This window comes from Tabrizicola sp., assembly GCF_034366665.1.
In the GTDB taxonomy this organism is placed as follows: Bacteria; Pseudomonadota; Alphaproteobacteria; order Rhodobacterales; family Rhodobacteraceae; genus Tabrizicola.
Genome location: NZ_JAXMMF010000055.1, coordinates 1 through 55,623, shown reverse-complemented (window position 1 = coordinate 55,623; position 55,623 = coordinate 1). Strand labels below are relative to the sequence as shown.

Below are 55,623 nucleotides of genomic sequence, written 5' to 3'. Positions count from 1 at the left end.
TTTCCACGGCAAGCCGCCCGCCTTTTGCGAACCGGGTCTCGGAGGGGGACACGGACAAGGGGAGGGAAATCATGGCAACACATGACGGGGGGCTCAGCCTCTCGCAGCAACGGCAACGCGCGGCCTTCTGGTTTCTGGCGCCGATGCTTGCGGCACTGTTCTTCGTGGCCGCCTGGCCGCTTTTGCGCACGATCTGGTTTTCGCTGACCAACACGCTTCTGTCCGACCTGTACGGCGGTGAGTTCATCGGGTTCGACAACTACCTGTCGGTCCGCGTGCTGGAGTCGGGCCGCTGGATCTGGCGCGGCACCCTGGTCGATCCGGCCTGGTGGAACGCGGTCTGGAACACAGTGCGCTTCGCCTTCGTCTCGGTGTTCTTTGAGACCGTGCTGGGCCTGATCGTCGCCCTTGTCCTGAACGCCGAATTCAAGGGCCGCGGCTTTGTGCGCGCGGCCATCCTGATCCCCTGGGCCATCCCCACCATCGTCAGCGCAAAGATGTGGGCCTGGATGCTGAATGACCAGTTCGGGATCATCAACGACATCCTCTTGAACCTCGGGCTTATCGACCAGAAGATCGCCTGGACCGCCTCGGTCGACACCGCGATGTATGCCGTCCTCATGGTCGACATCTGGAAGACCACGCCCTTCATGGCGCTGCTGATCCTTGCGGGCCTGCAGATGGTCCCGCGTGATATCTATGAGGCGGCAAAGCTGGACGGCGTCAACCCGGTCAAGGTGTTCTTCAAGATCACCCTGCCGCTGATCCGCCCGGCCCTGGCCGTCGCGATCATCTTCCGGATGCTCGACGCGCTGCGGATCTTCGACCTCGTCTATGTGCTGACGCCCAATTCGGCGGCCACCAAGACAATGTCGGTCATCAGCCGCGAGAACATGATCGACTTCGACAAGTTCGCCTATGGCGCGGCGCAGTCGACACTTCTCTTCGCGATCATCGCCATCTTCGTCAGCCTCTACATCTGGCTGGGCAAGGTCGACCTGTCCGGGGAGGGCCAGAAATGACCGCGCAGAAAATCCTGACCAACATCGCCTTCTACGCGCTTGTCGTGGTGATCGTCGTCTTCTCGGTCTTCCCGTTCTACTACGCGATCGTGACGTCCTTCTCGACGGGAACTGAGCTGTTCAAGGTCAACTACTGGCCGAAGGCGTTCGACTGGGGCAACTACGAATCCGTGCTGGGGGGCCGCAACTTCGTGCGATCCATCTGGAACTCGGTCTTCATCGCGACCACGACCGTCGTCTTCGCGTTGTTCCTGGCCGTCACCGCCTCTTACGCCCTGGCGCGGGTGCGGTTCCGGGGCCGCGGCCTTCTCCTGATGATGATCCTCGCGGTGTCGATGTTCCCGCAGATCGCCGTCCTTGCCGGCCTGTTCGAGCTTGTCCGCTTCCTAGGCATCTTCAACACGCCCTACGCGATGATCATGTCCTACGTGATCTTCACCCTGCCCTTCACGGTCTGGGTCCTTACGACTTTCATGCGTGACCTGCCGGTCGAGATCGAGGAGGCCGCCATCGTCGACGGCGCAACCCCCTGGATCATCATCACCAAGGTATTCCTGCCGCTTCTCTGGCCCGCTTTGGTGACGACCGGCCTTCTGGCCTTCATCGGCGCCTGGAACGAATTCCTGTTCGCCCTGACCTTCACTTCGTCCGAAACCACCCGGACGGTGCCAGTGGCGATCGGCCTTCTCTCCGGCGCAAGCCAGCAGGAAATCCCCTGGGGTCCGATCATGGCGGCAAGTGTCATCGTGACCGTCCCGCTGATCATCCTCGTCCTCATTTTCCAACGCAAGATCGTCGCGGGGCTTACCGCGGGCGGCGTGAAGGGCTGACATCATGGCAAAGATCGAACTGAAGAACGTCACCAAGTCCTACGGCGCCGTGCAGGTGATCAAGGGCATCGACCTGACCATCGAGAAGGGCGAATTCATGGTCTTCGTCGGGCCTTCGGGCTGCGGCAAGTCCACGCTTTTGCGCCTGATCTCGGGGCTGGAGGAGATCACCACGGGCGACATGCTGTTTGACGGCGAAAAGGTGAACAACCTGATCCCGTCCAAGCGCGGCATCGCGATGGTGTTCCAAAGCTACGCGCTTTATCCGCACATGAAGGTCTACGACAACATGGCCTTCGGGATGAAGCTGGACAAGACGACCGACGCCGAGATCCGGAAGCGGGTGGAGTCGGCGGCCAAGCTTCTGCAGATCGACCACCTTCTCGACCGCCTGCCAAAGCAGCTTTCGGGCGGTCAGCGCCAGCGCGTCGCCATCGGCCGCGCCATCGTCCGCGACCCGCGCGTGTTCCTGTTCGACGAACCCCTGTCGAACCTCGACGCCGCCCTGCGCGTCCAGACCCGGCTTGAGATCGCGAAGCTCCACCACTCCATGTCCAACGTCACGATGATCTACGTGACCCACGACCAGGTGGAAGCGATGACCCTGGCCGACCGGATCGCCGTGTTGCGGGACGGCAAGCTGGAACAGGCGGGCTCCCCGGCGGAACTGTATGAACACCCGAACTCGCTGTTCGTGGCTGGCTTCATCGGCAGCCCGAAGATGAACTTCCTGACCGGCAAGTTCGCCGAGGCCGAGGGCTGCACCACCCTTGGCGCGCGGTCCGAACACATCGACGTAGTGGACAATGGCCCCTGGAAGGGCGAGGTTCTGCACGTCGAAGACCTCGGCTCCGACCACTTCCTCTTTGTCGAGATCGGCAGCGACGAACCCGTCATCGTCCGCCGCCCCGGCAAGGCCGACATCGCGGTCGGCGCGAAAGTGTCGCTCGCGCCCAAGGCCGCCCACCTTTACCGCTTCGACGCCGACGGCAAGCCCGTCCGCTGACCCCTATCCCGCGCGCCTGGGGCCGCCTCGGGCGCGCATCAATGCAAGGAGACTACCCATGACCATCCGCGTCACCGTGTGGGGCGAGAACGTCCATGAACAGAAAAACAAGGTCGTGGCCGAGGTCTACCCCAAGACCATGCACGGCACGATTGCCGAGTTCCTGAACAAGGAAGACGGGATCACCGCCTCGACCGTCACGCTGCAGGACAAAGAGCATGGCATGACCGAAGCCAGGCTCAAGGAAACCGACGTCCTGATCTGGTGGGGCCATGCCGCCCACGGCGACGTGGATGACAAGATCGTCGAACGCGTGGCCGAGGCCGTCTGGTCCGGCATGGGCGTGATCTTCCTGCACTCCGCCCATTTCTCGAAACCCTTCAAACGCCTGATGGGCGCGCCCTGCAACCTCTCGTGGCGTGAGGCCGGTGAGCGTGAGCGCCTCTGGGTCACCTCCCGCCAGCACCCCATCGCACGCGGCATCCCGGACCATTTCGAGATCGAATACGAAGAGATGTATGGCGAGCCCTTCGGCGTGCCGGAACCTCTGGAAACCGTCTTCGTCAGCTGGTTCCAGGGCGGCGAGGTGTTCCGCTCGGGCCTCACTTACCGGCGCGGCGCGGGGAACATCTTCTACTTCCGCCCGGGGCATGAAACCTACCCGACCTACCACCAGCCGATGGTGCAGAAGGTGATCTGCAACGGCGTCCGTTGGGCCTTCAACCCCGAAGCACGGATCGCGAAGCCCACCGATGCCCCGAACACCCCTGTCGGCAAGACGCTGGAACCGCTGGAGGAACGCGGCCCCCGCCTCCACCACGACGGCGAAGAGGGCTACCGCTGATGCAACCCGTCCGCATCCTGATCCTTGGCACCGGCGGCATGGCGCGGAACCATGCCGAGGCCTTTGCTGCCATCCCCGGCGTCACCCTTGTCGCCGGGATCGACACCCGTGCCGAACAGCTCGCCGCCTTCCAGAAGGCACACAACATCCCGCACGGCTTTGCCTCGGTCCAAGAGGCCATCGCCTGGGGCGAATTCGATGCCGTGACCAACGTCACCCCCGACGCGGCCCACTACGCGACCACCCTGCCCTTCCTCGCGGCAGGCAAGCATGTCCTTTGCGAAAAGCCCCTGGCCACCAACGCCAAGGACGCCCAGGAGATGACTGCCGCCGCCGCACAGGCGGGCGTGGTGAACATGGTCAACCTCAGTTACCGCAACGTGCCCGCCCTGCAGCACGCAGCGCAAATGGTCCGTGACGGCGCCATCGGCACGATCCGGCATTTCGAGGCCTCGTACCTGCAAAGCTGGCTGACCCAGCCCGCCTGGGGCCATTGGGACAAGGAGCCGCAATGGCTGTGGCGCTTGTCCACGAAGCATGGGTCCAAGGGCGTCCTGGGCGATGTCGGCATCCACATCCTGGACTTCGCGACCTTCATCGCCGGGATGGACGCGACACAGGTGTCGTGCCTCCTCCAGACTTTCGACAAGGCACCTGGCGGCCAGATCGGCGAGTATGTACTGGACGCCAACGACAGCGCCACGATGCAGGTGCGGCTGGCCAACGGCGCGCTTGGCACAGTGGCCGCGACGCGCTTTGCCACCGGCCACCTGAACGACCTGCGGCTGCGGCTTTACGGCCAGACCGGGGGGCTTGAGGTGACGTTCGAGAAAGCCGTCAGCCACCTGCGCGCCTGCCTCGGCGAGGACATCCACACCGGCACCTGGCGCGATGTGGAGTGCCCCGCGGTTCCGACGATCTACCAGCGTTTCATTGCAGCCATCCGCGGCGAAAGCCCCGCCGACCCCGATTTTGCCCGCGGGGCCGCGCTGCAACGGCTGCTGGACCGCGCGGTGGACTCGGCCGATCAGGACGGCAAACTGCTGGCGGTCTGACCGCCCGCTCTTCGATGCCCTTCGGGCACTCATCGCTGAGGTCCCCCTCCGAGGAGTGTCCGAAGGACATCGACGAGGTGTTCCCTAGCGGATGTAACGGCGGTACTGCAGGTCGCCATTCGCGCTGAAGGTGTATTCGGTCATGTTGCGTCCGTCGGGCATCCGCTCCACCTCGACCGAGACTGCCTTCGTCACACCGATCCGTGGGCTGGGACCTCCGGCACAGGTCGTCCGGAACTTCTGAAACGTGTTGCCACGGCGCTTGTAGGGCTTGCCGACATAGCTCAGCGCTCCGACCTGGCCCGAGGCGCAATCTTCCCGCAGGAACGACACCAGTTCATCCGGCGTATAGCCGTCAACAAGCATCACGCCCTCGACGGTCTCGGTCTTCGCCTCGATGACATAGCCCGCGAACTTCTTGTCCTGCGCTGCGGCCTGCCCGGCAAGGAAAAGAAACGCTGCGGTTGCGGCAAGGGTCGTGGAATTCATCGGTGGCCTCCGGTGATCGCGTTGAAGCGACCGGTTGCCCGATCGGTTTGGCCGAATTGTGGCTGCCGCCGCGCCTACCCCGCGATCAGCGCCTTGACCCGAGCCGTGAAATCCTCGCCGCGCTTCTCGAAGTTCGGATACTGGTCGAAACTTGCCGCCGCGGGGGCAAGGAGCACGACGTCTCCCGCCTGAGCTTCCTCGGCCGCCCGCGCCACCGCGCGCTCCATCGTCTCGCAGATCTCGTGCGGGGTGTCGCCAATCTGCAGCGCGAAGTCGCGGGCGGAATGGCCGATCAGGTAGGCCTTCACCACCGACCCCAGCACCGGTTTCAGCGCCACGATCCCGCCGTCCTTGCCCATCCCCCCGGCGATCCAGCGGATCTTCGGGAAGGCCTGCAGCGCCTTGGCCGCCGAATCCACGTTGGTCGCCTTGCTGTCGTTCACGAACCGCACTCCGCCCCGCTCGCCCACCAACTGACTGCGGTGCGGCAGCCCGGCAAACGACTGCAGCGCCCCCTCGATCAGCTTCGGCGCCAGACCCAGCGACCGGCAGGCCGCATAGGCCGCGCAGGCGTTCTGGTGGTTGTGGGCGCCCGGCAACCCCTTCACCTCGCGCAGGTCGATCGAGGCAACCTGCCGCCCCTTGCGCCATTCCGCCAGAAACCCCTTGCGGGCAAAGACCGACCAGCCGAAGGCGTCCAGCTTCTGCCCCGAGGACACCCGGATCACCCGGTCATCCTGCGGCCCTTGCGCCAGCACATTGGCCAGAAACTGCCCTTCGACCTCATCCACGCCCACGACGGCCCGGTCCGGCCCACCCAGCGTGAAGAGCCGCGCCTTGGCCGCGAAATAGCCGCCCATCCCGCCATGCCGGTCCAGGTGGTCGGGCGAGAGGTTGGTGAAAACCGCCACATCCGGCGTCAGGGCGCGGGCAAGTTCGGTCTGGTAGGACGACAGCTCCAGCACCACCACCTCGCCATCGACGGGCGGGTCGATGGACAGGACCCCCTTGCCGATATTTCCCGCCATCTGCGTCGGCTTGCCTGCCACTTCCAGGATATGGTGGATCAGCGCCGTCGTCGTGGACTTGCCGTTCGACCCGGTCACCGCCACGATCTTTGGCGGGGTCTCCATCTCGGCCCACTCGTCTCCGGCAGCGCTTTGGAAGAAGAGGCCGATGTCGTTGTCGACCGGAATGCCCAGCTCCAGCGCGCGGGCGATGATCGGATTGGGCGTGGTGAACAGATGCGGGATGCCGGGGCTGGTCACCAGGCAGGTCACGCCCTCCAGCGCCATGTGACGGGTAAGGTCGCTCAAGGCGAACCCCTCGGCCTCGGCCTTGGCCCGCGCCTCCGGGCTGTCGTCCCACAAGAGCGGCTCCGCCCCCCCGGCGACCAGGGCCACTGCTGTCGCCAGCCCCGACCGACCCAGCCCCAGCACCGCCACCTTCTGCCCATTGTAACCCTTGACCGGGATCATGTGCCTGCCCTCCACTTCCCGGACAGGGATAGGGGAGGAACGCGCAAAGGGAAAGAGGACCCGCTTCAACTTGGCCCGACACCTGCTAGTCTGCACCCAGAAGAAGGAGCCGCCCCGTGCAGAACATGCCGGTCTTTCCCCAGGTCGAGACCCGCTTCGGCCGGATGTTCACCCTGCAGGGCAATACCGTCATTGGCCGGTCCCTGCGGGTCTATGGCGAGTTTGCGGGGAATGAGGTCGACAGCATCCTTGCCCTGACACGGCCCGGGGATCACGTGCTGGATCTTGGCGCGAACATCGGCTTTCACACCCTGGCCCTGGCCCGGACCGTCGGCCCGCAAGGCCACGTGACGGCGGTCGAGCCGCAGCGCTACTGCTTTCAGCTTCTGTGCGCCAATGTCACGCTGAACCAGATGGCGCAGGTCCATTGCCTGCGCGCCGCGGTGGGTGACCAGACGGGCACCTGCGCCGTGCCGGTGAACGACCCCGCCACGCTTCACAACGCCGGCGCGACCGAGGTCTCGCTGACCCCCGGCCCCGGCCAGACGGACGCAGTGCCTCTGATCACCGTGGACAGCCTGGACCTGCCGCGCTGCGACCTGATCAAGGTCGACACCGAGGGGTTCGAGGACCGCGTGGTCGAGGGCGGCCTTGGCACCCTGGCCTGGTTCCGGCCGGTGCTTTACATCGAGGTCCATGACCGTGCGAAGCTGCAGCGTCTGGTGGGACGGTTGAAACCTCTCGGCTACGGCCTGACACTGCACCACACCCGGTTTTTCCGTGCGACGAACCCGCAGGGCGAAAGCGTGCAGATCTTCTCGGCCGGCGCTGGCGGAAGTGCCCTGATCGCCCTGCCGCCGGGCCGGACCCTGCCTGAAGGCCTGCCGGGAGAGCTGCACTCCATCAGCTGAAGCGCGAGCGTAGGGTGGGCGATATCGCCCACCCTACCCCCTTACCGCACTTTCAGCGTGGCAAGACCGATCATCGCCAGGATCAGGCTGATGATCCAGAACCGGATCACGATCTGCGGCTCGGCCCAGCCCTTCTTTTCAAAGTGGTGGTGGATCGGCGCCATGAGGAAGATCCGCTTCTTGGTGCGCTTGTAGTACAGCACCTGGATGATGACGGACAAAGCCTCGACGACGAACAACCCGCCGACGATGGCCAGCACGATCTCGTGCTTGGTGCAGACTGCGATGGCCCCCAACGCGCCGCCCAGGGCCAGCGACCCGGTATCGCCCATGAACACCGCCGCCGGGGGCGCGTTGTACCACAGGAACCCCAGGCCCCCGCCGAACAGGGCCGCCGAGAAGATCAGAAGTTCCGAGGTGCCCGGCACATAGTGGACGTCGAGATACTGGGTAAAGTCGACCCGGCCCACGGCATAGGCGATGATCCCCAGCGTGCCGCCCGCGATCATCACCGGCATGATCGCCAGCCCGTCCAGCCCGTCGGTCAGGTTCACCGCATTGGCCGCGCCCACGATCACGATCATCCCGAAGGGCACGAAGAAGATGCCCAGGTTCAGCAGCGCATCCTTGAAGAAGGGGAAGGCCAGCTCGTTCGTCAGTTCCGGCGGGTGAAACATTGACGCCGAATAGGCCGCCAGCGCCGCGATCAACAGGCCCAAGCCCATCCGCACCTTGCCAGAGACGCCCTTGGTGTTCTGCTTCGTCACCTTCGCATAGTCGTCGGCAAAGCCGATCAGCCCGAAGGCCAGCGTCACCAGGATCACGATCCAGACAAAGGGATTGTCCAGCCGCGCCCACAGGAGCGTGGAGACCATCAGCGCCGACAGGATCAGCAGGCCCCCCATCGTCGGGGTCCCGGCCTTTGACAGATGCGACTGCGGGCCGTCGTCGCGGATCGGCTGGCCCTTGCCCTGCTTGCGGCGCAGAAGGTCGATCAGCGGACGCCCGAACAGGAACCCGAAGAGAAGCGCCGTGACAAAAGCGCCCCCTGCGCGGACGGTGATATAGCGGAAAAGGTTCAGCACCCCGCCGCCATCGGAAAACTCGGCAAGCCAGTAAAACATCTAGACGGTCCCTTCTTTCGGGCTCGCGGCCTGCCCCATTTTCCGCAGAACGTCAACGACGAGGCTGACCTTTATCCCTTTCGAGCCCTTGACCAGAAGGATGTCTCCCGCGTCGATCAGGCTGCGCACGCGCGGGGCCAGTTCGGCCGCCGTCTCGACCCATTCGCCGCGCTGCTGGCGCGGGAGGGCCGCATGCAGCGCCTTCATCCGGGGTCCAACACAGTGGATCACATGAACCGCCGCCAGGCCCGGATGCCCAGCGATGGCCGCGTGCAACGCGCCTTCGGTCGGTCCCAGCTCCAGCATATCGCCCAGGATGGCAATGCGGCGGCCACCTCCGACGCGGCCAATCCCGTCGGTCGGCTTGGCCGCAATCAGCATGTCCAGGCTTGCCGCCATCGAGGCGGGGTTCGCGTTGAAGGCGTCGTCGATCAGGTCGAAGAAGGTCTCCTCGACCAGATCCAGCATGATCCGCTCGCGCTGGCCACGGCCCGCAGGCGGCATCCAGCGGCCCAGGTCATGCGCGGCGATCATCGGGTCCGCCCCCAATGCCTCGGCCACCGCAAGCGCCCCCAGCGCGTTCAGTGCAAAATGGCGGCCGGGGGACGAGACCTTGAACAGCATCGGCACACCCCGGCGGCTGGCCTGGCAGACTGTCGCCTCGTCGCAGATCTGCGCCGAAAGCAGGCGGTAGTCCGCGCCCTCGGCCGTGCCAAAGGCAACGGGCGTCGCACCCACGGCCCTGGCCTTTGCCCGCAGTACCGGGGTCCATTCGATGTCGGCGTTCAAGACCGCCACCCCGCCCGGCCTCAGCCCGTCGAAGATCGAGGCCTTCTCATGCGCGATCCCCTCGACGCTGTCGAAGGCCTCCAGATGCGCCGGGGCGACCGTCGTGACCATCGCCACATCCAGCCGCGCCAGCCGCGCCAGAGGGGCGATCTCGCCGGGGTGGTTCATCCCGATCTCGATCACCGCGAAATCCGCGTCCTGCGGCATCCGCGCCAGCGTCAGGGGCACGCCCCAATGGTTGTTGTAGCTGGCCTCGGCCGCATGGGTCTTGCCCTGCCCCGCCAGAATCGCCCGCAGCATCTCCTTGGTCGAGGTCTTGCCGACCGAGCCGGTGACGCCCACCACCTTCGCCTGCGTCCGGGCACGCGCAAAGGCCCCCAGCGCCTCCAGCGCCTTCAGGACATCCGGCACGATCAGAAGCGGAGCATCCTTGGCCACGCCGTCCGGCACCCGGCTGACCAGGGCCGCCGCAGCACCCTTCTCCAGCGCCTGGGCCACGAAGTCATGCCCGTCCCGCACGTCCTTCAGCGCCACGAACAGCTCGCCCGGCTGCAGGGTCCGCGTGTCGATGGACACGCCCGAGGCCGCCCAGGCCTTGGTCACCTGCCCGCCCGTCGCCTTGACCGCGTCCTCCGAGGTCCACAGCATCAGATCACCCCATCCAGCGCGGCCACCGCGACGCTGGCCTGTTCCACGTCGTCGAACGGGTAGACGTCGGTCCCGATCACCTGCCCGCTCTCATGCCCCTTGCCGGCGATCAGCAAAGCGTCCCCCGGAAGCAGTGCATCCACCGCGCGCAGGATCGCCTCGGCCCGGTCGCCGACCTCGTTCGCCTCGGGGCAGGCCGCCAGGATCGCCGCGCGGATCGTGGCGGGGTCCTCGGTCCGCGGGTTGTCGTCGGTCACGTAAAGGACATCGGCATGGGCCTGCGCCGCCGCCCCCATCAGGGGACGCTTGGTGCGGTCCCGGTCGCCACCCGCGCCGAAGACCACCACGATCCGCCCCATCACATGCGGCCGCAGCGCCCGCAAAGCGGTCTCCAGCGCATCCGGCGTATGGGCGTAGTCCACATAGACCGCCGCCCCGTTCTTCCGCGTCGCCGCCAGCTGCATCCGGCCCCGCACACCCGTCAAGCGCGGCAGCACCGCCAGCACCGCCTCGGGAGCATCCCCGGCCGCAATGCAAAGCCCCGCCGCCACCGCCACATTCTCGGCCTGAAACGCCCCGATCAGCGCAAGCCGGGTCTGGAACGCGCGGCCCTGCCACAGATAGCGCACCTCTTGTCCCGTCGGATCGGGCCGGGTCGCGGCGATCTGCAGGTCCGCCCCCTGCCCCTTGCCCACCGTCAGCACCCGCAAGCCCCGTCCCAGCGCAAGTTCGGCCATCTCGGACCCCTTGGCACCATCCAGGTTCACCACCGCCACCCCGTCCTCGGGAAGCAAACGGGTAAACAACTGCGCCTTGGCCTCGAAATATGCCTCCATCGTCTTGTGATAGTCCAGGTGATCCTGCGTCAGGTTGGTGAAACCGCCCGCGCAAAGCCGCACAGCGTCCAGCCGCCGCTGGTCGATCCCGTGGGATGAGGCCTCCATCGCCGCATGGGTCACGCCGCCTTGCGCCGCCGCCGCCAGCAGCTTCTGCAAGGTCACCGGGTCGGGCGTCGTATGCCCAGAGGGAGCCGTCCAGGCGCCCTCGATCCCCGTCGTGCCGATGTTGATCGCCTCGTGCCCCAGCGCAGCCCAGATCTGCCGGGTAAAGGTCGCGACCGAGGTCTTGCCGTTGGTGCCTGTGACCGCGACGATCACCTCGGGCTGCGCGCCAAACCACAGTGCCGCGGCACAGGCCAAAGCGGCCCGAGGGTCCTCGGCCACCACCAGCGCCACGTCCGTGTCGGCCAGGGCGTCAGCGGCCAGCCGGGCGCCCTCGGCATCGGTCAGCACCGCCGCCGCGCCCTGCTCCAGCGCCATGCCGATGAACTTGGCGCCATGAACCGCCGTGCCCGGTAGGGCCGCGAACAGCATCCCCGCCCGCACCGCCCGACTGTCGGCCGTCACCCCCGACAGCGCCGGATCGCGCCCAGCCCGGGCCGTCAGCCCAAGGTCGGAAAGCCGTATCGCGCGCGCTGTCATCAGATGTCCCCGTCAGTTGCTGGCGGCAGTTACCGCATCCAAGGCGACAGGTTCAAGCTTGGGGCGCAGTCCCATCAAAGGGGCGACGCGGCGGATGATCTCGGCCGCGACGGGAACCGCCGTCCAGCCTGCGGTGCGCCGAGTTTCGGACAGGGTGTCGTCCTGCGGCTCGTCCAGCGTTACGATCAGCACATACTGGGGATTGGAGGCCGGGAACATCGACGCAAAAGTGTTCACCACCTTGTCATCGTAGTAACCCCCGGTCTTCTTCGGCTTGTCCGCCGTGCCGGTCTTGCCCGCGACCTCATAGCCCGGCACCTCACCAAGCGAGGCCGTACCCTCGGTCACCACGCGGCGCAGCATCGCGACCGAATCGAACGCGGTCTTCTCGCTCATCACGCGGACGCCGGTCGTCGGCCCCTCGCGCTTCAGAAGCGTCGGCTTGATCGCCACCCCGCCATTGGCAATCGCCGCATAGGCCGCAGCCAGGTGCAGGGGCGAGGCCGACATGCCGTGGCCGTAGGACGTGGTGATCGTCACGATCTCGGGCCATTTCTTGGGGATCAGCGGACGCGCGCCAGGGGCTTCGATCAGTTCGACCGGAGTCGGCTCGAAGAAGCCCAGCGATTTCAGGAAGGCCTGCTGCCGCAAGGGTCCGATCATCAGCGCGATATGCGCGGTGCCGACGTTCGAGGATTTGGCGATGACGTCCGTGACCGACAGAAGCGGGCCATAGTTCTTGCCCTCGAACTCCTTGATCTTGTGGCGGCCCCATTGCATCGGGGCATTCGCATCCACCATCGTCTCGGGCGTGACCAGCCCCAGCTCCATCGCCTGCGCCGTGGCAAAGATCTTGAAGGTCGAGCCAAGCTCGTAGACCCCCTGGACCGCGCGGTTGAACAAGGGGCTGTCGCCGGGTTCGGCATTCTTGTCGACCAGGGGATTGGGCCGGTCGTTCGGATCAAAGGTCGGCAAGGACGCCATCGCCAGAATCTCGCCCGTGCGCGCATCCATCAGGATGGCCGCCGCGCCCTTGGCGTTCAGCATCTTCATGCCCGACGCCAGCACTTCCTCGATCGTGGATTGCAGCGTCAGGTCGATCGACAGCGTCAGGGGCTTGCCGCCCTGTGCGGGATCGCGCAGCCGCGCATCCATCGCCTTTTCGATCCCCGCCACGCCGATCACCTCGGCGGAATGGACGCCTTCCGCCCCGAAAGAGCTGCCGCCAAGGATATGCGCGGCCAGCATGCCATTCGGGTAAAGCCGCATCTCGCGCGGGCCGAACAAGAGGCCCGGATCACCGATCTCGTGGACCTTCTGCATCTGTTCGGGGCTGAGGACCTTCCTGATCCAGACAAAGCTGCGCCCGTCGGTAAAACGCCGCTCCAGCGCCTTGGCGTCCAGCTCGGGGAACAGCTCGGCCAGCTTCAGCGCCGTGCCCTTGGGGTCCACCATGACCTTGGGATGCGCGTAAAGCGCGTGGGTCGTCATGTTCGTCGCCAGCACCCGGCCGTTGCGGTCGGTGATGTCGGCGCGCTGCGCGATGATCTCGGCCCCAGGCGCGCTGGCCCGAGGCTCCATCGGTTCGGTCGCCGCCATCAGCCCCATCCGCGCGCCGATGGCCCCGAAGGCCATGACAAAGCTTGCGCACAGGATCAGCATCCGGAACTGCGCCCGGCCCCGCGACTTTTCGCGCAAAGCTTCATGGCGAAGCTTCAGGTTTTCCCGTTCGATGGTGTCGGGGTTCAGCCCGTCCTGCCGGGCTTGCAGGATACGGGCGAGGGGACGAAGTGGAGTGCGCATCTACAATCCCTCCGCGCCGGTTGGTTCGGTGATCTCGCCCTGCACATCCTGGCTGAAGCTGATGTCGGGCAGTTTCGGAGCCGGATAGGCGACCTGCGCCGCCGTGCCGAACTGCGACGGCTCCATCGGCAAAAGACCCAGCCGGTCGAAATTGACCGTGGCCAGGTCGCGCAGCCGGTCGGGACGGTTCAGATAGGCCCATTCCGCCTTCTGCACCGTCAAGGCCTCGTGCAGGCCGACGATCTGGCGTTGCAGCGCCTCGACCTCTTTCAGAGCGGCCTGGGTGGCATAATTCTCGCGGTAGGCCCAGAAGCCCAGCGCGATCAGGGCCAGGAAGGAAAGCACATACAACACGGGGCGCATCTAGCGGCGTCCTTTCTTCTGGATTTCCGGCAGGCCTAGCTCTGCCGGTGCAAGCGTTAGTGCCGGAGCCTCGGTCCGCCGCCCGACCCGCAGCTTGGCCGACCGCGCGCGGGGGTTGCGCGCCACTTCGGCGTCGTCCGGGGCCACGGCCTTGCGGGTGACCATCTCGAAGCGCGCCGTGGTGTCGGCTTTGGCGGGGGCGTAGCGGTTGGCGTTGGATTCCTGCCCGCTGGCCAGCTGGAAGAACCGCTTCACGATCCGGTCCTCAAGGCTGTGGAACGTCACAACGGCCAAAAGGCCCCCCGGCTTCAGCGCGCGTTCGGCGGCGTTCAAACCGTCGGCCAGTTCCTGGAATTCGGTGTTCACCGCGATGCGGATCGCCTGGAAGCTGCGCGTGGCGGGGTGGCTTTGCCCCGGTTTCGGGCGTGGCAGGCACTTCGACACGATCTCGGCCAGCTTCGCCGTGCTCTTGATCGGCTCCATCGCCCGGGCCGCCACGATGGCATGGGCAATCCGGCGCGAGGCGCGTTCTTCGCCGTAGTGATACAGGATATCGGCCAGCACACCTTCGTCCGAGGTGTTCACCAGATCCGCCGCCGAAGGCCCGGACTGGCTCATCCGCATGTCCAGTGGGCCGTCGCGCATGAAGGAAAACCCGCGTTCCGCCTGGTCCAGCTGCATCGAGCTGACCCCAAGGTCCAGCACCACGCCATCCAAAGCCTCGCCTGCCAGGCTATCCAGATCGGAAAACGTCCCAGCCACCAGCCGCACCCGGTCGCCATAAGGCGCGGCCCAATCGGCGGCCATCTGAAGGGCCAATGGATCGCGGTCCACCCCGATCACCCGATCCGCACCGGCCGCCAGCAAGGCGCGCGCATAGCCGCCCGCCCCCAGCGTCCCGTCCAGCCAGACGCCGGAAACGGGAGCACACCCCCGCACAATCGCCTCGATCAATACCGGAACATGAGGATCTTCAGGGGGGCGGCCTGGCAGCGGACCCTTCATGGCCCTACCCCGTCCGCTTGTGCCGCCCGACCAGCGTCAGCGGATCGGTGTCGTCTTCGTCGTCCTCGGCAAGTTCCGCCTCATAGACCTCGCGGCGGTAAAGCCGGAAGCGGTTGGTGAAACCGGCAAAGGCGGCCTCGCCGCCGGCTGCCAGGTCATCCCCATGAAATCCCATCTTCTCGCGCACCTGCGGCGGCAGGACGATCCGCCCCTCGCCGTCGACCTCGACCATCACCGACCGGCTGATCAGGTCGCGCTCTGCGCGGGTCCGCTCTTTCGAGCCAAGCTCCATCGTCTCGATTTCTTCGGCCAGCTTGTCCGCGCCAAGCTTGGAATAACATTCCACGAAGGTCCGGTATTTGCCGCCATAGACCATGTAAAGCCGGGGGCGCTGCGAGTTCGAGGCAAAGGGATCGTCCGCCAGCAGAACAGAGCGAAAGGCCGCCGGGATCGAGACCCGCGCCTTTCCGTCTACCTTCTGGTAGTACTCGCCTCTGAACGCCTCTGCCATCGCCTGGCCTTTTCAAATCCACGTCAATCCCGATGCGATGAAATGAAAAAGGCGGACCGGGTTGCTGCCACTACCCGATCCGCCGCTGTCCCATCGCTGGGCGTCCAGCTACGCGCGCCACCTGGGGGAGATGTCTGCTCGCTCGCGCGCCGGATCTGTACGTCCGATGAAAGGGGCTGCCTGTATGAAGCTGCCTTACGCCTATTCGGGGTCTTGAAGCCGCCCCCTGCTTAGTCACTTGCCCTTCTCATCGTCGTGAGATGAAGGTGCATGGGATTGCATGGGAAAGCAAGGGAAAAATTGGGACCAGATGGCCATTATCTTGTGTTTAGGGGGGCCGAAACCCAGCATCTTGTGGTGCCTGAACCGCGCTTTCTTCAACTTCTAGGCGCGGCCTGCAGAGAACACCGCTACATCTTGTGGAGACGTCACAGTCCATGACAGTCCCGTGATCTCCCGAGAAAATTCGCGACCCGTCCGTGATCGGTGAAATTCCCGCTGGCGACCGGGTGAATCTGCCTGAATCACTGCCGCGGGACCAGCGATTGCCGCTGTTTCCCACGATTTCCCGTGAAATGTGATTCGAAATCCTCACCTGACCCCAGCCTGAGCGTCCGGCGAGGTCCCGGGGCGGTGCCGGGACGGGTCAGCCCTTGGCGGGCCTGCCGAACAGAAGCCGCAAGTAGCGCTCCAGATGGTCAAAGGCGGCGCGGGCGGGGGCGGGATCGTTCAGCGCCTTGGCCAGGATGATGCCGCCCTGCGTCGCCACCTGGAACTGCTGCGCCAGGCTTTCGGCCGTCACCCCCGGCACCGGATGCGCGGCAAGGGCAGCCTGCAGATGCGGCAGCACGTGCTGGAACCCCGACCGGATGCTGCGCTCGGCCGCCGCGCGGATCGGGGGCGAGGTTTCATAGGCCTCCTGCACCGTTGTCCCTGCCACGCAGGAAAACTCGGGCAGTGGCTGGCCCAGAAGTTCGCGCCGCAGGTCGATATAGCCGAAAACCCGGTCCAGAGGATCGGGCAGCGCGTTATAGGGATGTGCCGCGAACATCGCCCCGGTCATCTGCGTCCAGTCGTCGACCAACGCGACGCCCAGGGCTTCCTTCGACGGGAAATGGTGGAAGAAGGCCCCCTTCGTCACCCCCGCCGCTGCGCAAAGATCGTCGACGGACGTCGCCGCGAAGCCCCGGTGACGGACCATGCTGCGCGCAGCCTCGATCAGCCGCGCGCGCGCTTCGCCCCTTGGGACGCGGGTTATTATGGACACTCTGCACCCAACCTTGTCATGCCTCCTTGTCCCAAAGAGCGGGATCAGGTGTCAACACCGCCCATTTCAGGCCGAAGGGATCGGAAAGCAGCCCCCAGGTATCGCCCCAGAACTGCTTTTCGAACGGGGCCACCACCGTGCAGCCCGCCGCGATGGCCCGGTCCCACCAGGCCTGCCCGTCCGGCACCACCAGCTGCAGGTGGCCCTGCGGCATCGGGTTGCCCGTGGCATCCACGCCGGACATGCCGCGTTCATCCGTAAGCATCAGCGCGCCGCCGTTGATCTCGATCTGGACATGCATGAAGCCGGGCTTGTCGGGGTAGGGCATCCGGCCGATATCCTTGGCCGCGAAGGCCTTTATGTAGAACTCTGCAGCCGCGCCCGCCTGTCCCGGCAGCGCGAAATAGGGGATCACGCCCTGCATGACCCGGTCCTCGGGGCGGTAGCGCTGGTCGGTGGGTATGTCGTTCATTGTATCCTCCCTTGGAAACTGCCGGTCCGCATCGCCCCGGCGGGCGTATAGGTCGAGATGATGACACCCGACGGCGCCGGCCTGGTAGAGACAAGCTTCAGCCCGCTGGGCGGGGCCAGATCCGAATAAATCCGCTTGCCGCGCCCGATCAGCACCGGGAAGACCAGCAGCACAACCTCGTCCGCCAGCCCCTCGGCGATCAGAAGCGGCGTCAGGGTTGAACTGCCCCAGACAATCAGGTCGGGCCCGCCAGCCTCTTTCACCTTACGGACCCCGGCCGCGATGTCCGCGCCCAGGCTTTCGACCGGCCCCCAGTCCAGGCTTTCCGGCCGGTGGGTCGCCACGAACTTTCCCGCGCCGTTCAGGCTGTCGGCCATCGGGCCAGCCTGCTTCAGCCAGTAGCCCGCGAAGATGTCATAGGTCTTGCGGCCCAAGAGAAGGTCGAACCCCTGCCCCTGCGCCCCGACGATGGCGGCACCCACCGCGTCGTCATGTTCGGGAAAGCCCCAGCCGCCGTGATTGAAGCCGTTCGAGCGGTCCTCCTCCGGCCCGCCCGGCCCCTGGATGACCCCGTCCAGCGAGATGTGTTCGATGATCCTGATCGTCCGCATGTCGGTCTCCTTTCCAGGCAGTCCCCCTCCGCCTATGGCAAGGTCAGCGGGACCGGAAATGAATGGTGCTCGTGTTCCACGATCCAGCGTCCGTCGACGCGCCGCAGCCCCATCGTCAGGCGGCCTGCGGGGGCGTCATCTGTGGTGCAACGCAAAAGAGCATGGACCCAGGCCACGTCTTCTCCGGCCACGATCCGGGTCTCCAGCAGCTCGAACCGGCGCGAGCCCTCGTCCCGGAAGTAAAGTCGCCACGTGTCGCGATAGGCGTCAATGCCTTTGGCCTGCAGCGGTTCAGGTACGTCGAACATCACGACATCCGCATTGCGACCGCGGACCGCACCCTCCAGATCATGCGCGCGGACCGAGGCCGCCCAGGTGTCCAGCATCTGCGAGATCTCGGTCTGTGCATCCAACATCATGCCGCCGCACGCGCTGCGGCCACCGCCGCCTCGATCTCGGCGATGTCGATCTTGGTCTGCTTCATCATTGCCGCAGTCGCCGCCGCCGACACGGCCTTGTCGTCACTTAGGGTCAGTTCGGTCAGACGACGCGGGAAGACCTGCCAGGACACGCCATAACGGTCCTTCAGCCAGCCGCAGACGCTTTCCGCCCCACCATCCGCCGTCAGCGCCGCCCAAAGCCAGTCGGTTTCCGCCTGATCCTCGGTCTCGACCGAGATCGAAACCGCCTCGGTCAAGGTGAAGTGCGGACCTGCGTCCAGGATCTGATATGGCACGCCGCCCAGGCTGAAATCCGTCACCGTGAACGGCCCCATGCCCGCGTCGGCCCCAAACCGGCGCTCGACCCGGCTGCCGGGGATCAGATTGCAGTAGAACTCGGCCGCCTCGGGGCCGCGACCGTCACGAAACCACAGGCAGGTGCGAATGATGTGGGCCATCTTGTTCCTCCTTTTGAGCCAAGCCGCCCTCCGCGACTCGCTGGCTACAGGGACAAGATACCAACCAGTTGGTATGCAGATCAACGCCCATTCCCCGGAAAAGCAAAAACCCGCCACAAGGGGCGGGTTTCTTCAGAACAGGACTATAGTGGCGCTCAACTCATCCCGCCCGCGATCAGCCGGTCAGCCAGCGCAAGATACGGTGCGGCCAAGGGCCCATCGGTCGCCGCAATCGGCGTGCCGCTGTCGCCCGCCACCCGCACATCCAGCGCCAGCGGGAGTTCCCCGAGGAATGGCAGGTCCAGCTTGCGCGCCTCGGCTGCCACGCCACCATGACCGAAGATATGCGCCTCATGCCCGCAGTTCGGGCAGATATAGGTCGACATGTTCTCGACCAGCCCAAGGACGGGGGTCTTCAGCTTGGAAAACATGTCCAGCGCCTTGCGCGCATCCAAGAGCGCCACATCCTGCGGCGTCGAGACCACGATGGCCCCGGTCAGCTGCGTCCGCTGGCACAGCGTCAGCTGCACATCCCCGGTCCCTGGCGGCAGGTCGATGATCAGGACATCCAGCTTGCCCCAGGCCACCTGCCCCAGCAGCTGCTGCAGCGCCCCCATCAGCATCGGTCCGCGCCAGACCACCGCCTCGTCCTCTTTCAGCATCAGGCCGATCGACATCATCGTGACCCCATACGCGATGAGGGGCTCGATGATCTTGCCGTCCGGCGAGGCGGGGCGCTTCGACACCCCCATCATCTTCGGCTGGCTCGGCCCATAGATATCGGCGTCCAGCAAACCGACCCGCCGCCCCCGCCGCGCTAGGGCCACGGCCAGGTTCGACGCCACCGTCGATTTGCCGACCCCACCCTTGCCCGAAGCGACCGCGATGATCCGGTCGATTCCCGAGATCCTTTGCGGCCCCCCCGCCTGCGGCGTCGGATGCTGCCCGATCTTCAGGGTCGGAGGCGCCGCCTTCGCCGCCGGCCCGTGCGCCGTCATCACCACCTGCACCGAGGTCACACCCGGCAAAGCCTTCAGCCGCGCCTCAGCCTCGGCCTGGGCCGGCCCCAGCGCGCGGGCCTCGTCAGGCGTCGGCGCTTCAATCACAAAGCGCACCACGCCCGCCTCGACCGTCAGGGCGCGAATCAGATCCCGACTGACAAGGTCGCCTCCGCCGGGGTGCGCGACCCCCGCCAAGACGCGCATCACATGGTCCCGATCCACCGCCATCGTTTCAACTCCGCATAAGATTTGCACTAAGGTCGTAGCGTTTCGGCGGAAGGGCAAGGTCCGTTGACCAAACGCTCAAAATTTCGGCGAAGACCTTAATAAATCATGACATTTTCGTGTCCCCAGCCATGCGTTTGCTGCATGGCAGCATTGCTGAGAGCCGCTATTGTGCATCTGCAGCATGAGGTCCATGTTACCCCTAACAGCGCGACAGAACGTTGCTGACCATATCGAAGAGGCTTGAGTGACATGGCTTATGTGAACACCAACTCCATCGCCCGCAAGGGTTTCGCTGACCGCCTGGCGTCTGTGAAGGACATCGTCCTGACCGCGATCAACCAGCGCCGCGTCTACACCCGCACCGTGGCCGAGCTGAACGCTCTGACCGACCGCGAGCTGACCGATCTGGGCATTTCGCGCCTCAGCATCACCGAGATCGCCCGCGAGGCGGCCTACGGCAAGTAAGATTTCGTCCGGGTCCGTCCTCCTCCCTGGACCTGCGGCGATAGCGGCGATGCCCACCTCCTCCCGGGCAAAGCCGCGCCTTCTTCGGACCTTCGGGTCCAACCTGATCGGGTGCCTCTCCTCCTCCCTGGCACCTGGTACTGCGGCGGCGCCAACCCTCCTCCCTGGCGTCGCCGCGCAGACCATCCCAAGGCCCGCTCCTCCTCCCAGGGCCTGAAGGATCGCGGCGGTGTCCTCTCCTCCTCCCTGGACACCGCCGCCCCCATTCCGAGCCGAAAAGGCTCATATCCATCGGGCGCCCACCCTCCTCCCGGGTTGCCTGGTACTTGCGGCGGGACCAACCCTCCTCCCTGGTCCCGCCGCGCAAACCATCCCAAGGCTCCACCCTCCTCCCGGGGCCGAACGGACCAGCGACGGTGCCAACCCTCCTCCCTGGCATCGTCGCCCCCTTTCCGGGCCGCAAAGGCCCGACCGGCATCGGACGCCCCATCCTCCTCCCGGGGTGCGCCGATCTTCCGGCGGCCCTCTCTCCTCCTCCCTGAGGGTCGCCGGCTTTCCCCCTTGCAGCCCGCCAACACCCGCGAAATAGTCCCGTCGTTCCGGGCATTTGAAGCCAGGTCGTTTGGAGACAGCATGCGGGCCTCTGTCCTATCTGCCGCGACCGTGGCCGCGCTTGTCGGCTATGCCGCCTCGGTGGCAATCCTGCTGGCCGCCGCCACTGCGCTGGGGGCGACCCCCGAACAGACCGCAAGCTGGCTTCTGGCGATCAGCCTGGGCAAGGCGGTCGGCTCTGCCCTTCTGTCGTGGAGTTCCAGGATCCCTGTCGTCCTCGCCTGGTCCACACCCGGCGCGGCCCTCATCGCCGCCACCGAAGGCATCAGCTTCGCCGAGGGCGTGGGGGCCTTCGTCGTGACCGGCCTCCTCATCGCCGCAACCGGCCTGATCCGACCCTTGGGGGCGCTCGTCGCCCGCATCCCCGACGGCATCGCCGCCGGTATGCTGGCCGGGGTCCTCCTTCCGTTCTGCCTGAAAGGTGCGACTGCGGCCCAGACCCTGCCGATGCTTGTCCTTCCGATGATTGCCGTGTTCCTGGTGGTCCGGCTCTGGAATCCCGCGATGGCGACCCTTGCGGCCTTTGCAATCGGCATCATCCTGGCTCTTCTGACCGGAGCGGACCTCTCCAGCCTACGACTGACCACCCCGCTGCTGGAGTTCACAGCCCCTTCGTTCCGCCCCGGCGTGATCCTTGGCCTGGCCCTGCCGCTGTACCTCGTGACAATGGCCTCGCAGAACCTGCCCGGCTTTGCGACCTTGCGCGCCGCGGGGTATGAGCCGCCCGTCTCTGCCGCGCTGACCACCACCGGCCTGATCTCCACGGTGACCGCCTTCTTCGGGGCGCATACCGTCAGCATGGCCGCGATCACTGCCGCGATCTGCCTTGGGCCGGATGTCCACCCGGACAAGGATCGCCGCTGGATCGTCGGCCTCGCCTATGCCGGGGTCTGGGTGCTTCTGGGCCTGCTCAGCCCCACGGTCCTGCAACTGATCGCCGCCCTGCCTGCCCCCGTGGTCGCAGCCCTGGTGGCGCTCGCGCTGCTTGGTCCGCTGATGGGTGCGCTGACAGCGGCATTCGCCCACCCCGACCAGCGCTTGCCCGCCACGCTGACCTTGGTGACCACGGCGTCGGGTATGGCCGCTTTCGGCATCGGTGCGGCCTTCTGGGGGCTGATGGTCGGGCTTCTGGCCTGGGGCATCGACCACCTGAAACCAGGCCGCACCTGACCGCTCCTCGTTCGACTTCGTCTCCTCGTCGCAAGGCTTTCCCCCGCGAGGAGTGACGAAGTCATCGACGAGCCGCCCGCCAGGGCTATTCCTGACGTTTCCCGAACGCCCGCGCCCAACCCCTTGAAAACCCTGCCATCGCTGCGATTGTCCACCGTGGACAGGACCGCCCCACCCCGCTATCCTCCGCCCCGTCCAACCCCAGGGGAGCCGCCATGCAGACCATGCTCGGAGTGATCGGCGGATCGGGGGTCTACCAGTTGGGTGGCCTTGAAGGCGCGTCCTGGGTGAAGGTGAAGACCCCCTGGGGCAAGCCCTCGGACGAGGTGCTGGTCGGACGCCTGAACGGCCTCCCCGTCGCCTTCCTGCCCCGGCATGGTCGCGGCCATGTCCATAGCCCGACCTCGGTCCCCTACCAGGCCAACATCGACGCCCTGAAGCGCCTTGGCTGCACCGACCTTCTCGCCGTTTCGGCTGTGGGCAGCCTGCGGGAGGAGTTCGAGCCCGGCCACTTCGTCCTCGTCGACCAGTACATCGACCGCACCACCCAGCGCGCGCCCAGCTTCTTCGGCCCCGGCTGCGTCGCGCACGTCAGCCTGGCCGATCCGACCTGCCCCCGCCTTGGTGCCCTCGCCGCCCAGGCCGCCCGCGATGAAGGCCTCACAGTCCACACCGGCGCGACCTACCTCTCGATGGAGGGCCCCCAGTTCTCCACCCGCGCCGAAAGCCGGATGTACCGGACCTGGGGTGCCGACGTGATCGGGATGACCGGCCTGTCCGAGGCCCGCCTCGCCCGCGAAGCCGAGCTGTGCTACGCCTCCCTCGCGATGGTCACCGACTATGACTGCTGGCACGACAGCCACGGCGCGGTGGACGTCGCCCAGGTCATCGCCGTCGTCCAGGCCAACGCCGCCGCCGCCCGCGGCCTGGTCGCCCGCCTGCCCGCCCTTCTGGCCCCCGACCGCCAACCCTGCCGCCACGGCTGCGACCGCGCGCTCCAACACGCCATCATGACCGCCCCCGACAAGCGCGACCCCGAGCTTCTGGCAAAGCTCGACGCCATCGCCGCCCGCGTCCTTTGAGGAACCCCAGATGACCCCCCGCAAGACCGTCAAGGACTACATCCGCACCATCGTCGACTTCCCGCACGAAGGTATCCTTTTCCGCGACGTCACCACCCTTTTCGCCGATCCCCGCGGTTTTCGGATGTGTGTCGACCAGCTTCTGGCCCCCTATGCCGGGATGCGCATCGACAAGGTCGTGGGGCTGGAGGCGCGCGGGTTCATCCTGGGCGGCGCGGTGGCGCACCAGTTGTCGACTGGGTTCGTCCCGATCCGCAAGAAGGGCAAGCTTCCCGGCCAGACCATCTCCCAGGCCTACAAGCTGGAATACGGCGAGGCGGTGGTCGAGGTCCACGACGACGCCATGCAACCCGGCGAAAAGATCCTTCTCGTCGACGACCTTCTGGCCACCGGGGGCACCGCCGAGGCCGGAATCCGCCTGATCGAACGCCTTGGGGCCGAGGTCGTCGGCTGCGCCTTTGTCGTCGACCTGCCCGACCTTGGCGGCCGCACAAAGCTGGAATCGATGGGGATGGATGTCCACGCCCTCTGCGCGTTCGAAGGACTCTGACCCCGGCAAACCGGGCGCTACCGGAGTTTTCGAAAACTCCGCACCGATTTCCTCGAAGAAATCGGCGCCCCGCGCGGCCAGGGGGGCTTCCGTTAACCGTCCTGAAAGAGAATCACCCTACACCGGTGCTTGTCAGGGCTACCCACCCTGATCGCGCTGCTACCCACAGCGTGACCCACACACCCCCAAAGCACCCCGTCGCAGATTTCCTGCGGCGGGGATGTTTCAATCCCGGCCCCCCTTCTCGCGCACGATGTGCACACGCCGGAGACCGGCGCGCGCCAGAGCGAGGAGTGACGAAGTCATCGACGAGCGGGGGCTTACCCCAGCACCGCTCCTGGGTTCATGATCCCCGCCGGGTCCAGTGCCGCCTTGATCGCCCGCATCGCCGCCAGCTTTCCCGGGTCCGCATAACGCGCCAGGTCCGCAACCTTCAGCCGCCCCACCCCGTGCTCTGCCGCGACCGACCCGCCCCGAGCGTGCACCATGTCATGCACCACCCGCTTCACCTCGTCGCGCACCGCCTCATGTTCGGCCTTGCCATGCCCCCGCGCCGGGAAGACGTTCCAATGCAGGTTGCCGTCGCCGAGATGCCCAAAGCAGTTCACCCGGAAGTCCCCCAGCCCGGAAATCGCCCTCGGTGCCTCGGCAATGAACCCCGGGATCGCCGACAGCGGCAACGAGATGTCATGGCTCGACACCGCGCCAACCTTGCGGTTCGCCAGGGGGATCGTCTCGCGCAAGGCCCAGATCGCCGCCGCCTGCGCCTGCGAGGTCGCGATCACGCCGTCAGTCACCAGCCCCGCCTCGGCCCCGGCCTCGTAAAGCCCGGCCATCGTCACTTCCGGCTCCAGACCGCCGGGCAGTTCCAGTTCCAGCAACACCAGCCACTCCGGCACCGGATCGAACGGCGCGCGCAGATCGAAGCCGGTCTCCTCCAGGAAGTCGAACCCCATCCGGTGAATCAGCTCGAAGGCTGAGACCATCCCGGCCGCCCGCGCGCCACACAGTGCCAGCAACTGCAGCGCAGCGGTGGGCGACGGTACCGCCAAAAGCCCCACCACCCGCGCTGCAGGCTGCGGGAAAAGCTTCAGGCTCGCCGCCGTGATCACGCCCAGCGTGCCCTCGGACCCGATCAGCAAATGGCGCAGGTCATAGCCCGCGTTGTCCTTGCGCAGCCGCGTCAACCCGTTGAAGACGCTGCCGTCCGGCAGCACCGCCTCCAGCCCCAGGCACAGATCCCGCGCATTGCCATAGCGCAGGACCGCCGTCCCCCCGGCATTGGCCGCAAGGTTTCCCCCGATCCGGCAACTGCCCTCCGACGCCAGCGACAAGGGGAACAGCCGCCCGACCTTCGTCGCCTCGGCCTGCACATCGGCCAGCACCATCCCCGCCTCGACCACCAGCGCATTTTCTTCGGGCCAGACCCCGCGCAGCGCTGCCATCCGCTCCAGCGACAAAAGGACCGGCGCCGGACCAGAGGTCATGATCTGCCCCCCGACCAACCCCGTCCCGCCACTGACCGGCACTACGCCCACCCGTCCGGCAGTGCAGGCCCGCACCACCGCCGCAACCTCTGCCGTCGTCCTGGGCCGGGCCAGAACCCCGGCCTCACCGGTCCAGCGGCCCCTGGGCTCCTCCAGATACCGCGGCTCGGGCGCGGACAACGTGCCTTCTGGCACCAGCGCCGCCAATGTCGCAACGAAATCGGGATCGCAGGGGTTCAGCATCGGCGTCTCCTTCCCGCCCTTCATATCAAGGGCAGCCGGAGAGGCTAGTCGAGATAGGCCGGTTCCAGCACCATGATCGTCGGCTGCGACGGCAGATCATCCAGCGACAGCGCAATCTGCGCGCCGCCGGTCTCGACCACGGTGAATTCCGCCGCCATCTCGGCCAGAAACTGATCCAGCGACCCCTGGCTGAACCAGTGCATCGGGATCACGACGGAAGATCGCAGCCGCTTCACCACGCCCGCCATGTCCTCAAGTCGCATGGTGTAGCCGCCATCGACCGGCACCATCACCACGTCCAGCCGCCCGATGGCCGCATACTGCTCGTCCGAGGGGATCTGATGCAGATGCCCCAGATGACCGATGCAAAGCCCCGCCGCCTCGAAAATGAAGATCGAGTTGCCATCCCGCCGCGCGCCTTCGCCGAACGGACCCCGGGTGTCGGTGGTGACGTTCCGGACCAGCATCGCGCCAAGGTCCAGCCGGTGGTCCGCCGGGCCGCTGCCGTTTGGCCAGCCCTCAAGCACATTCGGGATGCGCGGGTCAGGGGCCGCGGTCCAATGCGTGGAATGGGCGTTGTTCATCGTGACCACGTCCGGCACGAGGTCCGCCGTCCCGAGATACCCGGTGTAATCGGTCACTGCGACAGTCCCGTCCGCCGTGACGATGGCAAAGCTGGCATGGTCGATGTAGCGGACAAGGACGCTGTCCGCCTCAAGCCCCTCCTCCAGCGCCACCGGCACCACCGAAGGCGCGCCCGCCGCCACGGCAATGCAGTGCGATGGGATGCGGTCCTGCGCCACGGCTGGCGTCGCAAGCAGGACAAGGGCGGCTAGCAGGCGCATGGTCACCTCCGGATTTCGCAAAGGGTAACCCGGATTGCCCTTGCGTCACGCGCAGCCATGATCACGGATGCGCGATCACCCCGCCAAGGCGGCCAAAGCCGCAATCGTGCGCAGATTTCGGGCAGTCATCGGCCCGTCGAGCGGCAGCTTCGCCGCCAGCTTCGACCGCCCGATGCCCGCCGGGGTGTGCAGCGTCAAGCGGCGCGGCCCGATGTGCCAGCCATCCCCCGGCAGGGCCAGAGCGCGCAGCTTGGCCGCGTCGGGCGCAGGCGTCTCGCGCAGGAAGAAGACATGAACCCGGGCAGGGTCGGCGTCGCCAAACGGGTGGCCCACCAGCGCTTCGCCGATCTCTTCGGCACTTCGCACAAAGGTCTCTGGCGCAAAGCCAAACCGCGTCGCCACCGCGCCCTCGATCATCCGCTCCAGGACCGCCGCCGGAAGATCGCTGTCGAAGACCGCATTCCCGGACTGGATATGGGTCCGCACCGCCCCGAACCCCAACTCCGCCAACATCTCCCGGAACTCCACCATCGGCAGCTTCCCCGCGCCCGAGACATTCACCCCCCGCAAAAGCGCCACGCAAACGGCCATCCCGAACGTCTTTCACACTTGCGCAAATATCCCCGCCGGAGGCACCCGAGCGATTTTGCGTTCTTCACGCAAAACCGCGAGACAAAAGCCTTGCGCGGCACGCGCTCAATTCAAAACCCGCCCGACCCGTCAGCCGACGTCGGTGCGCCCGCGCCGGTCGCCGCGCAGGTTGGCGTAAAGCACATGGTTCCGCCAGCGCCCGTTGATCTGCAGGTAGCTTTGCGCGACGCCCTCGTACTTGAAGCCGCACTTTTCCAGCACCCCGCGCGAGGCCAGGTTCTCGGGCAGGCACGCCGCCTCCAGTCGCGACAGGTCCATCCGGGTGAAGGCGTGGTGGGTCAGCGCCAGGATCGCCTCGCGCATGTAGCCCTGCCGCGCGAAGGGCTCGCCGATCCAGTAGCCGAAAGTCCCGGTCTGCGACGGCCCCCTGCGGATATTGTCCAGCGTCAGCGCCCCCAGAAGCTGCTGATCGTCGCGCCGGATCAGCAGCACCGGCAACGCCTGGCCCTGCGATTCCGCTCGCTGGGCCCAGTAGACGCGATTGGTGAAGGCCCGCCGCGTCAGGTGGTCGTTGGACCAGACCGGCTCCCATTTGATCAGGAACTCGGCCGAGGCCTGGCGCAGGTCCGACCATTGCCGCCAGTCGCCATGTTCCGGAAGCCGCAGCGTCATCCGCTCCGTCTCCACCCTCACACGGCGCTTGAGGCCCAGCATCAGGCGGCAAGTCCCTTGCGGACCTCGTCGATGCCCGGAGCACGGGCCACCGGGCCATAGATCGCCAGCGCCGCCTTCGCCGCCGTCAACTCGGCAGCATAGCCGCGCACGGCGGCGGTATCGACGGCATCGATCTTCGCCACTGCCTCGGCCACATCCGGCACCCGGCCCCAGATCGACAACAGTCGCGCATTGCGTTCAGCGCGGCTGGACGGGCTTTCCAGCCCCATCAGCAGCCCTGCCCGCAGCTGCGCCCGCGCCCGCGCGACCTCGGCCTCGCTCATGTCGTCGGCAGCCCGCTTCAATTCAGCGATGGTCAGCTGGGTCAACTCGCCGATCTCGGCTTCCGAGGTTCCGGCATAGACGGTCAGCTGCCCGGTATCCTCATAGGCCGAGGATTGGGCGTAGATCGAATAGCACAGCCCCCGGTCCTCACGGATCTTCTGGAACAGGCGGCTGGACATGCCGCCCCCCATCGCCGTCGAATAGACCTGCGCGGTATAGACCTTGTCGTCGCGGTAGCCCGGCCCTTCGAACTGCAGCGCGAAATGCACCTGTTCCAGGTCCTTCACTTCGCGCCGTTCGCCACCGACGAAGCGCGCGGCTTCGACCTTGGACGCCCCCACCGGCTTCAGCCCGCCGAAGATGCGCTCGGCCGCCGCGACGATGGCGTCATGCTCCACGCCCCCCGCCGCCGACAGGATCATCTGGTCGGGGCCGTAATGTGCGCCGGTGAAGCCCTCGAAATCTGCCTTGCGGAACGAGGCTACCCGCTCTTCCGGCCCCAGGATCGTGCGGCCGAAGGGCTGGTCGGGGTAGCTGACTTCGTGCAGCCAGTCGAAGATGATGTCATCGGGCGTATCCAGTGCCTGCCCGATCTCTTGCAGGATCACGTGACGCTCGGTCTCGATATCGGCCTTGCGAAACACCGGGTTCAGCACGATGTCCGCGATCACGTCCAGCGCCATTACGACGTCCTGCGACAGCACCCGCGCGTAATACGCCGTCATCTCGCGGCTGGTGTAGGCGTTGATATAGCCGCCAACATCCTCGATTTCCTCGGCGATCCGCAGGGCCGACCGGCGCCGGGTCCCCTTGAAGGCCATATGCTCCAGGAAATGCGCGATGCCGTTCTGGGAAGAGGTCTCGTGCCGCCCCCCGGCCTCGACCCACAGGCCGACGGACGCGGATTGCAGGCCCGGCATCGCCTCGGTGACGATGCGGAATCCGTTGGGCAGGGTGTGCAGGCGCTGGGTCAAGATCGGGTCCGATCGTTTGGTCATGTTGGCAGGTGATACAACCCCGGCGCGGGATGGAAAAGGGGCGCTTCGGAACGCTCCTCGTGCGACTTCGTCTTCTCGTCGCAGGGGCTTGCCGCAGCGAGGAGGGACGAAGTCACCGACGAGCGATCCGGTCGCGCACCAGCGCCTGCAGCGACGCGAGGTCGTTGGGCACCCGTGTCATCCGCTCGGGCTTGTCGAAGAGGTCGGCCATGTGCGGCGGCAGGCCAGGCCGCACACCGGTCGCGCGCTGCACCGCATCGGGGAACTTCGCCGGATGCGCGGTGGCCAGCGTGATCATCGGTGCTGCCCCCAGATGCTCTTCGGCCACCTTCACGCCCACGGCGGAGTGTGGGCACAGAAGCTCTCCCGTCGTCTTCCAGTGCCGCGCGATCACAGCCAGCGTCTCGTCCTCATCACACCGGCCCGAGGCAAAGGTGCCCCGCAGGCTTTCAATCGCCCCCTGGCTGATCTTGAACCCGCCCGCCTTCATCTCGCCCATCAGCTGCGCCACTGCCGCCCCGTCGCGGCCATAGGCGTCGAACAACGCGCGTTCAAAGTTTGACGAGACCTGGATGTCCATCGATGGGCTGATCGAGGGCTTGACCCCGTTCGTCCGGTAGTCCCCCGACCGCAGGGCGCGGTCCAGGATGTCGTTCTGGTTCGTGGCGATCACCAGCTTGTCGATCGGCAGCCCCATCCGCTTGGCGATATAGCCCGCGAAGATGTCGCCGAAATTGCCGGTGGGCACGGTGAAGCTGACCTCACGGTGCGGTGCCCCAAGCGCGGTCCCGGCATAGAAGTAGTAGACCACCTGCGCCAGCACCCGCGCCCAGTTGATGCTGTTCACCCCCGCCAGCCGCACCCCGTCGCGGAAGGCAAAGTCGTTGAACATGTCCTTTACGCGGGCCTGCGCCTCGTCGAAGTCGCCGTCGATGGCCAATGCGTGACAGTTCGCCTCAGACGGCGTGGTCATCTGCCGCCGCTGCACATCAGACACCCTGCCATGCGGGAAGAGGATGAACACATCGACGTTTGCCAGCCCCCGGAACGCCTCCATCGCCGCCGATCCGGTGTCGCCGCTGGTGGCACCGACGATGGTGATCCGCTCGCCGGTCTTTGCCAGTGCGGCCTGCATCATCTGGCCGATCAGCTGCATGGCGAAGTCCTTGAAGGCCAGCGTGGGCCCGTGGAACAGCTCCAGAAGGAAATGGTTCGACCCCAGCTGCACCATCGGCGCGCGGGCCGCGTGGTGGAAGCCCTGGTAGGCCTTGGCGATCAGGCCCCGGAATTCGTCGTCGGCAAAGAACCCGCCCAGATAGGGCCGCATCACCTTGAAGGCGACCTCTTCATAAGGCGCGCCCGCCAGAGCGGCAATTTCGGCAATGGTCAGCACTGGAATGGTCCCGGGCACATAAAGCCCGCCGTCGCGGGCCAGGCCCGTCATCATCGCCTCGCCGAAGCTCAGGATCGGCGCTGTGCCGCGGGTGGAAACGTAGTGCATGGTCATCGCCTTCAAACCTTCCGCGTCCTGATACGCCACAGGAGGAAGACTGTCATCCCCGCCCAGGTCGCCGCCAAGAGGAACCACTGGATCGCATAGCCCCAATGGTTGTTCGGTATACCCGAGGTATCCACCGGCATCGGCGCGATCCCGTCACCGGTTGGCGCGCTGGCGACAATAAGTGTCGGTTCCGTCTGCAGCTTGGACGCCATCGCCGGAACGTCTCGCGCAAACCAGAGGCCGGTCTTTTGATCCGGCGGCGGGGTCGAACTGCCAGTGTCGTCCGGCCAGTGCAGGTTGCCCGCGACCTTCGCCTCGTGCGGTGGGCGCGGAGTTGCCCTGGCCTCTTCCTCGACGAAGCCGCGCTGGACCATGATCCGGCGGCCGTCGGGCAGAACGAAAGCCTCGATCACCATGACGCCGGGGGTGGCGCCCTTCTGCCCTGCCAGCACTTCCAGATACTCGCCCGTGAACCGACCCTCGGCCGTCACCGCCTGGAACTTGTGCGGCCCCTCCTCGGGCACGGCGGGCAGCGGGATCGGAGCATTGGCGATCCGCGTCTCGATCTCGTCCAGATAGGCGCGCTTCTCTTCCATCCGGGCAAGCTGCCAGAAGCCCAGACTCATCAGGACGACAACCCCGGAGACGCCCAGGATGATGGGAAAGAGATAGCGGCGCATGGGCTTACCCCGGAAATGAAAGCGCAGGCCCGAAGGCCCGCGCTGACCCGTATCTGTGGCCTTGGGTTTACTGGCCCCAGACGTAGATCGTGGCGAAGAGGAACAGCCAGACCACGTCGACGAAGTGCCAGTACCAGGCGGCCGCCTCGAAGCCGACGTGCTTCTCGGGGGTGAAGTGCCCCTTCATCGCGCGGATCAGGCAGACGGTCAGAAAGATCGTCCCGATAATGACATGGAAGCCGTGGAAACCGGTCGCCATGAAGAAGGTCGCGCCATAGATGTTACCGGCGAAACCAAAGGCCGCGTGGCTGTATTCGTAGGCCTGCATCCCGGTGAAGATCACGCCCAGCCCGATGGCGATGATCAGGCCGTTGATCAGGTCGCGGCGGTTGTTTTCGTGCACCAGGGCATGGTGGGCCCAGGTCGCGGCGCAGCCCGACAGAAGCAGGATCAGCGTGTTGATGAAGGGCAGGTGCCAGGGATCGAAGGTCTCGATCCCGGCGGGCGGCCAGGCGCCGTCGATAGCTGGGCTGTTCGGCCCCATCGGATAAAGCCGGTGCTTGAAGAAGGTCCAGAACCAGGCCGAGAAGAACATGACTTCCGACATGATGAACAGGATGAAGCCATAGCGCAGCCCCAGCCGCACGACCGGCGTGTGATCGCCGGTCTGGCCCTCATGCACCACTTCCGCCCACCACGCGTACATCACGTACAGCACCCCAGCCAGACCGATCAGCCCCAGCCAGGGCCCCGAGCCATGCATCCAGAGGACCGAGCCGAACAGCATCACGAAGCCGGCGACGGCTCCGAAGAACGGCCAGATCGACGGTGGCAGGACGTGGTAGTCGTGGTTCTTTGCGTGTGCCATGCCGGCGGTTCCCTCTTTGTCTTTTCTCAGTTCACTGCGGCTTCGGTGTCCGCAGCGGGCGTATCCAGGGCTGCCTGTTCTTCGGGCAGCGGAGTTTCGTGGAAGGTATAGCTCAGCACGATCTCGTGCACAAACTGGCCTTCGATGTCTTCGACCATCGCAGGGTCGACGTAAAAGCTGACCGGCATTTGCACGGTTTCACCCGGCTGCAGCACCTGTTCGGTGAAGCAGAAGCATTCGATCTTGGTGAAGAAGCCGCCAGCCGCATAGGGATAGACGTTGAAGGTCGCCGTGCCCGCGACCGGACGGTCGGTGGGATTGTGCGCCTCGTAGAAGGCCAGCCCGGTTTCGCCGATGCGGATGTCCATCGACCGCTCGACAGGTTTGAAGGTCCAGGGCATCCCCTGTTCCAGCGAGGCGTCGAAGCGGACCTTCACCGTCTGGTCCAGGATCGTGTCAGCCCCGGTTTCCGCGACCGCGGTCGTGCCGCCAAAGCCAGTCACCCGGCAGAACCAGTCATAGAACGGCGGGATGATCACGATGGTGGTGAAGGTCAGCCCGACAACAAGCGATGCCAGCATGGCCAGCGTCCGGTTGTTGCCCTGAAGACGCGGGAAGATCATGGCTGGGTCTCCTCCTTGGGCAGCAGAGCGGGCGAATAGGTGTGATCAAAGCCCTGCAGCGGCTCGCCACGCTGCACCTTGACCACGGTCAGCGCAAAGACCAGCACGACAAAGGCGACCAGCGTCAGGCCAAGCCCAAGGTTCCGGCTGAAGCGGCGCTTGTGCAGTTCATGTTCGGGACGGAAAGTCATGTCACCAGCCCCCAAGCCCTGCGGATTTCAGCGCCAGCTCCACCAGGAAGGCCGCGAAATGCAGGAAGAGGTACAGAAGCGAAAAGCGGAAGAAAGCTTTCTCGACGGCATACTTGTCGGCCTCGGCCACCGCCTCGTCCCGCCGCCAGATGCGCCAGGCACCGATGACGAACCAGGCGTTCAGCACAACGGCCACGGCCAGCGTGAACGGACCGCCAATCGAGGTCACCGCTGCGCCCAGCGCCACGGGGACCAGCAGCAGCGTGTAGATCAGGATATGCGCCCGCGTCGCCTTGCGGCCATGCGTCACCGTCAGCATCGGCACGCCGGCGGTGTGGTAGTCTTCCTTCATGAACAGCGCGAGCGCCCAGAAGTGTGGCGGAGTCCACATGAAGATCAGCGCGAACATCAGGAACGCCTCGACCGAGATGGACCCGGTCGCGCAGACCCAGCCGATCATCGGCGGGAAGGCCCCGGCGGCCCCCCCGATCACGATGTTCTGCGGGGTCGTGCGTTTCAGCCACATCGAATAGACGACGGCGTAGAAGAAGATCGTGAAGGCCAACAAAGCCGCTGCGACCCAGTTCGTTGCCAGCCACAGCATGACGATGCTGATCCCCGACAGGGCCATGCCCAGCCCCAGCGCCTCGCCCCCGGCGACCTTTCCAGCCGGGACCGGACGGCGCGCGGTCCGCTTCATCACCGCGTCGATGTCGGCGTCCCACCACATGTTCAAGGCCCCCGAGGCCCCGGCCCCAAGCGCGATGAACAGGATCGCCGAGAAGGCTTCGACCGGATGCAGATGCACGGGGGCAACCAGCAGGCCCACCAGCGCCGTGAACACAACCAGCGACATCACGCGCGGCTTCAAGAGCTGCACATAATCGCCGAACCCCGGCTCATACGGAGTGGCGGTCGCGCCCTGATATGCGGTCGTATCGCTCATTCTCGGACCTGTTCCAGACAGGAGGGGCCTGACCCGCGCCAAGCCCCGTCTCCTGCATTTCCGTTCAATGGCCTCAGTCGTTCGAGGCCACTTCGACCGCTGCCGGGGCGTCCACACTGGACAGCTGGACATCGCCAGCCTTGGCCTTTTCCAGCCACTGCGCATAGGCCGCTTCCGACACGACCTTCACGGTAATCGGCATGTAGGCGTGCATCTGGCCGCAAATCTCGGAGCACTGGCCGAAGAAGATGCCTTCCTGGTCCGCCTTGAACCACAGCGCGGCAGTACGGCCAGGGACCGCATCCTGCATGACGCCAAAGGCCGGGATCTTCCAGGAATGGATCACGTCCGACGCGGTGACCTGCACCACGACGACCTTGCCCACCGGCACGACGACGGCGGTGTCGGTCGCCAGAAGGAACTGCTCTTTGCCATAGCCCGCGGCCTTCAGCTGCGCCTCGACCTCGGGGGTCATCATGTTGGTGCCGCCGGTGGCGGGCGAGCCAATCATGTAGCTGTCAAAAGCAATGCCTTCGTCAACATATTCGTAGTTCCAGTACCACTGGTTGCCGGTCGCCTTGATGGTGACCTCGCCCACCGGAATTTCCTGCTGCTTGAACAGGATCGGCAGCGAGAAGGCCCCGATGAAGACCAGGATCACGATCGGGACGATGGTCCATGCCACTTCCAGCGGGCTGTTGTGGGTAAAGCGGGCGGGAGTCGGGTTGGCGCGGCGGTTGAAGCGCAGGATCGTGTAGATCAGAAGCCCGGTCACGAAGACGACGATGGCGCCGATGATGTAGTTGATCATCGTGTCCAGCCAGACGATGTCATGCTTCAGCTCGGTCGCCGAGGGCTGGAAACCCATCCCGCCCTGCACTGGTTGCCCAATGATTTCCAAGGCTTGCTGCGCAAGGGCCTGCCCGGCCACCAGCGTGGTCATGCCCGCCGCGGCGATCCCGCCGATCACTGTCGAAAGACGCATGCTTTTGTTCCCGTTCACGTCGCGGCTTGGCGCCGCTTTCATGGGACCCGACCAAGGTCAGAATCCCGCCATTTCCCACGGCCCTCAAACCATATTAGCTTGGCCGCGACAAGCAAAACCGTCGCGACAAATCGCGCGTTTGACCCCTGGAGGCACTGCTCTGGCCATCCTCAAGCTGACCCTCGCGACCTTTGGCGTCCTGTACGCAACCCTGTTGTCCGGCATGTATCTGTGGCAGCGGGACCTGCAGTATTTCCCAACCCACCGCGACCCCGCCCCCCAGACGCTGGACCTCGCCGGCGTCCAGCGGATGGCGCTTGCCACCCCGGATGGCGAGATCCTTGTTCTGTGGACCAGCCCGGCCCGCGCGGACCGGCCCACCGTCCTTTTCCTGCACGGCAACGGGGGCGAGATCGCCGACCGCGCCGACCGCCTCGCCTTCTACCAGTCCCGGGGGTTTGGCGTGGCGTTCCTGTCCTGGCGCGGCTATGGCGGCTCCACCGGAACGCCCAGCGAGGCGGGGCTTCTGACCGATGCCAAGGCCGCCTACGATCACCTGCGCAGCCACGGGGTGACACCCGACCGGATCGTCCTGGTCGGAGAATCCCTGGGGACCGGCCCCGCCGTGCAGCTTGCCGCCGCCAACCCTGTCGGAGCCGTGGTGCTGGAGGCCCCCTACTCCGCCGCCGTCGACATCGCCCGCGCGGCCTATCCCTGGCTTCCGGTGGGCCTTCTGATGAAGGACCAGTTCCGCTCACGCGACCACATCGGTGCCGTCCGCGCCCCGATCCTGATCCTGCATGGCGAGGCGGACCGGGTGATCCCGCCAGGCTTTGGCCGTCGCCTTTTCGACGCGGCACGGGACCCCAAGACCTTCCTCTCCCTTGGCCCAGTCGGGCATGAGGCGCTGTTCGATCCTGCCACCTGGGCCGCGGGGGCCGATTTCATCGACCGGACCGTCACACCTTGACCCTGCCCCCGCAGCGGCCCATCTCTGCAGGACCCTTCCAGAAAGCCCCCGCCATGACCGACGCCCCCTTCCGCCCGTTCGAGACCCATCTGGACGAGGCCGCAGCCCTTGCCACCCTGCGCGCTGCGACCGACGGGGCTGACGATGGCGAGCTGTTCCTCGAACGCCGCCGGGCCGAGTCGATTGTCCTGGACGATGGCCGCATCCGTCAGGCGACCTATGACGCGTCGCAGGGCTTCGGCCTGCGCGCCGTGCGGGGCGAAGTCGCCGGTTACGCCCATTCGACCGAGATCACTGAAACTGCCCTGCGCCGCGCGGCCGAGACCGCGCGCCTTGCCGTGGGCGTCGGCGGCGGGACGCTCGCGCCGCCGCCGCGCGGCACCAATACCCGGCTTTACCGCGCCGACGACCCGATGGCAGACGCCGCCTTTCCGGTGAAGATCGAACTTCTGCGCGAACTTGACGCCTATGCGCGCGCCCTGGACCCCCGCGTGGTCCAGGTCTCTGCCACCCTCTCGGCCAGCCTGCAGGAAGTCGAGATCCTGCGCCCCGAAGGCACAAGGATCGCCGACATCCGCCCGATGGCCCGGATCAATGTCAGCGTGATGATCGAGGACGGCGGCCGCCGCGAACAGGGCGGCATGGGCCAGGGCGGCCGTCACGGTCTGGCGCAGCTGATGTCGCCCGGGACCTGGAAACCGATGATCGCCGAAGCCCTGCGCATCGCCCAGGTCAACCTTGGCGCGGTCGAAGCCCCTGCGGGCGTGATGGACGTCGTCCTTGGACCCGGCTGGCCCGGCATCCTTTTGCACGAGGCCATCGGCCACGGGCTGGAGGGCGACTTCAACCGCAAGGAAACCTCGGCCTTCGCCGGGCTTTTGGGGAAACAGATCGCGTCGAAGGGCGTCACTGTCCTTGATGACGGCACGATCCCGGACCGGCGCGGCAGCATCTCCATCGATGACGAGGGCACGCCGTCAGCCAAGAACGTGCTGATCGAGGATGGGGTCCTCGTCGGCTACATGCAGGACCGCCAGAACGCCCGCCTGATGGGGGTGGCCCCCACCGGCAACGGGCGGCGCGAAAGCTTTGCGCATATCCCGATGCCGCGGATGACCAACACCTACATGCTTTCCGGCCAGGACGACCCCGCGGGGATCGTGGCCAGCCTGAAGGACGGCATCTACGCCGTGGGCTTCGGCGGCGGCCAGGTCGACATCACCAGCGGCAAGTTCGTCTTCTCCTGCACCGAGGCCTACCGCGTCCGCAACGGTGTGGTGGGCGAGGCGGTCAAGGGGGCAACCCTGATCGGCGATGGGGCCACAGCGCTGAAAGGCATCCGCGCCATCGGCAACGACCTTGCCTTGGACCCCGGCATCGGCAACTGCGGCAAGGCCGGGCAATGGGTTCCGGTGGGCGTGGGCCAGCCGACGCTGCTGATCCAGGGCCTGACGGTCGGTGGCGCTGCCGCCTGACCGGGGCGCAACCCAAATTTCTTGAGTAAGAAATTTGCCAAAATCCTTACTTAAGGATTTTGCCCGCACTACCGCCCGAACTTGCCCTTCAATGCATCCGCGAAGGCATTCCCACCTGTCGCAGGCCCAGCCGCCATTGGCCCCCGGACGGGCTTCGACGGTCCGGGCCCCCGCTCGCGCGCCTGATCCTTGGCCGAGGCCCCGCCGTCCGACTTCATCGTCAGCCCGATCCGCTTCCTTGGCACGTCGACCTCGACCACCCGGACCTTGACCACGTCCCCGGCCTTCACCACCGCATGCGGGTCCTTGACGAAACTGTCCGACAGCTGGCTCACGTGCACCAGCCCGTCCTGATGCACGCCGATATCCACGAAGGCCCCGAAGGCCGCGACGTTGGTCACGGTCCCCTCCAGCACCATTCCAGGTTTGAGATCCCCGATCTCGTCCACCCCGTCGGCAAAGGTCGCGGTCTTGAACGATGGCCGCGGGTCCCGGCCCGGCTTTTCCAGCTCTGACAGGATGTCCTTCACTGTGGGCAGGCCGAACCTTTCGTCCACGAAACTCGCCGGGTTCAACGACTTCAACGCCGACCCATCGCCCATGATCGCGCGAATGTCCCGCCCGCAGGCTGCAACGATCTTGCGGGCCACCTCATAGGCTTCCGGGTGCACGCTTGAGGCGTCCAGCGGCTCTTTCCCCCCGGTGATCCGCAGGAACCCAGCGGCCTGTTCGAACGCCTTCGGCCCCAGCCGCGCGACCTTCAAGAGGTCCTTGCGCGTCGCAAACGGCCCGTTCTGATCCCGATGCGCCACGATGGCCTCGGCCAGTCCCGGCCCGACACCGGACACCCGCGCCAGCAAGGGGGCGGAGGCGGTGTTCAGGTCCACCCCCACCGCGTTCACCGCGTCTTCCACCACCGCTTCCAGCGACTTGCCCAGCCGGTGCTGGTCGACGTCATGCTGGTATTGACCGACCCCGATGGCCTTCGGCTCGATCTTCACCAGTTCGGCCAGCGGGTCCTGCAAGCGCCGGGCAATGCTGACCGCCCCGCGCAAGGACACATCCAGATCGGGAAACTCTCGCGCGGCCAGTTCACTGGCGGAATAGACCGAGGCCCCGGCCTCGGACACGATCACCTTCGTCGGCTTTTCCGCGCCCGCAGGCAGCAGCGCCAGCAGGTCCGCCACCAGCTTCTCGGTCTCGCGGCTGGCGGTGCCGTTGCCGATGGCGATCAGCTTGACCCCGTGCTGTCCGATGGCCCGGGCGATCGCAACCTGAGCCCCGCGCACGTCGTTCTTCGGCTGGAACGGATAGACCGTATCCGTCGCCACGACCTTGCCCGTCGCATCCACGACGGCCACCTTCACGCCTGTCCGGATGCCGGGGTCCAGCCCCATCGTCGCCTTGCCGCCCGCCGGAGCCGCCAGCAGCAAATCCTTGAGGTTGCGCGCAAAAACCCGGATCGCTTCCGCCTCTGCCGCCTCACGAAGCTCCGCCATGAGGTCCAGCGTCAAGCTGGTCTTCAGCTTCACCCGCCAGGCCCAGGCCGCCGCTTCGCGCAGCCATTTGTCGCCCGGACCGGACGCCGAGGCGCCGACGGCCGCCCCGCAAGCGCGCTCGGACGGGCTTTCGCCACGGGGCGCATCTGCGTCCACCTCAAGGTCCAGCGTCAGGAACTCCTCATTCCGCCCCCGGAACATCGCCAAGGCGCGGTGGCTGGGCACACGGCTGAAATCCTCGGTATGCGCGAAGTAATCGCTGAACTTCGCCCCTGCGACCTCTTTGCCCGCCACCACCTTCGCCGCCAGCTTCCCCGCCTTGCGCATGTGATCGCGGAGCCGGCCCAGCAGGGAAGCATCCTCGCTCAGACCCTCGGCGACGATGTCCCGCGCCCCCTCCAAGGCGGCTTTGGCATCGGCAAAGCCCTCGGACAGGAACCCGCCCGCCAAGGCGGCCGGGTCCGCCGACCGGTTGCCCAGGATCGCGTCCACCAGCCCCTGCAACCCCGCCTCGCGCGCGATCATCGCCTTGGTGCGACGCTTGGGCTTGTAGGGCAGGTAGATGTCCTCAAGCTCGGCCTTGGTCACCGCCCCCGCGATGGACCGGGCCAGATCGTCGGTCAGCTTGCCCTGCTCGGTGATCGAGGACAGGATGGCTCCCCGCCGCGCCTCCAGCTCGCGCAAATACCCAAGCCGTTCTTCCAGCTTGCGCAGCTGGGTGTCGTCGAGGCCCCCCGTCACTTCCTTGCGGTAGCGCGCGATGAAGGGCACCGTGGCCCCGCCATCCAGAAGCTCGACCGCCGCAGTGACTTGCTGGGGCGTCGCCGCGATTTCCGTGGCGATCAGGCGGGGGATCTGGGTCAGGCTCATGCGAATCCTCGGGTCTGGGGCGGGCAGCTTAGCCGCGCGCCCGGCAAGGGTGAAGCCCGCCGCCAAAGGCGCAGGGCGGGCCTAGCGATAGCGGGCCGGGCTGGTGCCGAAGCGCTTGCGGTAGGCCTTTGAAAAGCTGGACCGCGAGTTGAAGCCAGTGGCGATGGCCACCTCCAGGATCGACAGGGTGGTGTCGGCCAGCAGGTTCCGCGCCTCCTCCAGCCGCAGGCCCAGGTAGTGACCCTTGGGGGTTTCCTGCAGGACCGACTGGAAAATCCGCTCCAGGTGGCGGGGCGAGCGGCCAAAGACCCCCGCCAGCTGGTCGCGGTCCAGGGGCGTGGCGATATTGGCCTTCATCGCGGCGATCACCCGCGCCACCGCCGGGTGCCGCGCTGCCATCGGCGCGGGAAAGGCGGCCTTCTGGGTGGCATTCGCCTCGCGCCTGCGGCTGTGCAGGCACATCTCGGCGACCGCATCCGCCAGTTTCTGCCCGTGATCCTGGGCAATCAGCGCCAGCATCAGGTCGACCCCGGCCTCACCGCCCGCGCACGAAAAATGCTTGCGGCCGATGACATAGATCTGCTGCAAAGGCTCGACATCGAACAGCTCGCGGAAGGCGGGGCGGTTCTCCCAGTGCACCGCGGGGCTGTCGTCGCCCAGAAGGCCCGCGCGCGCCAGCGTGTAGGCTCCGGTGCAGATCGCCCCCAGACCGCCGCCCTTGCGGGCATGATCCCGCAGCCAGCCCAGAACCTTGCGATCCGCCGCCTGGCTGGCATCGGTGCCCGAACAGACGATGGCCGTCGTCTCGCGGCCCAAGGGCTGCAAGCCCTGGTCGACCTCGATCCGCACCCCGGCCGAGCTTTCCACCGGCGCCCCGTCCATGCTGACCAGCCGCCAGCGGTACAGCGGCTGCTGGGTCAGCTGGTTGGCGATCCGCAACGGCTCGATCGCAGACGAGAAGGCCAGCAGCGTAAAGCGCGGCAGGGCCAGGAAGGCAAAGTCGCGGGTGGCGACCGGCCCCGACAGGTGGAAATGCGCCACGCCGCGCGGGATCACCGCCGTGGCGTGCTGAAAGCTTGTGTCCTCGGCGGGACGGGTCATGGCGGCGATTTCCCCGGTCAGCACGCGAAAGGCCCGGCTCTTCTGATCCTGCGGGCAGATTCTGTCAACCGGCGGCAGCAGGTGGTCCTATGGTCGGCGATAGGGGTCCGGCAAGGCAGGCAGAACCCGGCCGCTGCAGGCCCCGAAACCGATGACATAACCGTCGCCCTGACACGTGCCGCGCAGCTCCAGCGTATCGCCGTCCTCGATGAAACTTCGGCTTCCGCCATCGACGGCAATCGGCTCCTTGCCGCCCCAGCTCAGCTCCAGCAGGCTGCCGCGCGCCTCTTTCGTGGCGCCGGAAATGGTGCCAGAGCCCAGCAGGTCCCCCGTATTCATCGGACAGCCACTGGTCGTGTGATGCGCCAGCTGCTGCGCGGCCGAATAATACATCTCGCGGTAATTGGTCCGCGCGATCACCGTCTCGCGGCCACCCTCGGGCGTCAGGCCCACCTCCAGCGCGATGTCATACAGCATCGGTCCCGGTTCCTGCAGATGCGGCAAAAGCGGGACCTCGCGGGGGGGTGTCGAACAGCGGAACGGCTCTAGCGCCGCGCGCGTCACGATCCAGGGGCTGATCGTCGTCGCCGTCGCCTTGGCCTGGAAGGGTCCCAGGGGCTGATACTCCCAGGCCTGGATGTCGCGCGCCGACCAGTCGTTCAGAAGGACGTAGCCGAAGATCATCGCATCCGCCTCGGCCACCGTCACCGGCCCGTCCGAAGGCGTGCCCACCACCGCGCCCAATTCCAGCTCGATATCGAACCGGCGTGAGGGCTGGAAGGCGGGGACGGCCTGTTCCGGCCCCTTCACCTGCCCCCAGGGCCGCCGGACCGGAGTCCCCGAGACGACGACCGACGACGCCCGCCCGTTATAGCCGATGGGAATGTGCAGCCAGTTCGGCGGCAGGGCATTGTCGGCCCCCCGGAACATGGTGCCGACGTTGGTCGCGTGGTGACGGCCCGCATAGAAATCGGTGTATTCGCTGACCAGGAAGGGCATGTGCAGTGCCACCTCGGCCAAGGGCACCAGATGCGGCTCGACGGTCGCCCGCCCGACAGAACCTTCGCCCAAAAGCTCCATCAGCCGGGACCGCAACGCCGCCCAGACCTGCGGCCCCGCCTCCATCACCTCGTTCCAGAACGGCACATCCAGCAAGGGCGCGTCGGCCAGATTCAGCACCCCGGAGTCCTCCAGCACCGCCACATCCAGGACGAAATCCCCGATGGCGACCCCGCAGCGCGGCTCATCCCCTGGCCGGGAAAACACCCCGCAGGGCAGGTTGTTCAGCGGAAACGGATGATCCGGCGCATTGGCGCTGTCGACCCATGAGCGAAGAAGCGGCATAGACCTGCTTTCATACTGGAGGAAATATCCCACGGGGGTCCGGGGGTGTGAAACCCCCGGTCCGCCGCCAATCACTTGACGCCCGGCGTCCCGTCGAACTTCTTGTCCAGGCTTGCCCAGCAGTCGATGTAGTCGTCCTGCAAGGGGGCCGCCTTCGCCGCCCATTCCGTCAGATGCTGCGGAAACCGCGTCTCGAACATGAAGCTCATCGTCTCCTCCAGCTTCTCGGGCTTCAAGGCTGCATTGGACGCGCCTTCGAAGGCATTCCGGTCCGGCCCGTGCGGCAGCATGCAGTTGTGCAAGCTCATCCCGCCGGGGACGAAGCCCTTGGGCTTGGCGTCATAGATGCCATAGATGTTGCCCATCAGTTCCGACATGACATTCTTGTGGTACCACGGCGGGCGGAAGGAATTCTCGGCCACCAGCCAGCGTTCGCGGAAGAGGACGAAGTCGATGTTCGCCGTCCCCTCCAACCCGCTGGGGGCCGTCAGGACGGTGAAGATCGACGGGTCCGGATGGTCGAACAGGATCGCGCCCACGGGGGAATAGGTCCGCAGGTCATACTTGTAAGGCGCGTAGTTGCCGTGCCACGCCACCACATCCAGCAAAGACTGCCCGATCCACGTTTCATGAAACTGCCCGCACCACTTCAGCACCACACGGCTCGGCACCTCCCGGTCCTCGAAGGCCGCCACCGGGGTCTTGAAGTCGCGCGGGTTCGCCAGGCAGTTCGCCCCGATCGGCCCCCGGTGCGGGAGGGTGAAGGGCACTCCGTAATTCTCGCAGACAAAGCCCCGCGCCGGGCCGTCCAGCACCTCGACCCGGTAGACCAGCCCGCGCGGCAAGACCGCGATCTCCTTCGGTTCCAGGTCGATCACCCCCAGCTCGGTGCAAAAGCGCAAGCGGCCCTCCTGCGGCACGACCAGCAATTCCCCGTCGGCGGAGTAGAAATATTCGTCCACCATCGACGCCGTCACCGTGTAGACATGCGCCGCCATCCCGGTCTGCGTGTTCACATCCCCCGCCGTCGTCACCGTCCGCATCCCCGTGACCCAGGTCAGATGCTCATTGCCATGCGGCACCGGGTCCCAACGGTATTGACCCAGCGAAATCACCTCCGGCAGCACATGTGGCGCAGTCTTCCAGAACGGCACGTCGATCTTCGCAAACCGCGTCGCGTGCTTCACCGAGGGTCGGATGCGGTAGCACCAGGTCCGCTCGGGGTGCGGCTTGGTGAAGGCCGAGCCCGACAGCTGTTCGGCATAAAGCCCGTAGGCGCATTTCTGCGGGCTGTTCTGCCCCTGCGGCAGCGCGCCCGGCAGGGCCTCGGTTTCGAAGTCGTTGCCAAAACCAGACATGTAGCCCGGACCGGGTCCAATGCCGCCCCCAGCGCGGGTCATGCCCTGCGGCACTGCATCGCTCATCGGCCATTCCTTCCCTGCTGACGCCTGTATTATTGGTTGCACTTGCAACCAAGTCAAGCCTATCCTGCCCACGATCCATGTCCTCGGGACCACCCATCATGACCTTGACCTCCGACGTGATCCTGCAGGACTACTGGCGCTCGTCCTCGGCCTACCGGGTCAGGATCGCCCTGAACCTGCTTGGCATTGCCTACCGCGCGATCCCCGTCGACCTGTCGGCCAGTGCGCAGCGCGACCCCGGACACCTGGCGCTGAACCCGCAGGGCCTGGTCCCGGTCCTGCAGATCGACGGCCTGCGCCTCACCCAGTCCCTCGCCATCCTGGAATACCTGGACGAGACTCGGGCCGCGGGCTTTCTGCCCGACACCCCCGCCGACCGCGCCCGCGCCCTGGCCCAGGCCATCGCGATGGACATCCAGCCCATCTGCAACCTTCGCGTCGCGCACCATGCCGTCTCGCTTGCACCTGATGCGACGATGCAAGGCTGGATGTCCCATTTCATCGCGCTTGGCTTTCAGGGGCTGGAGCCGATGCTGACCAGCGACACCCCCTTCTGTCACGGCGACCGACCCGGCCTTGCCGACCTGTGCCTTGTCCCGCAGGTCTACAACGCGCGCCGCTGGGGCGTGGACCTGACCCCCTTCCCCCGCCTCACCGCAATCTCGGCACGGCTGGAGGCCCTGCCCCCCGTCGCCGCCGCCCATCCCGACCGGGTGAAACAATGACCGCACCGGCACCCGGAACGGGCCAGGGTTTCGATCTGCAGGACTTTCTGCCCTATCTTCTGAATCAGGCGGCCGAGGCGGCGTCGAAGGGCTTTCAGGCCAGCTACAAGGCCAGCTACGGCATGACGCGGACCCAGTGGCGGGTGCTGGCGCATCTGGGCAAGTTCGGTGCCCTGACCGCCCGCGACATCTGCGCCCGCACCCATGTCGAGAAGACCAAGGTCAGCCGAGCCGTCGCTGCCCTGGAAGACCAGGGCTGGCTGATCCGCAGCCCAAGCCCGCAGGATCGGCGGGCGGAAATCCTGACGCTGACCGACAGGGGCCGTGCGGTCTTTGCCGACCTTGGCCAGCAGGCCATCGGCTATGACCAGGCGCTGCGCGCGCAGCTGGGACCCAAGACCGCAGACCAGCTGGACAACCTTCTGCGCCGCATCATCGCCCTGCAACCGCCGGATGCCGGGACCGACTGATGCGTCGAGCTGAAGGGGGAAGAATGGTACAGCTTCCCCGGCTCGAACGGGGGACCCCCAGATCCACAATCTGGTGCTCTAACCAACTGAGCTAAAGCTGCACTCGCGGGGCGATTTAGCCCCCCTCCCCCCGAATTGCAAGCACCTTTGCCCACGCCTCGGGACGGTTTTTCCTTGCACGGCGCCGCCTCGCCCGCTACCCCCGCCGCAAAGGTGGGAGCACGGGATCATGGGCATCAACAACTCCAGCGAGATCGCAGCCAACCTGCAGATCGGGCCGACCGACGCCGGCATGGTCCGCATCTATGTCGAGGCCGAAGGCGGGATCGAACTGCCGCTCGACTTCGACCCCGAAGAAGCCGAGGAAATCGCGGAAGAATTGCGCGCCGCTGCCGAGGCCGCGCGTGCCATCGGCGCAAAGCCCGCACCCAAGACCAAGCGCTAGACGGAACCGACAGACAGCCCGGCGGTTGACCCAGCCTGCGCAGGCTTGCACGATGCCGCCGCAAGACCCCGGGGGATTCTTCTTATGGCCGCAGACGGAAATGCCGCGCTTCCCGATGACGACGACGCGGGCGACTGGGGGCCGTTCGGCAAACCCCTGTTCGACGATCCCTCGGCCCGTGCCCTGTCGCGGGTGGGCGTGGTCGATGTCGGCTCGAACTCGGTCCGGATGGTGGTCTTCGATGGCGCCGCGCGCAGTCCGGCCTATTTCTACAACGAAAAGATCATGTGCGGCTTGGGCAAGGGTCTGGCGCAGACCGGGCGGCTGAACCCCGAAGGCAAGGAACGCGCCGTGGCCGCGCTGAAGCGCTTTTCCTTGCTGGCCAAGGGCATGGACATCTCTCCCTTCACCGTCGTCGCCACCGCCGCCACGCGTGAGGCCGAGGATGGCCCGGAATTCCAGGCCCGTGTCCTGCGCGAGACCGGCCTGCGGCTGCACGTCATCGACGGCGACGAAGAGGCGCGGCTTTCGGCTCAGGGCGTTCTTCTGGGCTGGCCCGAGGCCAAGGGCATCGTCTGCGACATCGGCGGCAACTCGATGGAACTGGCGCGGATCGGCAATGGTCGCGTCGGCAAGCGCGTCTCCACTCCGCTTGGCCCGTTCCGTCTGCAGCAGATCTCGGCCGACCCGAAGAAGCGCAAGGCGCATATCGACGCCATCCTGGAAGCCGCCGCCCGCGACATCCGCCCCGAGGGGGACCGGCTTTATCTGGTAGGCGGCAGCTGGCGGGTCATTGCGCGGCTGGACATGGAACGCCGCAGCTATCCGCTGACTGTCCTGCATGAATACCGCATGACGCCCGATGGCCTCACTGCCACGCTGGACTGGCTGCAGACCACCGACCTTCCGGCGCTTCGCGGCCGCACCGGCACCAGCGCCGAGCGGATGGAACTGGTGCCGCTGGCTTGCGAAGTCCTGCGCGAGATGATCCGCGTCCTGAAACCCTCCGAGATCGACGTCTCGGCCTATGGCATCCGCGAAGGACTTCTGTTCGAACAGATGCCCGAACGGCTGCGCGCCCGCGACCCCTTGATCGAGGCCGCGCGGATGACCGAACTGACCCAGGCCCGCATCCCCGGCTTCGGCAAGAAGCTTTTCGCCTTCCTGGAACCCCTGTTCAAAGGGACCACAGCCGAGCGCCTGCGCCTGGTCAAGGCCGCCTGCCTGCTGCACGACACCACCTGGCGCGCCCACCCGGACTATCGGGCCGAAGCCTGCTTTGACAACGCCACCCGCGCCAACCTGGGCGGCCTTGACCATCCCGGTCGCGTGTTCCTGGGCCTCGCCCTCCTCCACCGTTACAAGAACAGCCGCGCCGGCAGCCGGATGGAGCCCTTGTTCCGTCTGCTGACCGAAACCGACATTCAGGAGGCCGAGGCCCTGGGCAAGGCGATGCGCTTCGGGGCCATGTTCTCGATCGGCGATCCTTCGCAGGCGGGGGAACTGCGCTGGAACCTGAAGAAGCGCCAGCTGACCCTGGCACTGACCGAGGACGGCCTTGGCCTCTTTGGCGAGGTGGCACAGGCGCGCTTCGCCGCATTGGCTTTGGCCCTGAAGGCGCAGACCAAGGTCGTCCTGAAAGAGTCCGAATGATGCTGCGCCTGGATCACCTGGCGGTATCGGCAGCGACGCTGGAAGATGGCGCGGATTGGGTCGAAAAGGCGCTTGGCGTGCCGCTTGCCGGGGGTGGCACGCATCCGCACATGGGCACGCACAACCGCCTTCTGGGCCTTGGCGACCTTTACCTTGAGGTCATCGCCACCGACCCCTCTGCTGCCCGCCCCGCTCATCCCCGCTGGTTCGACCTGGACCATTTCCAGGGCGCGCCGCGGCTGACCAACTGGATCTGCCGCACCGACGACCTTGACGCCGCGCTGGCCGGCGCGCCCGAAGGCACCGGCACCGCCACCGACCTTGCCCGCGGGGATTACCGCTGGCGCTTTGCCGTGCCTGCGACGGGCCGCCTGCCCTTTGACGACTGCTTCCCCGCGCTGATCCAATGGCAGGGCGAGTTGCACCCTGCCCGGACCCTGCGGGATCACGGCATCCGCCTTGCGCGGCTAGAGATCACCCACCCCGACGCCCCCGGCCTGCAAGCCGCCCTTTCCGGTCTGGCCGACCCCCGCGTCCAGATCCGGCTTGGTCCCTACCGCTCGCTCCGCGCGACGTTCGACACGCCGCAGGGCACCCGCGTCCTGACATGATCCGTCCCGCCGAACCTGGCGACGCCAAGGCCCTTGCCGCGCTGCTGAACCACTGGATCGAGACGACCGCCGTCACCTTCAACCCCACCCCGAAGACCGAAACAGACATCCGGGTGATGATCGCGGCCAAGGCCGCCGCCGGTCACGCCTTCCTGGTCGCCGTCCAGGACGGTGCGCTTGTCGGCCAGGCCAGCTACGGCCAGTTCCGCGGCGGCGAAGGCTACCGCACCTGCATGGAACATTCGATCTCTCTTGCCCCCCACGCCAATGGCCGTGGCATCGGCCGCGCGCTGATGGCGGCCATCGAGGACCACGCCCGCACCCAGGGTGCCCACCAGATGATCGCCGCCGTCTCGGGCGAGAACCCGGACGGCCAGGCCTTCCACACCCGCCTTGGTTACCGCCCCATCGCCACCATCCCCGAAGCGGGCCACAAGTTCGGCCGCTTCATGGACCTTGTGCTGATGCAGAAATTCCTCTGACATCCGCCGCGGGGCGCGATAATGTCGCAGGCATGTCGATCTGGACCCGCATCACCGAGGCCCTCGCCGCCCTTGCCAAGGGCGAGCCCCTGTCTGTCGTCTTCGACAAGCTGCGCAACGACCCCAGCCCCGAAAACTCCATCGGCTTCACCATCGCCGTCCTTGCCCTTGGCGCCAAGATGGCCAAGGCCGACGGCACCGTGACCCGCGACGAGGTCACCGCCTTTCGCCGTATCTTCACCTTCCCCGAGGGCGAGGAACAGCACGCCGCCCGGGTCTATGACCTTGCCCGCCAGGATATCGCGGGCTTTGACGCCTATGCCCGCAAGATCGCCCGCCTCTTCAACCCCGACGGCCACCGGATCTGCGCCGACGACCACCACGTCCTTGTCGACATCCTGGAGGCCCTCTTCCAGATCGCCATCGCCGACGGTACCTACCATCCGGGCGAGGACGCCTTCCTGGCCCATGTCGCCGACGAATTCGGCCTGGATGACCGGTGCTTCAACATCGTCCGCTCGCGCCTGGTCGAAGGGGCACCCCGTGACCCCTATGACGTCCTCGGCCTGCCGCGCGACGCGTCGAAGGATGTCGCCCGCAAGGCCTGGAAGGACCTTGTCCGCGACACCCACCCCGACGTCCTGCAATCCCGCGGTGTCCCGCCCGAGGCGATGAAGCTGGCCGAGCGCCGGTTGCAGCTGATCAACGAAGCCTGGCGCGAGATTGCGGCGAAGGAGGCCGCATGACGGGCGAACTGGCGGGCGATCTGGCGGGCGATCTGGCGGGTCAGCCCCTGCGGCTTGCCACCTACAATGTCGAATGGTTCAACGCGCTTTTTGATGATCGCGGACGGCTGATGGAAGACGGAGGTCCCTCCAGCCGCTACAAGCTCAGCCGCGCGGAACAGCTTGGTGCCCTGGGCATCGTCTTTGCTGCGCTGGACGCCGACGGCATCGTCATCATCGAAGCGCCCGACACCAACGGCAGACGCTCGACCACCCGCGCGCTGGAGAATTTTGCCCAGGCCTACGGGCTGAGGGCGCGCAAGGCGCTGATCGGCTTTCCGTCTGAAACCGAACAGGAAATCGCCTTTCTCTACGACCCCGACCGCCTGTCCGCCCACCATGACCCGCAAGGCGCGCCGTCGACCAGCCACGGCTCGCACGAGGCCCCGCGCTTCGACACCACCTTCCGCTACGACCTGGACGCCGACAGCATCAGCGAGACGATCCGCTTTTCCAAACCGCCGCTGGAGCTGGCCATCACCACCGCCAGCGGCGCGAAGTTGCGGCTCATCGGCGTCCACGCCAAGTCGAAGAACCCCTACGGTGCCATCGGCCGCGAAGCGCAGATCCGCCTGTCCATCGAGAACCGGCGCAAGCAGCTGGCCCAGTGCCTCTGGTTACGCCAGCGCGTCGAAGGCCACCTTGCCGCGCAGGAAAGCCTGGTCGTGCTGGGCGATTTCAACGACGGCCCCGGCATCGACGAATTCGAAAAGCTCTTTGGCCATTCCGGGGTCGAGATCGTCCTTGGCACCACCCCCGACCCCACGCTGCGCCTGACCGACCCCCATGCCGCGATGGCGCTGCAAAGCCGCGTCGGCGTGACCCCCACCACCGCGCGCTTCTACCTTGCGCCGCAGAAGCGGTTTTTCGAGGCGCTTCTGGATTTCGTCATGGTTTCGCCCGACCTGGCCGCCCGCCAGCCCGAGTGGCGGATCTGGCATCCGTTCAACGATCCGCGCATCCTGCAGATCCCCGAACTGCGCGAGGCGCTGTTGCAGGCCTCGGACCATTTTCCCGTGACGATTGACCTCCCCCTGGGCAGCCTTCCCCCGGGGGTTTGACAACGCCCCGGGCGCTTCCCATATGCGCCTCATGAAACTTGCACTCGCCCTGATCCTTGCCACCACTCCCGCTTTTGCGCAGGAGGCCCCCCCCACCCCCGAGGCCGAGGAAGACGGCTTCAGCCTGATGGAGGAAGGTGCCAAGCTTCTTTTCCGCGGCTTCATGACCGAGGCCGAGCCCGCCATCGCAGAGATGAGCCAGGCGCTGGAACAGATGGCCCCGGTGCTTGAAGGCCTGGGCGAAGAGATCGGCCCGAAGATCACCGAACTTTTTGCGCTGGTCGATGATTTCACCAACTATGACATGCCTGTGGTTCTGCCGAACGGCGACATCCTGATCCGCCGGAACGCGCCCCTGGCCCCCGGCATCTCGCCCGAGCCCGCACCCGAGGCCCCACCAAAGGCCCAACCGGACCCGCAGGCTGATCCCGCGCCCGGCCCGAACGGCGAAATCGAGCTTTAAGGCCCAGCGCCAGCCGCTGACCCTGGTCGCCGGTCCTGCGCCGCGTGCGGTCTGACCGGTTCATCTGAAGCCGCGCCGATGGCTTGAAAAGGCGACCGCATCTTCCCACGTGATCCTGTGGAAGGGCCTGTGCCGAAAGCCGTGCACAGGGAAGGGGACAGAAGACCAGCACGCACCGGCATCCAGGGGGCTCAGCCATGACCGCCAAGGCAGATCACTGCCCGCTTTGCGGCACGCCGACAACCAGTCTGCGGCCGTGGCTGGCCATGCCGGTGGATGCCAAGAAACGTGCGCCGGTGGACACCGGATCGCTGGTCTGGTGCGACAGCTGCGACCTTGGCACGACCCTGCGGCAGCCGGACGAAGCAGCACTTCTGGCCGCCTATGACCTGTCGGCCTACTACACCAGTGGCGTGTCGCACATGCCGGACGTCAGGCCGGGTCTGCTGGACCGTGTGCTGCTGAAATGCGCCTATCTCAACGACAGCGGCACCTTGATGGACGCGCAAGGCCCTCTGCGGCGGGCACCGGGGGCGCAGTCAGTTCTGGACATCGGCTGCGGCAATGGCGACTTCCTGGCCGCGCTGGCGGGGGACGGGCGTCGACTGGTCGCGGTCGAGCCGGACCCCAAGGCGCGCGTCGTTGCCGCCTCGAAGGGGCTTGAGGTGCTGCCCGGCACCGCCGAGGACCTGCCCGACGCCCTTGCAGGCCAGCGCTTCGACCTTGTCACCCTGACGCATGTCCTTGAACACTGCCGCGACCCGCTGAAGGCCCTGAGGTCGATCCGCGACCTCCTGTCGCCGTCGGGCGTCCTTTACTGCGAGGTGCCGAACTGCGGTTCGGTCTATTTCCAGACCCTGGCGCAGATCTCCGAGATGCTGGATGTGCCCCGGCACCTGCATTTCTTCACCCGGTCGTCACTGACCGGCCTGTGCAAGGCGGCCAGGCTGACGGTCTTCGACCATAACCACCACGGCTATACCCGACACTTCAGCACCGGCTGGCGCGCCTGGGAAAACCAGATCCACAGCATGCTGGCGGAACGGGGTGTCGCCAGCCCGCGCCGCAGCCTGATCAACTCGCTTGTGCTCCTTGCCCGCTCGGCACGGGTGCCACCAGAGCGCAAGTACGACTGCATCGGCGTCTTCGCCAAGCTCGCCCCTGCCTGAGCGGGAAGGTTTGATCCTCCCCGTCTGACCACCCCGTTCCAGGTTGCAAGCCCTGACCGCCCACGCCCAAGTCATTGATTTCGCGATGGTATAATGCCCTGCCTTGCGTAGGCAGCCTACACCCGCGTCGCCCGGATCAGGTCCAGGATCTCTTTCGCCGCCGCGGGAATGTTGGTCCCCGGCCCAAAGATCGCCTTCACCCCGGCCCCCATCAGGAAATCATAATCCTGCTGCGGAATGACCCCCCCGCAGATCACCAGAATATCCCCCGCCCCGCGCGCCTTCAGCACCTCGATCAGCTTCGGAGCCAGCGTCTTGTGCCCCGCCGCCTGGCTGGAGATGCCGATTACATGCACATCGTTGTCGATGGCATCCTGCGCCGCCTCTTCCGGGGTCTGAAAGAGCGGCCCCACATCCACGTCGAACCCGATGTCAGCGAACGCCGTCGCGATCACCTTGGCCCCCCGGTCATGCCCGTCCTGCCCCATCTTCACGACCAGCATCCGCGGCCGCCGCCCCTCGGCCTCGGCGAAGGCCTCGACGTCGCGCTGGATCGCCTCGAAGCCCGCGTCGCCCTCGTAGGCCGCGCCGTAAACCCCCGCGAGGGTCTTCACCTCGGCCCGATGCCGCCCGAATACCTTTTCCATGGCGTCCGAAATCTCCCCGACCGAGGCCCGTGCCCGAGCCGCCTCCACCGCCGCTTCCAGCAGATTGCCGCCTTCGCCCGCCCGCCGCGTCAGCTCTGCCAGCGCCGCCTGAACCCGCACCTCATCCCGCGTGGCCCGCACAGACGCCAGCCGCGCGACCTGAGCCTCGCGGACCGCCCCGTTGTCGATGTCGCGGATGTCGATCGGGTCTTCCTTGTCCTTGCGGTACTTGTTGACCCCGACGATCACCTCGTCGCCCCGGTCGATCATCGCCTGCCGCCGCGCCGCGCTTTCCTCGATCCGCAGCTTGGGCATGCCACTGGCCACCGCCTTGGTCATGCCCCCCATCGCCTCGACCTCCTCGATCAGCTTCCAGGCCTCTTCGGCCAGCTGGTTGGTCAGGCTTTCGACGTAGTAGGACCCCGCCAAGGGATCGACGACATGGGTGATCCCCGTCTCCTCCTGCAAGACCAGCTGGGTATTCCGCGCAATCCGCGCCGCGAAGTCGGTTGGCAAGGCAATCGCCTCATCCAGCGCGTTGGTGTGCAGGCTTTGCGTCCCCCCCAAGACCGCCGACATCGCCTCATAGGCCGTCCGGATCACGTTGTTGTAGGGGTCCTGCTCCTGCAGGCTGACCCCAGAGGTCTGGCAATGCGTCCGCAGCATCAGGCTGGAGGTCTTCTTCGCCCCGAACCCGTCCATGATCCGGTGCCACAGCATCCGCGCGGCGCGCAGCTTGGCGACCTCCATGAAGAAATTCATCCCGATGGCGAAGAAGAAAGAAAGCCGCCCGGCGAAATCGTCCACGTCCATCCCGCGTTCGATGGCGGTGCGGACATATTCCTTCCCATCCGCCAGAGTGAACGCCAGCTCCTGCACCAGGTTCGCACCCGCCTCCTGCATGTGGTAGCCGCTGATGCTGATCGAGTTGAACTTCGGCATCTCGGCCGAGGTGTATTCGATGATGTCCGCCACGATCCGCATCGAAGGCTCGGGCGGATAGATGTAGGTGTTGCGGACCATGAACTCCTTCAGGATGTCGTTCTGGATCGTCCCCGACAGGTCCGCCCGGCTCACCCCCTGCTCCTCGCCCGCGACAATGAAATTCGCCAAGATCGGGATCACCGCACCGTTCATCGTCATGGAAACGCTGATCTTTTCCAAGGGGATGCCGTCGAAGAGGATCTTCATGTCCTCGACGCTGTCAATCGCAACCCCCGCCTTGCCCACATCCCCAACGACCCTTGGGTGATCCGAGTCATACCCCCGGTGGGTCGCCAGATCGAAGGCGACCGACACCCCCTGCTGCCCGCCCGCAAGCGCCTTGCGGTAGAACGCATTCGACTCCTCGGCGGTTGAAAAGCCCGCATACTGACGGATCGTCCAGGGCCGCCCGGCATACATCGTCGCCCGCACCCCCCGCGTGAAGGGTGCCACGCCCGGCAACTCGCCCATCTGCGGCAGGCCCTGCACGTCGGTGGCCGTATACAGCGGCTTGACCGTGATCCCCTCCAGCGTCTGCCAGTTCAGCGTATCCGGGCCGTTGCCCTTCAACTCTTTCGAGGCCAGCGCCTCCCATGCCTTCAGGTCCGTCATCACCCTCTCCAATCCGCGACGCTTCCGCGCGCTTGGGCTTTTGCCAAAGGCCCCCTATATGAAGGCCATGCAGCGTATCGCCCGTCGTCCGTTCCTCGCCGTCCTGGCCCTCTGCCTTCCGGCGCTTGCCTTTCCCGCCGGGGCCGATGAGGCCCCTGCCGTTGGTTCAACCGTCGTCCCCGCCTTCGCGCCAGTCCCGGCTGCCGATGTGGTCGAGGCCGACTTTCTCTTCCTGCGCCGTCCGGTCGTGGTCTTTGCCGACAGCCCCAATGACCCCGCCTTCGTGCGGCAGATGGAGCTGTTGAAGCGCTATTATGCCGAGCTTGACGCCCGCGACGTGATCCTCATCACCGACACCGATCCCGCGGCCGCGTCCAGCCTGCGCCAGAAGCTGCGGCCCCGGGGCTTTTCGCTCGTGCTGATGGACAAGGACTGGAAGCCGATGATCCGCAAACCCCTGCCCTGGGACGGGCGCGAGATCGTCAACTCCATCGACAAGATGCCCATCGCGCGCTCCGAAGCGCTGGAGAAGAACCCCGCCGGTCGATAAGCAGCCGGAATTTTCAAAAATTCCGAACCGGAGCCTTCAAAGGCTCCGTCACGATTTTTTTGAAGAAATCGGCCCCGGCCCGACCAGCGTGCCATCATTCAAACTCCATGATGACGTCGTCCACCTTCAGGCTCGCCCCCGCGCTGGCTTTGATCGTCTTGACCACGCCCTTGCGTTCGGCCTTCAGGATGTTCTCCATCTTCATTGCCTCGACAGTGGCCAAAGCCTGGCCTTCCTGCACCTCTTCGCCCTCTTCGACAGCGATCTTCACCACCAGGCCTGGCATCGGGCAGAGGAGAAACTTCGAGGTATCCGGCGGGGCCTTCTCCAGCATCAGACCGGCCAAGGCCTTCTGGCGCGGGCTTTGCACATGCACCTTCAGGTCCGCCCCGCGCAGCCGCATCCGGAAGCCCATCGGGACCTTGCCGACCTTGATGACCAAGGGTTCACCGCCCACAGTGAGCCGGGCAAGCGGTTGCCCCGGGGTCCAGTCACTTTCCACCCGCAGATCGGTGCCGTCCTCGAAGACCACGGTCGATCCCGCCGGATCGGCCTTGATCGTCACCGGCCAGCTTTCCCCCTGCAGCGTGACGACCCACTCGTCGCCCACGCGCCGGGTATGGTTGTCCATCGTCCCCGAAATCCGCGTCCGCCGGATTTCCGCCACCCGGTTCATCGCCGCCGCTGCCGCCGCCACGCGCCGCAAGAGGCTGGAGTCCAGCGTGGCCCCGGTGAACCCGCCCTCATATTCCTCGGCGATGAAGGCGGTGGTGATGTTGCCGGACGCAAAGCGCGGGTGGTCCATCACGGCAGAGCAGAACGGCAGGTTGTGCCCGATCCCTTCCACCTCGAACGTGTCCAGCGCCAGCCGCATCTCCTCGATGGCATCCGCACGGGTTGGCCCCCAGGTGCAGAGCTTGGCGATCATCGGGTCGTAGAACATGCTGATCTCGCCGCCCTCATAGACGCCGGTATCGTTGCGCACGACCCCGCCCCGTTCCGTGCGACCTTCGACCGGCGGCCGGTAGCGGGTCAAACGGCCGATGGAGGGCAGGAAGTTCCGGTACGGGTCCTCGGCGTACAGGCGGCTTTCCATCGCCCAGCCGTGGATCTTGAGGTCTTCCTGTTTGAACGGCAGCGGCTGACCGTCGGCCACCCGGATCATCTGTTCCACCAGATCGACCCCGGTAATCAGTTCCGTCACCGGATGTTCGACCTGCAAACGCGTATTCATTTCAAGGAAGTAGAAGTTGCGGTTGCCATCGACGATGAACTCGACCGTCCCCGCGCTGGTATAGCCCACGGCCTTTGCCAAAGCGCAGGCCTGTTCGCCCATCGCCTTCCGCGTGGCTTCATCAAGGAACGGCGACGGAGCCTCTTCGATAACCTTCTGGTTCCGGCGCTGGATCGAACATTCGCGTTCATGCAGGTAGACGCAGTTGCCGTGCTTGTCGGCCAGGACCTGAATTTCGATGTGACGCGGCTGGGTCACGAACTTTTCGATGAAGATCCGGTCATCGCCAAACGAAGCGGCCGCCTCGTTCTTCGACGACTGGAAGCCCTCGGCCACCTCACCCTCGTTCCAGGCGATCCGCATCCCCTTGCCGCCGC

The 55,623-nt window shown here is 66.2% G+C and carries 56 protein-coding genes and 1 tRNA gene; 23 read left to right on the top strand and 34 right to left on the bottom strand.

The features are described 5' to 3' along the window. Window positions 1–71: 71 nt before the first annotated feature. Genes U1E69_RS07390 through U1E69_RS07370 form a run of 5 tightly spaced genes read left to right on the top strand, consistent with a single transcriptional unit; the run spans window position 72 to window position 4,757 of the window. Window positions 72–1,022, top strand: a complete 951-nt coding sequence (locus U1E69_RS07390) for a sugar ABC transporter permease (protein WP_322243711.1) — start codon at window positions 72–74, stop codon at window positions 1,020–1,022. Further along, the gene (locus U1E69_RS07385) at window positions 1,019–1,852 is read left to right on the top strand and encodes a carbohydrate ABC transporter permease (RefSeq protein ID WP_322243710.1); all 834 of its coding nucleotides are present in this window, start codon (window positions 1,019–1,021) and stop codon (window positions 1,850–1,852) included. Before U1E69_RS07390 ends, U1E69_RS07385 begins: the two co-directional genes overlap by 4 nt. Window positions 1,853–1,856: 4 nt before the next feature. Next, window positions 1,857–2,858 carry an ABC transporter ATP-binding protein gene (locus U1E69_RS07380; protein WP_322243709.1) on the top strand — a complete coding sequence of 334 codons (1,002 nt, stop codon included), beginning with the start codon at window positions 1,857–1,859 and terminating at the stop codon, window positions 2,856–2,858. Window positions 2,859–2,916: 58 nt separating this feature from the next. Next, the gene (locus tag U1E69_RS07375; RefSeq protein ID WP_322243708.1) at window positions 2,917–3,702 is read left to right on the top strand and encodes a ThuA domain-containing protein; all 786 of its coding nucleotides are present in this window, start codon (window positions 2,917–2,919) and stop codon (window positions 3,700–3,702) included. Beyond that, complete coding sequence (locus tag U1E69_RS07370) at window positions 3,702–4,757, top strand: Gfo/Idh/MocA family oxidoreductase (protein WP_322243707.1); 1,056 nt, start codon at window positions 3,702–3,704, stop codon at window positions 4,755–4,757. Before U1E69_RS07375 ends, U1E69_RS07370 begins: the two co-directional genes overlap by 1 nt. A gap of 84 nt (window positions 4,758–4,841) precedes the next feature. Here the strand turns inward: U1E69_RS07370 and U1E69_RS07365 are convergent, their stop codons facing one another. Together U1E69_RS07365 and murD are read right to left on the bottom strand one after the other, a co-directional pair. Then, on the bottom strand, window positions 4,842–5,246 hold the full coding sequence (locus tag U1E69_RS07365) for a hypothetical protein (protein WP_322243706.1): 405 nt from the start codon (window positions 5,244–5,246) through the stop codon (window positions 4,842–4,844). 74 nt (window positions 5,247–5,320) lie between these two features. Further along, on the bottom strand, window positions 5,321–6,724 hold the full coding sequence (murD, locus tag U1E69_RS07360; protein ID WP_322243705.1) for a UDP-N-acetylmuramoyl-L-alanine--D-glutamate ligase: 1,404 nt from the start codon (window positions 6,722–6,724) through the stop codon (window positions 5,321–5,323). 125 nt (window positions 6,725–6,849) lie between these two features. On the opposite strand from murD, the gene U1E69_RS07355 reads away from it, so the two are divergent. Continuing rightward, window positions 6,850–7,635 (top strand): FkbM family methyltransferase, encoded by a 786-nt coding sequence (locus U1E69_RS07355; RefSeq protein WP_322243748.1) that lies wholly within the window; start codon window positions 6,850–6,852, stop codon window positions 7,633–7,635. Between the two features lie 41 nt (window positions 7,636–7,676). On the opposite strand, the gene mraY is transcribed toward U1E69_RS07355, so the two are convergent. From mraY to U1E69_RS07290, 13 genes are all read right to left on the bottom strand, one after another. After that, window positions 7,677–8,759: a phospho-N-acetylmuramoyl-pentapeptide-transferase gene (mraY, locus tag U1E69_RS07350; RefSeq protein WP_322243704.1), complete on the bottom strand. Its 1,083-nt coding sequence runs from the start codon at window positions 8,757–8,759 to the stop codon at window positions 7,677–7,679. Further along, window positions 8,760–10,196, bottom strand: coding sequence for a UDP-N-acetylmuramoyl-tripeptide--D-alanyl-D-alanine ligase (locus U1E69_RS07345; RefSeq protein WP_322243703.1), 1,437 nt, complete (start codon window positions 10,194–10,196; stop codon window positions 8,760–8,762). Then, window positions 10,196–11,677 carry a UDP-N-acetylmuramoyl-L-alanyl-D-glutamate--2,6-diaminopimelate ligase gene (locus U1E69_RS07340; protein WP_322243702.1) on the bottom strand — a complete coding sequence of 494 codons (1,482 nt, stop codon included), beginning with the start codon at window positions 11,675–11,677 and terminating at the stop codon, window positions 10,196–10,198. The genes U1E69_RS07345 and U1E69_RS07340 overlap by 1 nt, the downstream gene beginning before the upstream one ends. A 12-nt stretch (window positions 11,678–11,689) precedes the next feature. Further along, window positions 11,690–13,480 (bottom strand): penicillin-binding protein 2, encoded by a 1,791-nt coding sequence (locus tag U1E69_RS07335; protein ID WP_322243701.1) that lies wholly within the window; start codon window positions 13,478–13,480, stop codon window positions 11,690–11,692. After that, entirely contained in the window at window positions 13,481–13,843 is a 363-nt protein-coding gene (ftsL, locus tag U1E69_RS07330) for a cell division protein FtsL (protein WP_322243700.1), read from the bottom strand. Next, window positions 13,844–14,848, bottom strand: a complete 1,005-nt coding sequence (rsmH, locus tag U1E69_RS07325) for a 16S rRNA (cytosine(1402)-N(4))-methyltransferase RsmH (RefSeq protein WP_322243699.1) — start codon at window positions 14,846–14,848, stop codon at window positions 13,844–13,846. It lies immediately after the preceding gene. A gap of 4 nt (window positions 14,849–14,852) precedes the next feature. Next, complete coding sequence (locus U1E69_RS07320; RefSeq protein ID WP_322243698.1) at window positions 14,853–15,359, bottom strand: division/cell wall cluster transcriptional repressor MraZ; 507 nt, start codon at window positions 15,357–15,359, stop codon at window positions 14,853–14,855. A 646-nt stretch (window positions 15,360–16,005) separates the two neighbouring features. Continuing rightward, on the bottom strand, window positions 16,006–16,626 hold the full coding sequence (locus U1E69_RS07315; RefSeq protein ID WP_322243697.1) for a TetR/AcrR family transcriptional regulator: 621 nt from the start codon (window positions 16,624–16,626) through the stop codon (window positions 16,006–16,008). 16 nt (window positions 16,627–16,642) lie between these two features. Then, the gene (locus U1E69_RS07310; protein WP_322243696.1) at window positions 16,643–17,098 is read right to left on the bottom strand and encodes a glyoxalase/bleomycin resistance/extradiol dioxygenase family protein; all 456 of its coding nucleotides are present in this window, start codon (window positions 17,096–17,098) and stop codon (window positions 16,643–16,645) included. Then, window positions 17,095–17,709 carry a dihydrofolate reductase family protein gene (locus tag U1E69_RS07305; RefSeq protein ID WP_322243695.1) on the bottom strand — a complete coding sequence of 205 codons (615 nt, stop codon included), beginning with the start codon at window positions 17,707–17,709 and terminating at the stop codon, window positions 17,095–17,097. Before U1E69_RS07305 ends, U1E69_RS07310 begins: the two co-directional genes overlap by 4 nt. 32 nt (window positions 17,710–17,741) lie before the next feature. Continuing rightward, window positions 17,742–18,128: a nuclear transport factor 2 family protein gene (locus tag U1E69_RS07300; protein ID WP_322243694.1), complete on the bottom strand. Its 387-nt coding sequence runs from the start codon at window positions 18,126–18,128 to the stop codon at window positions 17,742–17,744. Further along, a complete protein-coding gene (locus U1E69_RS07295) occupies window positions 18,125–18,607 on the bottom strand; it encodes a VOC family protein (protein ID WP_322243693.1) in 483 nt (160 codons plus the stop codon). The genes U1E69_RS07300 and U1E69_RS07295 overlap by 4 nt, the downstream gene beginning before the upstream one ends. Window positions 18,608–18,762: 155 nt before the next feature. Continuing rightward, complete coding sequence (locus tag U1E69_RS07290; protein WP_322243692.1) at window positions 18,763–19,836, bottom strand: Mrp/NBP35 family ATP-binding protein; 1,074 nt, start codon at window positions 19,834–19,836, stop codon at window positions 18,763–18,765. A gap of 249 nt (window positions 19,837–20,085) precedes the next feature. Between U1E69_RS07290 and U1E69_RS07285 the strand changes: the two genes are divergently transcribed. From U1E69_RS07285 to U1E69_RS07270, 4 genes are all read left to right on the top strand, one after another. After that, the gene (locus tag U1E69_RS07285; RefSeq protein WP_322243691.1) at window positions 20,086–20,301 is read left to right on the top strand and encodes a DUF1127 domain-containing protein; all 216 of its coding nucleotides are present in this window, start codon (window positions 20,086–20,088) and stop codon (window positions 20,299–20,301) included. Window positions 20,302–20,934: 633 nt separating this feature from the next. Beyond that, window positions 20,935–22,083 (top strand): benzoate/H(+) symporter BenE family transporter, encoded by a 1,149-nt coding sequence (locus tag U1E69_RS07280; protein WP_322243690.1) that lies wholly within the window; start codon window positions 20,935–20,937, stop codon window positions 22,081–22,083. Between the two features lie 215 nt (window positions 22,084–22,298). Further along, entirely contained in the window at window positions 22,299–23,165 is an 867-nt protein-coding gene (locus U1E69_RS07275) for an S-methyl-5'-thioadenosine phosphorylase (protein WP_322243689.1), read from the top strand. A 10-nt stretch (window positions 23,166–23,175) separates the two neighbouring features. Further along, window positions 23,176–23,715, top strand: a complete 540-nt coding sequence (locus U1E69_RS07270) for an adenine phosphoribosyltransferase (protein ID WP_322243688.1) — start codon at window positions 23,176–23,178, stop codon at window positions 23,713–23,715. Between the two features lie 320 nt (window positions 23,716–24,035). On the opposite strand, the gene U1E69_RS07265 is transcribed toward U1E69_RS07270, so the two are convergent. From U1E69_RS07265 to coxB, 12 genes are all read right to left on the bottom strand, one after another. Next, a complete protein-coding gene (locus U1E69_RS07265; protein ID WP_322243687.1) occupies window positions 24,036–25,445 on the bottom strand; it encodes an FAD-binding oxidoreductase in 1,410 nt (469 codons plus the stop codon). 44 nt (window positions 25,446–25,489) lie between these two features. Further along, entirely contained in the window at window positions 25,490–26,290 is an 801-nt protein-coding gene (locus U1E69_RS07260) for an MBL fold metallo-hydrolase (protein ID WP_322243686.1), read from the bottom strand. A 75-nt stretch (window positions 26,291–26,365) separates the two neighbouring features. Beyond that, complete coding sequence (locus tag U1E69_RS07255) at window positions 26,366–26,881, bottom strand: DUF1697 domain-containing protein (RefSeq protein WP_322243685.1); 516 nt, start codon at window positions 26,879–26,881, stop codon at window positions 26,366–26,368. A gap of 129 nt (window positions 26,882–27,010) precedes the next feature. Continuing rightward, a complete protein-coding gene (locus U1E69_RS07250; RefSeq protein ID WP_322243684.1) occupies window positions 27,011–27,595 on the bottom strand; it encodes a GNAT family protein in 585 nt (194 codons plus the stop codon). Continuing rightward, window positions 27,595–28,854, bottom strand: a complete 1,260-nt coding sequence (locus U1E69_RS07245) for a pitrilysin family protein (RefSeq protein WP_322243746.1) — start codon at window positions 28,852–28,854, stop codon at window positions 27,595–27,597. Before U1E69_RS07245 ends, U1E69_RS07250 begins: the two co-directional genes overlap by 1 nt. A 136-nt stretch (window positions 28,855–28,990) precedes the next feature. Further along, a complete protein-coding gene (gene thrC / locus U1E69_RS07240; RefSeq protein WP_322243683.1) occupies window positions 28,991–30,379 on the bottom strand; it encodes a threonine synthase in 1,389 nt (462 codons plus the stop codon). Window positions 30,380–30,390: 11 nt separating this feature from the next. Continuing rightward, entirely contained in the window at window positions 30,391–31,059 is a 669-nt protein-coding gene (locus tag U1E69_RS07235) for an SURF1 family protein (RefSeq protein ID WP_322243682.1), read from the bottom strand. 67 nt (window positions 31,060–31,126) lie between these two features. Further along, window positions 31,127–31,927, bottom strand: coding sequence for a cytochrome c oxidase subunit 3 (locus U1E69_RS07230; RefSeq protein WP_322243681.1), 801 nt, complete (start codon window positions 31,925–31,927; stop codon window positions 31,127–31,129). A gap of 26 nt (window positions 31,928–31,953) precedes the next feature. Beyond that, complete coding sequence (locus U1E69_RS07225; RefSeq protein WP_322243680.1) at window positions 31,954–32,550, bottom strand: cytochrome c oxidase assembly protein; 597 nt, start codon at window positions 32,548–32,550, stop codon at window positions 31,954–31,956. Then, window positions 32,547–32,741, bottom strand: a complete 195-nt coding sequence (locus U1E69_RS07220) for a hypothetical protein (protein WP_322243679.1) — start codon at window positions 32,739–32,741, stop codon at window positions 32,547–32,549. The genes U1E69_RS07225 and U1E69_RS07220 overlap by 4 nt, the downstream gene beginning before the upstream one ends. Before the next feature lies 1 nt (window position 32,742). Then, window positions 32,743–33,687: a heme o synthase gene (gene cyoE / locus U1E69_RS07215; RefSeq protein WP_322243678.1), complete on the bottom strand. Its 945-nt coding sequence runs from the start codon at window positions 33,685–33,687 to the stop codon at window positions 32,743–32,745. Window positions 33,688–33,760: 73 nt separating this feature from the next. Beyond that, window positions 33,761–34,672 (bottom strand): cytochrome c oxidase subunit II, encoded by a 912-nt coding sequence (coxB, locus tag U1E69_RS07210; RefSeq protein ID WP_322243677.1) that lies wholly within the window; start codon window positions 34,670–34,672, stop codon window positions 33,761–33,763. Between the two features lie 223 nt (window positions 34,673–34,895). On the opposite strand from coxB, the gene U1E69_RS07205 reads away from it, so the two are divergent. Next, complete coding sequence (locus U1E69_RS07205; RefSeq protein ID WP_322243676.1) at window positions 34,896–35,642, top strand: alpha/beta hydrolase; 747 nt, start codon at window positions 34,896–34,898, stop codon at window positions 35,640–35,642. Window positions 35,643–35,695: 53 nt separating this feature from the next. After that, window positions 35,696–37,117, top strand: coding sequence for a metalloprotease TldD (gene tldD, locus U1E69_RS07200; protein WP_322243675.1), 1,422 nt, complete (start codon window positions 35,696–35,698; stop codon window positions 37,115–37,117). A gap of 68 nt (window positions 37,118–37,185) precedes the next feature. Here the strand turns inward: tldD and U1E69_RS07195 are convergent, their stop codons facing one another. From U1E69_RS07195 to hmgA, 4 genes are all read right to left on the bottom strand, one after another. After that, on the bottom strand, window positions 37,186–39,486 hold the full coding sequence (locus U1E69_RS07195; RefSeq protein WP_322243674.1) for a Tex family protein: 2,301 nt from the start codon (window positions 39,484–39,486) through the stop codon (window positions 37,186–37,188). 81 nt (window positions 39,487–39,567) lie between these two features. Then, window positions 39,568–40,587, bottom strand: a complete 1,020-nt coding sequence (locus U1E69_RS07190) for a GlxA family transcriptional regulator (RefSeq protein WP_322243673.1) — start codon at window positions 40,585–40,587, stop codon at window positions 39,568–39,570. A gap of 87 nt (window positions 40,588–40,674) precedes the next feature. Next, window positions 40,675–41,931, bottom strand: a complete 1,257-nt coding sequence (fahA, locus tag U1E69_RS07185) for a fumarylacetoacetase (protein WP_322243672.1) — start codon at window positions 41,929–41,931, stop codon at window positions 40,675–40,677. A gap of 71 nt (window positions 41,932–42,002) precedes the next feature. Further along, window positions 42,003–43,355 (bottom strand): homogentisate 1,2-dioxygenase, encoded by a 1,353-nt coding sequence (gene hmgA / locus U1E69_RS07180; protein ID WP_322243671.1) that lies wholly within the window; start codon window positions 43,353–43,355, stop codon window positions 42,003–42,005. A 98-nt stretch (window positions 43,356–43,453) separates the two neighbouring features. On the opposite strand from hmgA, the gene maiA reads away from it, so the two are divergent. Together maiA and U1E69_RS07170 are read left to right on the top strand one after the other, a co-directional pair. Further along, the gene (gene maiA / locus U1E69_RS07175) at window positions 43,454–44,080 is read left to right on the top strand and encodes a maleylacetoacetate isomerase (protein ID WP_322243670.1); all 627 of its coding nucleotides are present in this window, start codon (window positions 43,454–43,456) and stop codon (window positions 44,078–44,080) included. Continuing rightward, complete coding sequence (locus U1E69_RS07170) at window positions 44,077–44,550, top strand: MarR family winged helix-turn-helix transcriptional regulator (RefSeq protein WP_322243669.1); 474 nt, start codon at window positions 44,077–44,079, stop codon at window positions 44,548–44,550. Before maiA ends, U1E69_RS07170 begins: the two co-directional genes overlap by 4 nt. Window positions 44,551–44,574: 24 nt before the next feature. On the opposite strand, the gene U1E69_RS07165 is transcribed toward U1E69_RS07170, so the two are convergent. Then, window positions 44,575–44,651: transfer RNA gene (locus U1E69_RS07165), tRNA-His, on the bottom strand. Between the two features lie 128 nt (window positions 44,652–44,779). Here U1E69_RS07165 and U1E69_RS07160 point away from each other — a divergent pair. From U1E69_RS07160 to U1E69_RS07125, 8 genes are all read left to right on the top strand, one after another. Next, a complete protein-coding gene (locus tag U1E69_RS07160; protein WP_322243668.1) occupies window positions 44,780–44,995 on the top strand; it encodes a DUF6324 family protein in 216 nt (71 codons plus the stop codon). Between the two features lie 84 nt (window positions 44,996–45,079). After that, window positions 45,080–46,648: a Ppx/GppA family phosphatase gene (locus tag U1E69_RS07155; RefSeq protein ID WP_322243667.1), complete on the top strand. Its 1,569-nt coding sequence runs from the start codon at window positions 45,080–45,082 to the stop codon at window positions 46,646–46,648. Next, window positions 46,648–47,259 (top strand): VOC family protein, encoded by a 612-nt coding sequence (locus U1E69_RS07150; RefSeq protein ID WP_322243666.1) that lies wholly within the window; start codon window positions 46,648–46,650, stop codon window positions 47,257–47,259. Before U1E69_RS07155 ends, U1E69_RS07150 begins: the two co-directional genes overlap by 1 nt. Continuing rightward, window positions 47,256–47,741 (top strand): N-acetyltransferase family protein, encoded by a 486-nt coding sequence (locus U1E69_RS07145; RefSeq protein WP_322243665.1) that lies wholly within the window; start codon window positions 47,256–47,258, stop codon window positions 47,739–47,741. The genes U1E69_RS07150 and U1E69_RS07145 overlap by 4 nt, the downstream gene beginning before the upstream one ends. Window positions 47,742–47,773: 32 nt before the next feature. After that, window positions 47,774–48,487, top strand: a complete 714-nt coding sequence (locus U1E69_RS07140) for a molecular chaperone DjiA (RefSeq protein WP_322243664.1) — start codon at window positions 47,774–47,776, stop codon at window positions 48,485–48,487. Beyond that, window positions 48,484–49,587 (top strand): endonuclease/exonuclease/phosphatase family protein, encoded by a 1,104-nt coding sequence (locus tag U1E69_RS07135; RefSeq protein ID WP_322243663.1) that lies wholly within the window; start codon window positions 48,484–48,486, stop codon window positions 49,585–49,587. The genes U1E69_RS07140 and U1E69_RS07135 overlap by 4 nt, the downstream gene beginning before the upstream one ends. 31 nt (window positions 49,588–49,618) lie before the next feature. Further along, the gene (locus tag U1E69_RS07130; RefSeq protein ID WP_322243662.1) at window positions 49,619–50,050 is read left to right on the top strand and encodes a hypothetical protein; all 432 of its coding nucleotides are present in this window, start codon (window positions 49,619–49,621) and stop codon (window positions 50,048–50,050) included. A gap of 197 nt (window positions 50,051–50,247) precedes the next feature. Continuing rightward, a complete protein-coding gene (locus U1E69_RS07125; protein WP_322243661.1) occupies window positions 50,248–51,219 on the top strand; it encodes a class I SAM-dependent methyltransferase in 972 nt (323 codons plus the stop codon). A gap of 116 nt (window positions 51,220–51,335) precedes the next feature. Here U1E69_RS07125 and scpA read toward each other — a convergent pair whose 3' ends face one another. After that, window positions 51,336–53,462 (bottom strand): methylmalonyl-CoA mutase, encoded by a 2,127-nt coding sequence (gene scpA, locus U1E69_RS07120; RefSeq protein WP_322243660.1) that lies wholly within the window; start codon window positions 53,460–53,462, stop codon window positions 51,336–51,338. A gap of 67 nt (window positions 53,463–53,529) precedes the next feature. On the opposite strand from scpA, the gene U1E69_RS07115 reads away from it, so the two are divergent. Then, a complete protein-coding gene (locus U1E69_RS07115) occupies window positions 53,530–54,012 on the top strand; it encodes a DUF4174 domain-containing protein (protein WP_322243659.1) in 483 nt (160 codons plus the stop codon). A 94-nt stretch (window positions 54,013–54,106) separates the two neighbouring features. Here the strand turns inward: U1E69_RS07115 and U1E69_RS07110 are convergent. Next, window positions 54,107–55,623 (bottom strand): DUF2118 domain-containing protein (locus U1E69_RS07110; RefSeq protein ID WP_322243658.1); only part of this gene is annotated, 1,517 nt, incomplete at its 5' end.

Bases quoted from the DNA above. Each gene is read 5' to 3' on its own strand.
- U1E69_RS07155 (WP_322243667.1), top strand. From the start codon at position 45,080: ATGGCCGCAGACGGAAATGCCGCGCTTCCCGATGACGACGACGCGGGC.
- U1E69_RS07170 (WP_322243669.1), top strand. From the start codon at position 44,077: ATGACCGCACCGGCACCCGGAACGGGCCAGGGTTTCGATCTGCAGGAC.
- tldD (WP_322243675.1), top strand. From the start codon at position 35,696: ATGACCGACGCCCCCTTCCGCCCGTTCGAGACCCATCTGGACGAGGCC.
- U1E69_RS07135 (WP_322243663.1), top strand. From the start codon at position 48,484: ATGACGGGCGAACTGGCGGGCGATCTGGCGGGCGATCTGGCGGGTCAG.
- U1E69_RS07195 (WP_322243674.1), bottom strand. From the start codon at position 39,486: ATGAGCCTGACCCAGATCCCCCGCCTGATCGCCACGGAAATCGCGGCG.
- U1E69_RS07340 (WP_322243702.1), bottom strand. From the start codon at position 11,677: ATGACAGCGCGCGCGATACGGCTTTCCGACCTTGGGCTGACGGCCCGG.
- mraY (WP_322243704.1), bottom strand. From the start codon at position 8,759: ATGTTTTACTGGCTTGCCGAGTTTTCCGATGGCGGCGGGGTGCTGAAC.
- U1E69_RS07275 (WP_322243689.1), top strand. From the start codon at position 22,299: ATGCAGACCATGCTCGGAGTGATCGGCGGATCGGGGGTCTACCAGTTG.
- U1E69_RS07270 (WP_322243688.1), top strand. From the start codon at position 23,176: ATGACCCCCCGCAAGACCGTCAAGGACTACATCCGCACCATCGTCGAC.
- U1E69_RS07230 (WP_322243681.1), bottom strand. From the start codon at position 31,927: ATGGCACACGCAAAGAACCACGACTACCACGTCCTGCCACCGTCGATC.
- fahA (WP_322243672.1), bottom strand. From the start codon at position 41,931: ATGCCGCTTCTTCGCTCATGGGTCGACAGCGCCAATGCGCCGGATCAT.
- maiA (WP_322243670.1), top strand. From the start codon at position 43,454: ATGACCTTGACCTCCGACGTGATCCTGCAGGACTACTGGCGCTCGTCC.
- U1E69_RS07305 (WP_322243695.1), bottom strand. From the start codon at position 17,709: ATGCGGACGATCAGGATCATCGAACACATCTCGCTGGACGGGGTCATC.
- U1E69_RS07280 (WP_322243690.1), top strand. From the start codon at position 20,935: ATGCGGGCCTCTGTCCTATCTGCCGCGACCGTGGCCGCGCTTGTCGGC.
- U1E69_RS07130 (WP_322243662.1), top strand. From the start codon at position 49,619: ATGAAACTTGCACTCGCCCTGATCCTTGCCACCACTCCCGCTTTTGCG.
- U1E69_RS07255 (WP_322243685.1), bottom strand. From the start codon at position 26,881: ATGGCCGTTTGCGTGGCGCTTTTGCGGGGGGTGAATGTCTCGGGCGCG.
- U1E69_RS07375 (WP_322243708.1), top strand. From the start codon at position 2,917: ATGACCATCCGCGTCACCGTGTGGGGCGAGAACGTCCATGAACAGAAA.
- scpA (WP_322243660.1), bottom strand. From the start codon at position 53,462: ATGACGGACCTGAAGGCATGGGAGGCGCTGGCCTCGAAAGAGTTGAAG.
- U1E69_RS07225 (WP_322243680.1), bottom strand. From the start codon at position 32,550: ATGATCTTCCCGCGTCTTCAGGGCAACAACCGGACGCTGGCCATGCTG.
- U1E69_RS07125 (WP_322243661.1), top strand. From the start codon at position 50,248: ATGACCGCCAAGGCAGATCACTGCCCGCTTTGCGGCACGCCGACAACC.
- cyoE (WP_322243678.1), bottom strand. From the start codon at position 33,687: ATGAGCGATACGACCGCATATCAGGGCGCGACCGCCACTCCGTATGAG.
- U1E69_RS07290 (WP_322243692.1), bottom strand. From the start codon at position 19,836: ATGGCGGTGGATCGGGACCATGTGATGCGCGTCTTGGCGGGGGTCGCG.
- U1E69_RS07390 (WP_322243711.1), top strand. From the start codon at position 72: ATGGCAACACATGACGGGGGGCTCAGCCTCTCGCAGCAACGGCAACGC.
- U1E69_RS07160 (WP_322243668.1), top strand. From the start codon at position 44,780: ATGGGCATCAACAACTCCAGCGAGATCGCAGCCAACCTGCAGATCGGG.
- U1E69_RS07265 (WP_322243687.1), bottom strand. From the start codon at position 25,445: ATGCTGAACCCCTGCGATCCCGATTTCGTTGCGACATTGGCGGCGCTG.
- U1E69_RS07235 (WP_322243682.1), bottom strand. From the start codon at position 31,059: ATGCGCCGCTATCTCTTTCCCATCATCCTGGGCGTCTCCGGGGTTGTC.
- murD (WP_322243705.1), bottom strand. From the start codon at position 6,724: ATGATCCCGGTCAAGGGTTACAATGGGCAGAAGGTGGCGGTGCTGGGG.
- U1E69_RS07220 (WP_322243679.1), bottom strand. From the start codon at position 32,741: ATGACTTTCCGTCCCGAACATGAACTGCACAAGCGCCGCTTCAGCCGG.
- U1E69_RS07310 (WP_322243696.1), bottom strand. From the start codon at position 17,098: ATGAACGACATACCCACCGACCAGCGCTACCGCCCCGAGGACCGGGTC.
- hmgA (WP_322243671.1), bottom strand. From the start codon at position 43,355: ATGAGCGATGCAGTGCCGCAGGGCATGACCCGCGCTGGGGGCGGCATT.
- U1E69_RS07145 (WP_322243665.1), top strand. From the start codon at position 47,256: ATGATCCGTCCCGCCGAACCTGGCGACGCCAAGGCCCTTGCCGCGCTG.
- U1E69_RS07250 (WP_322243684.1), bottom strand. From the start codon at position 27,595: ATGCTGGGCCTCAAGCGCCGTGTGAGGGTGGAGACGGAGCGGATGACG.
- rsmH (WP_322243699.1), bottom strand. From the start codon at position 14,848: ATGAAGGGTCCGCTGCCAGGCCGCCCCCCTGAAGATCCTCATGTTCCG.
- U1E69_RS07295 (WP_322243693.1), bottom strand. From the start codon at position 18,607: ATGGCCCACATCATTCGCACCTGCCTGTGGTTTCGTGACGGTCGCGGC.
- U1E69_RS07115 (WP_322243659.1), top strand. From the start codon at position 53,530: ATGCAGCGTATCGCCCGTCGTCCGTTCCTCGCCGTCCTGGCCCTCTGC.
- U1E69_RS07365 (WP_322243706.1), bottom strand. From the start codon at position 5,246: ATGAATTCCACGACCCTTGCCGCAACCGCAGCGTTTCTTTTCCTTGCC.
- ftsL (WP_322243700.1), bottom strand. From the start codon at position 13,843: ATGCGCCCCGTGTTGTATGTGCTTTCCTTCCTGGCCCTGATCGCGCTG.
- U1E69_RS07385 (WP_322243710.1), top strand. From the start codon at position 1,019: ATGACCGCGCAGAAAATCCTGACCAACATCGCCTTCTACGCGCTTGTC.
- U1E69_RS07355 (WP_322243748.1), top strand. From the start codon at position 6,850: ATGCCGGTCTTTCCCCAGGTCGAGACCCGCTTCGGCCGGATGTTCACC.
- U1E69_RS07300 (WP_322243694.1), bottom strand. From the start codon at position 18,128: ATGATGTTGGATGCACAGACCGAGATCTCGCAGATGCTGGACACCTGG.
- U1E69_RS07320 (WP_322243698.1), bottom strand. From the start codon at position 15,359: ATGGCAGAGGCGTTCAGAGGCGAGTACTACCAGAAGGTAGACGGAAAG.
- U1E69_RS07285 (WP_322243691.1), top strand. From the start codon at position 20,086: ATGGCTTATGTGAACACCAACTCCATCGCCCGCAAGGGTTTCGCTGAC.
- coxB (WP_322243677.1), bottom strand. From the start codon at position 34,672: ATGCGTCTTTCGACAGTGATCGGCGGGATCGCCGCGGCGGGCATGACC.
- U1E69_RS07260 (WP_322243686.1), bottom strand. From the start codon at position 26,290: ATGCGCCTGCTAGCCGCCCTTGTCCTGCTTGCGACGCCAGCCGTGGCG.
- U1E69_RS07335 (WP_322243701.1), bottom strand. From the start codon at position 13,480: ATGCGCACTCCACTTCGTCCCCTCGCCCGTATCCTGCAAGCCCGGCAG.
- U1E69_RS07380 (WP_322243709.1), top strand. From the start codon at position 1,857: ATGGCAAAGATCGAACTGAAGAACGTCACCAAGTCCTACGGCGCCGTG.
- U1E69_RS07150 (WP_322243666.1), top strand. From the start codon at position 46,648: ATGCTGCGCCTGGATCACCTGGCGGTATCGGCAGCGACGCTGGAAGAT.
- U1E69_RS07205 (WP_322243676.1), top strand. From the start codon at position 34,896: ATGTATCTGTGGCAGCGGGACCTGCAGTATTTCCCAACCCACCGCGAC.
- U1E69_RS07370 (WP_322243707.1), top strand. From the start codon at position 3,702: ATGCAACCCGTCCGCATCCTGATCCTTGGCACCGGCGGCATGGCGCGG.
- U1E69_RS07140 (WP_322243664.1), top strand. From the start codon at position 47,774: ATGTCGATCTGGACCCGCATCACCGAGGCCCTCGCCGCCCTTGCCAAG.
- U1E69_RS07190 (WP_322243673.1), bottom strand. From the start codon at position 40,587: ATGACCCGTCCCGCCGAGGACACAAGCTTTCAGCACGCCACGGCGGTG.
- U1E69_RS07345 (WP_322243703.1), bottom strand. From the start codon at position 10,196: ATGCTGTGGACCTCGGAGGACGCGGTCAAGGCGACGGGCGGGCAGGTG.
- thrC (WP_322243683.1), bottom strand. From the start codon at position 30,379: ATGCACTACGTTTCCACCCGCGGCACAGCGCCGATCCTGAGCTTCGGC.